Source organism: Pseudoalteromonas shioyasakiensis (genome assembly GCF_024518675.1).
Lineage (GTDB): Bacteria > Pseudomonadota > Gammaproteobacteria > Enterobacterales > Alteromonadaceae > Pseudoalteromonas > Pseudoalteromonas shioyasakiensis_B.
Map to the genome: position 1 here is coordinate 115,343 of NZ_JANIGL010000007.1, position 57,671 is coordinate 173,013.

Here is a 57,671-nt window from a genome sequence, read left to right on the forward strand (position 1 = left end):
GCAAGAGGCTAAAAGTAATACTTTGCCGGTCTTACCAATCGCTACTTTAATATAATATTCAAAATCCATTTCTTTATACGCATTTTCATTCCACTCTTTGCGTATAAACCGATAAGCATCGCATGCAGCCCAAGTCCCATTTGGTTTAGGTTGGCACCACTCAGATCCTAAGTACTGACCATATTCAATTGCATACTTAGTTAAAGACTCAATATCATCTTGATCTAAACACCACTTTTGCATATCTCTTGCGCATCCGTTGGACCACGGAATGAGCTTACCTTGAGCAAGCAAACCTAAAACATCTGATGATCCATAAAGAGGCGTTGTTTGGCCTTTAATCTTACGATCTTTATCAGATTTAGGTAGCTCACCAGAATATTGGCTGACGATTTTACTACTTACCATAATGGTAAGTCCACTTTATTAGTCAAAATTTTCTCACTTTAGTTCAAACTAACTCTACTTATAATTAAATCTTTAATTCAACTGCTGTGTAATCTCTAAAACTTGAGGGTTTTTTCCAAAATAGAATTCTCAGTAAACAACTCAAGATCTTTACTGAACTCCGATAAAAGACTTTGGATCGATTTTTTATTTTCTTTTAATAAATTAAACCAATTACTTAGCTCAACCTGTTTATCATAACTAGGAAGAGAAATTACTATGCTATTTAGCTGCTTAATTGATATGAACTTTTGCACAGTACCTGTAGCAATTTGATTTAGGTTCATACTCTGTAATAAATGAGCTAAATACGGTGTGAACACACTTTTGTCATCTTTTACTTCTAAACTTATGGCGTTACTGGTTAACCAATGTGGTCCGGGTGATAAGTGAATATTCCCACAATACATTCCAACCTTTCCAATAACGATTGAACCACTAAATCTATTTGCTTCTTCGTAATAGCCTATAATCCCATTACCTCCAAAAACTGGGTATGATCCATTACTTAATACTTCAGATTTATTAAGGTTAGCCCCACTCCTGAGATCACAGACACTCTTAATAGCCACATCTGTGAAATGTTCGACATCTATATTTTTTGATGCATTTTTAAAACAACTTTCAATTAATTCAACTAGAGCTAATTGGTCTTTCTTTAATGAATTAATTTTTTCTAGCTTATCAAAACTAAACTTCTCTTCTTTTTTTTGTAATGAAAACGAAAGGTTAAAGGTTTCGTCTGCTAATAGGGACTTTTTATCTATTAGGCAAGAATTTTCACCTACACTTCTACTTTCAAACTGAGAAATAAACTCTTCAAAGTCACTATCATTAATTGAGTTAAGTTTATTCAAAGGCTTCGCAGTATTTAACTCATAAAACCAAATATCTTTCCCTGGCATTGAGTTTTCAAAAAACAGTACACTAACCTTAACCCCTGTATATGGTGCTAAAACTCCTTCCGGAAGGCTTAAAATAGAGTGCAAATTAAACTGAGTTAATAATTGGCCCCTCAAAACATCAAGCTGATTAGCCTTATTAAACAAAAGGCCATCAGGAACAATCAGGGCCGCTTTGCCATTTTTCGCCAACTTATCCATTGCATGTTTGAGAAACATAGCCTCTAAATTGCCAGTGTATCCATTGTAGTAATACTCGTATTTACTAATGTCAGAGGCTTTACCAAATGGCACACCTGAAAGAATAAGGTCGTACTTTAAGTCATCTTTAATTAGTAAAGAATCGGATAACGATATCTGTTTAATATCAATGCCATTTAAAAGTAAATTAAGTATCCCAATTAAATAAGCAAAAGGACTAATATCGTTCCCTATTGCCTTAAAACTCCTATCCTCATAAGTTTTAGATAAGTGTTTTTCAACTTCCACAAACGCACGCCCAGTGCCCATCGCGGGGTCATAGATACTTGTTTGAGGGCTGGGATTGCTTACTTTAACCATCGCCTCAACTAAAGGCTTTGGAGAATGAAATGCACCAGAAGAGCTTGAATCTTTAACCATACTTAATAACAACTGATCAAAATCAACGCTCAAGAATTCGTAAAAATCAAGATCTTCCAATTCATATAACGCGGCCTCTAAAACTTTTAAAGAGCGAATACGAAGTGGAATATTATTAAATATAACGTCAATATTTCTCCAACTATTATCACCTAACAAACACTTATCAAAAAAACTTTCGTTACCACGAATTACTTCATGGAATATGCTTTTTATAATAGAAAAATCATTACTTATTTTCCCGTGTCCTAAGCCATTAACTTCGGAGAATAGCCCCCTAAATGAGCTTCTGCAAATGTCACTCTGACTATTAGAGGCAACGTCATAAAAATACTTTATTAAAAGCAATAAAGATAGTTGCTCTATTGAATTGTTGATACCTGTATCTTTTCTCAGCAACTCAACTATACGTGCCAATTTATTATTGGAATTTTTCATTAGTGGCCACCAAATACTTATACATATTTACAATATCTTCGCTTATTTCTTCTTTAGGCATACGAGATACAAAATTTTGAGTCTTCTCAATACAAAATCCTTTTCCTTCTATATTTACAAAAGGATCGATTACTCCCTTAACTAACTCAGAACTCAATTTAGCTAAAGAATCATTAAAATTTCCACCTTCGTCTAAATCACCATTTTTATTAACTTTCAACTGCTCATGAGGATGCAATCTACTATTAATATCTACAGACAAATCTCCTAATACTGTTTGAGACAATAGATAATTGCTTTATTTCTCGTCGTCTCCAAGAAAGTAATGATGTGCTGGATAGAGACTTGCTACCTTTTTTCTTTTTACCCTCTGGTTTTTTAGGAGTGAAATTTTCATGCTTGTTAACAATTAATGGAATCTTAGTGGTTCCTATAAGCCCCAGAGGGTAATCATCACGATCACAAATCATGAAAACATTTCGAGTATAGCTATCTAAATACTTGTAGTGGTTCTCAAAATTACTCAACCAAGTGATCTTATTGTCTGCAAACTTCTGCTTTTCATATTCTTCTTTATATCCAGAACTAACACTTAAACAAATGAAACTAGACAAATTATGTAATATCTCTGCAGTACTCCCTTGATCGACACCTAACTTTTTTAATACTAAAATTTTAAAAATTTCCCAGTCGTGTGCATGATCTATTAAAACCACATTTCTATACATTGAGACGAGTTTAAATTGAATTGATTGAACCTCAGAGAGGGATTCTAGCCTCTGTGTTAGCTTAAAAGCAGAGTCATTATTTTGGATAAAACCACACTCAATAACCTTTAATTTGTCTATCCCAGCTTTTGAAATAGAATCTAATAAATGGGTAGTAGTAATAACTTTACCTTCTAACCCCTGAAATACGTCCCAGAGATTACCAATATTTTTATAGTGAAGATGCGAGTCAGCTTCATCAAATAAAAACAAAGTGTTTCTCTATCAAACAGATCCACTAGTGCATAAAGAAAAAGCAGTTGATATTCGCCATCACTCATATCTTCCAAGCGTAAAGTTTTAGTGCCCTCACCCTCCCATTCATTACCCGTTGAAAACTCAATCTTAATACTACTTCTAACAATGAAGTAATCATTATCAGCGGCTTGTGTAAAGAACATTGTTTTCGAATCAAAAGAGGTTTGTTCATCAGTTTCAAAAGATACTTCGGAAATTTTACTTTGAGATAAGCTAACCGTTTTAAGAGCTATTGAATCTCTAAAATCATAGCTATCATCAATTAGACTATTAATAAAATTACTTAAAGTCTGGTGATATGCTTTATTTGTAATAACATCGCTATTACCGCTCGCTTCTTCCTTACTTGCCTGCTTCACCTGTTCTAGGTAGGCTTTATCAACTTTAACGTCAAAAGATAACTTTGTTGACTCATCTTCATCGAAGTCATTTTCAACAACGTAGTTATTTTGCCTTAAAAACTTACGTACTAAGCCACTATGATCGCCTGTTGTAGATAAGAAAATTAAAAGTTTCGCTAGTGATTTGTCATAGTAAAAACAATCTAAGCTAAGCGCTCTTTTGTTCGCTCGCTCAGTATTTAAATAATGAGCAAATCGCTCAGAATAGCTTTCGTTTTGCCCTGAAGAAAAACAAACCACTTTATAATCTTCGTAGAGAGTGCTGCCTGGCTTTAGTTTTTCATCAAAAATAGATTTCAAAATTGATGATTTACCAGAACCATTTCCACCAATAAATGTAGCAATTTTTTCAAAGTCTAATATTTGAGCTTCTGGATGTAATGCATTACCAGGTAAAGGTAAGGAAATTGCTGCCATGTTAATAATATTCCTTTATGTATCCGTATGCTCTATCAAGCAGTACTCAGTCATTATGAAGCTTATATTTATGCAAAACATTACGCGAGGGTTCTACCCCCGTATGCAACCTATTATTTTATATCTTGCTAGTCAAGGAAGCTAACAACAATCATAAAAGCGTTACATCATTTGCTATACCATCTCATATCACAGAGGAAGTCACCTCAGAATTATCAACGATAAGCTTATAAATACGAGTTGTAGTCTTTTTGGATTGCCTCTCTAAATCTTTTTTACTTTGTCAGTAAAAAATTGATGCTATAGACAATCAACATAATATAACTAAATGCAAAAAGTAACACATTAACTAAACTAGTTTCGCGTTCAGACATGTATTTACGGGTACTTAGCTTTCATCATAAAAAGTAACCACCTGCATTAAAAAATTGTATTTTCTATTCTTTTTTAATTTGATTAAACGTATGTAATGTTTAACTGGATAAGGATATACCCAAACCACCTTAAGATCTGAGTTTCAGTTGGAATTAAAAATGATTTAGGCAAGGCATTGATTGCAAGTAATAGTGGTTCTATTGTTAAAATCAATAACGCAGTATCAATCGCTTTTAAACCAATCCTTGGGACGTTTCACACACTTACTCCCAGCAGTATGGCTTAAAGACAACACCTGCCTATTTTGCAAAGTTACGCCTTGGTATTAACCCCCTGTGAAACGCTGGGCTCTGTATCTTGAGGTGGTTTGGGTATTAATGCGCTATACTGGCGCAAATTTTTTTAAATAAACTGTTATGGCTCTTAAATCTACCATTATTAAAGCGCAATTATCGCTAAGCGATATGGATCGCCACATCTATCAAGATTTCAATTTAACTTTGGCCCAGCATCCGTCTGAAAATGAGCAGCGCTTGATGATCCGGCTCCTTGCATATGCACTCAATGCATGTGAAGGGCTTGAGTTTACTAAGGGCTTATGTGCTGATGATGAGCCAGAGCTGTGGCATAAAAACTACAGTGATGAGATTGAGCTATGGGTGGAGCTGGGACTGCCCGATGAAAAGCGCTTGAAAAAGGCCTGCAATAAATCAAAACAAGTCGTGCTTTATACTTATGGTGAAAATAACCAAGCTATTTGGTGGCAAAAACATCAACCTAAGTTGTATGATTTTAAAAACTTAAGCATTTATAGTTTAGACTTTGCTGCTACACAAGCACTTGCTGCAATGGTTGATCGTAATATCTCACTAACCATTACGGTTCAAGATGGTGATGTATGGGTGAGCTCTGATTCAGTTAACATTGAAATAAAACCAGTACAATTAATGTGATTGTAGATTCGATAGACTAAGAGGTTGTATGGCTGTTAAACAAGTTGTGGTATTACATGGATTGTATATGTCTGGCTTTGTCATGCGCCCGCTGTGCTCACGCCTTGAAAAAGCAGGGTTACGTATCTTAAACCTAACTTATAATACTCTTACACCTGATCGTGACACTATTTTTAAGCAAATAGATACATTTATTGGTGATAAAGAGACTGCGCTGGTCTGCCACTCTATGGGCGGTTTAGTCGCACGTGCATATCTAGAAGCACACTCGCCACAAAGTAATAATGTTACAAAGGTCATCACCTTAGGCACTCCACATAAAGGCAGCCATATTGCGCATCAGATGCAACAAAAAGGCTTTGATGTATTTTTAAAAAATAGCGTCGAATTTTTACTGTCTAAAAATGGTGATTGGCCTTTTAACGCTAAACTTTACAGCATTGCTGGCGATTTACCCTTGGGCTTAATGCCATTAATCGCTAGAGGCAGCCAATCAGATGGCACCGTACTACTAGACGAGACAAAGCTTAATGGCATGGCAGAACATAAAGTGTTTCATTTAAGTCACACAGGTATGATCTACTCACGCCAAGTTATGAATTACATTGTTGAACTGCTTATTTAACCTGAACGCTGATTGTTTAATCTTCTGCACTTGCAGCGACCTTGTAAGCTACAAATGCAATAATTGCTAATATGAGTGGTGTTGGCGCGGCAATGTAACCAAAGGTGTTAAAGTTGGCAAAGCTAGCCCCGGCTAAGTGACCGACTAACCCAACAACAAATGCTAGCAATGCGATTCCAATAACAACCAATTCCATTTTACTTTCTTTTTCTGTTTTAGTTTGCATATGCAATCTCCCAATTGTTTAACTGGGTTCAGTATGCAGCGTCTAAAAACTGAACTATTGACCTAAATCAAATCAGCTACGTCACCGTTTATAATGTGATAAAAAGTTTGCTCTAGATCATAATTTTCATCTATTTTTAATCAGCAAGTAGGTGTTTTCATTATTAGGGGTGGTTTTTGTAAAATTAAGTCCCATGTCTATTATAGATTTGAATAGCATAGTAATTTGTAAAACTTATTAGGCTCAACTTATGATAGTTAAAACCTATCAACATTATTGATATTAACCATTTTACAGATAAGCAATAATGGCTGATACTTAGCTCTAGTCACCGAGTAACACACTTAACAGTTTTATTAAGGAGAAGAATATGTCACAGGTAAATGCAATAGGTCTTAACAGCGCAAAAAGTGAAGATATCGTAAAATCACTCAATACTCTGTTAAGCAGTTATCAAATTCAATACATGAATGCGCGCAGTTTTCATTGGAATATCAAGGGCCGTAACTTCTTTGAGTTACATGTAAAGTTTGAAGAGATTTACAACTTATTACTTTTAAAAGTAGATGAAATCGCAGAGCGTATTTTAACCCTTGATGGCGCGCCACTCCATGCATTCTCTGATTATTTAGAGATCAGCGAAATTAAAGAAGCAAAAGGTATCAGCGATGGTGTTACCGCTGTTGAGAATTTATTAGCAGGTTACAGCACACTAATTAAAATGCAGCGTGAAATTTTAGCTCAAGCTGGTGAAGCCGATGATGAAGGCACAGCTTCATTAATGGGTGATTATATCACCGAGCAAGAAAAACTCGTTTGGATGCTAAAAGCATACTTAGATTAAAATCATTAAGGCCCTCAATTGAGGGCCTTGCTTTTACAGCCAATTTTTTACATATTCATAATCAGGGTGCTTTTCTAGGTAGCTTTGCACAGTAGGATAAAACTGTATATTCATATCACTGCCGCGCCAAATACTTTCCAGCATATTTTTTGCTATGAGAGTTGGTTGAATGTAGTCAACCTGCTTATAGCCACGCGCTTTTACACCATGAAAATACTCTTTGGTTACAGCTAAGCTATCCGCAGTAGTTAGCTCGAACTCTGTAAGATTAATTACGGCGTATTCAATAGAGTTAGCAGGTAATTGCGCAAGATCAGTAAAAACAGCTTTAGTGAAAGCTTGAACACCTTCCGTATTAAAACTGCCAATCACTTTAATAAAAATAATTGGCGGCTCGATTGAATATTGCCAATCACCATGCGCGTTAAACATTGCTCTACCTTAAAAGTGCACCTACACTATTTTTAATTAATTGGATAAGCTTAAGCTAATAAAAAATGCCATTTCAAGGGCTTTTTCTTCTAGGCTTTTAAAGCGCCCTGATGCGCCACCGTGGCCTGCATCCATATCCGTTTTAAAGACTAAAATATTATTGTCTGTTTTATATTCTCGCATCTTTGCGACCCATTTCATTGGCTCCCAATATTGCACTTGCGAATCATGTAGACCCGTAGTCACTAAAATATTTGGGTAGTCCTGCGCAGCAATATTATCATACGGAGAATACGCAGCTATTAGATCATAATATTCAGGATCGTTCGGGTTGCCCCATTCATCATACTCATTAGTAGTTAACGGTATAGATTCATCCAACATAGTCGTTAATACATCTAAAAATGGAACGTGGCAACCTATACCTAAATAAAGTTCAGGTGCTTGATTAACCACGGCGCCCATTAATAACCCGCCAGCACTGCCACCTGAGGCAAATACTTTATCTTTTGCACCATATCCTTGCGCTAACAAGGCCTGAGTGACATCTATAAAATCATTAAAGCTATTTTGTTTGTGCTGCTTTTTACCATTTTCGTACCAATGACGCCCTAGCATTTCACTGCCACGGACATGGGCAATTGCATAGACAAAACCGCGGTCAAGTAAGCTAAGGGCAGTACTTGAGAAGCTTGGATCGATAGTAATGCCATAGGCACCATAACCATATTGAAATAATGGATTACTGCCGTCTTTATTGAACGTGCTTTTACGGTAAACCAAGGACACAGGGATTTTCTCACCATCGCGAGCTGTCACCATTAAGCGCTCAGAAGCGTAATTTTCAGTTTTAAAATCACCCACTACTTTTTGTTGCTTTAACTGCGTTTTCACACCGGTTTTTAAATCCACTTCATACAGTGAACCCGGTGTAGTAAGACTAGAATAATAAATGCGTGCCTTGCTGGTATTACTTTCAGGATTCATGGCTATCGCAGCGTAATAACAGGGATCATCAAACTCTAACGCCATACGTTGCTGTTGTTGATCAACGACAACGAAACGTGTTTGCCCCAGCGCTCGCTCAGTCAGTACAACGTACTGGTTAAATATCTCGACCCCTTCTAACAATACATCGTCACGATGTGCAGTATGCTCTAGCCATTGATTTTTATCGGCGATTGTTGCCGTTGTTGCTGTCATTAAGCGGAAGTTTTTTGCCCGCCAATTAGTCACTATGTAAAAGGTATCACCGAGTTTATCAACATCAAACTCATGACCTTCTTCGCGAGGCATAAGTTGATTAAACTCTCCACTTGGCCGGTTTGCATCTAATACCCAGGTATCGTTTGTTTCAGTACTCGCTAAATCAATTATAATTAGGCTTTCATCACGGCTTTTACCCAACCCCATGAAAAAGCTACGGTCGTGTTCTTCATAAACAAGAACATCGGCGTCCTGCGAGGTACCTAATTCATGGCGATATACTTGAAAGCCTAATAAGGTTTTTAGATCTTTTTTAACGTAAAAAACAGTTTTATTATCGTTCGCCCAAACAACTTGCCCTTCGGTGTTCTCCAGTACATCATCGAGCAAGCGCTCATCGTCAATAACTCTAAACTTGACGGTATAAATACGACGGCCTTCGGTGTCTTCTGAATAAGCAAGTAACTGTTCATTAGGACTCACGGCCACTTCGCCCAGTTCATAAAATTCAAAACCATCCGCTAAATGATTAACATCCAATAACAGTTGTTTGTCATTGCTGCTAATGTCACTACTGCGGTAGTGGCGGGCATATTCATCATCACCACGCACCTCTGAGTGGTACCAATATTTACCGTCTTTAACTGGGTAGCTATTGTCGTCTTTAACGATGCGGCCTTTGAGCTCTTCGAATAACTCAGCCTGAAACGATTTAATCGGGGCTAATTGATTATCACAATAACTATTTTCTGCGGCCAAATGTTCAAGTATTTCAGGTTCTTCTCTATCATCATCACGCATCCAGTAATAATCATCTACACGCGCTTTATTATGAGTTGTTAAGGTATGAGGTTGTTTACGCGCAACTGGGGCGTTAGCTAGTACAGATAATGATAAGTTTGATAGAGACACAGAGTAACCAATAAAAATTTTTGTTGCTCTGAGTTTACCATAACTTTTCAAATCATATAAAAAAGCCCACTCAAACGAGTGGGCAGAAAATGCTAAATAGCATTAGGGGGGGAAACCATTTAACTACTGAAGCACTTGTTGCCAAGCTAAATCCCAGCTCTGACCAACACCTGGTTCGTAGAGTGGGTTATATTGTTCTTTCACTTTGCAAAATCGGTCAAAAGGCCAAGGTTTGCATTTATAAATTAAACCCGTTTTTGGTTGCAACACTTTTACGCCAGCGTTGTAGTCATCACTTTTCTCTGGATAAACATAATCATAAGCAGGTTTTGCCTGTTCCCAGTTGTCGCACTGAGCTACACAATGAAACGTTAACTCTGCACGCGTGATACCACTACCATCAAGCGCATATATTTGATTAGAGCGGTAGCCAATAACGAGACCTTGCTCTGTCATTTTGCCCGCTTCAATTAATGGAATGTACATATTAATATATTCAGCAATACGGCGCGGCCAATTATGCGGCTCACCTTGTTCGCTATTAGTGATTTTATAATCAAACGATAAATCGACTAGCTCTCCTTGCATGTCATAAAAGGTTACTGTCACCGTATCGCCAATAAATAATTGGGTATGGTGATTTAAGCAACCTATTGCCGACCATTTTCCACAGGCCAATGACGAATGCATAAACAAAGTAACACCTTATGAATACTTAATAGGTACTATCCAACATTTACAGAACAAAATAAATACTTTTTTACTAGTTTAGGCAAGTGATACACAGAGAAGGAGAATGCCTGTGTAGCAACCCCGCTATCTTAGTATAAAACCTTAGACCGGAAGCTTTGCGTCCTAATCTTTCGATTAGTTTGCCAAAACAACTAAAGTATACGGCTAGGCTAGATAAAGATCAAACAAAAGAATGTAACCGAAACTAAAAACCAATCCTTAACACTTACTTTATACTGCAACTATTAACACTTTGATTATTGAAACAAAAAAGCCAGCACTTGGTGCTGGCTGTTTAAATAATAACGCTTAAGCTATTTGTTTGTTGCGATTGAAAATCCGTTTCGTCCTGTTAAATCCAGCTTTAAACACAGCCCCAATATCGCTCATAATAATGTACAAGCAAGGCACCAAAATCAACGTGATTAACGTAGCAAACATCACCGCAAACCCAAGTGCAACCGCCATAGGTATTACAAACCGCGCCTGTAAGCTGGTTTCAAACATAATGGGTAATACCCCAGCAAACGTCGTAATTGACGTGAGTAGGATTGGCCTAAAGCGCGCACAACCCGCTTCAATAACCGCATCTTTAATAGCAATACCTTGTCGACGAGCTTGGTTAACAAAATCAGTCATCACCAATGAGTCATTAATAACGACCCCGGCGGCTGCGATAATACCAAAGCCAGACATCAAGGTCAGATCTAAACCAAACCAGAAATGCCCCCATATTGCCCCCGTTAAACTAAACGGAATAACTGACATTACAATTAGCGGTTGTGCGTAACTCTTAAGTGGCACAGCCAGCAAGATATAAACCAAAATCATGCCACCGAAGAAGAACATTATTTGCTGATTAGCTTGTGCTTGCTGCTCTTCAATTGCACCACCTAGCTCAGATTTAACACTAGGATACTCATCTTTAAGTTGCGGTAAGAGTGTATCTCTTACTTGGTTTATGACTTCGTTAGGTTCAATTACTTCTTCATCAATATTGCCGTACACATAAACGGTACGGTAACCACCTTCACGGCGAATATAACTGATCCCCGGAGTTTCTGTTAACTCAACCACATCGCCAAGTAATACCTCTTTACCTTGCGGCGTTGTGATTACAGCGTGTTTGAGTGACGAAAATGCTTCGCGAGTAAGCTTAGGGTAACGAACCATCACTCGCACTTCTTCGCCGCGACGAATTACACGCTGCGCTTCACCACCATAAAAGCTAGCACCCACTTGATTAGCAATATTTGCTAAATCTAGACCAAGATCGTAAGCCACAGGCTTTAAGCTCATTTGCACTTCTTTACTAGCAGGGTCAATCGTTGAGCTAATATCAAACAAGCCTTCTTGTTGCTGTAAAAGCTGAATAAAACGACGCCCAGCATCATTTAACGTGTCGATATCTGAACCATATAGCAAGTAGCCAAATTCACCATCACCAAAGCCGCCGCCATTTACATCATCGATAATCGTTAACGACTTAACACCCGCAATCACCGGCATTTGTTCACGCCAACGGCGCGACAGCTCAAATGCATTGTATGGACGTAAGTCTTCTTCTACGAGTGGTGCAAGTAACTGAGCTTCAGTGCGCCCCTGATTAAAAACCAAAACATCCCTAATTAACTTTTGCCCATGTTTTCGCTCAGTTTCTTTATCAACGGCTACCACCATGGCTTCAATTTCACGAATTGCCTCAATAGTTTGCAAATCTGAAACGTTGTCGTTCATTTCTAAATTAATCTGCGGATAATCATGCGGAATTTTTGGCATAAACCCAGTACGCACTTGGTTAGACGCAATCAGCGCAAAGGTAATAATTAATAAGGCAACAAATAAAGAGAATACAGCCCAGCGCCATTCAACACAGCGCACAATAAAACCTCGATAAGGACCATTTACAAAGCCAAAAAATCGCTTATTAAAACGAGCTCGCCAGCTATCAGGTTTGATCGGAGGAAACTTAGTGTGAGCAATATGTGCAGGCAGGATCAGTTTTGACTCAATTAAACTAAACACTAAGCACAGCATGACCACCACAGCTATACCATAAAAGAACGCACTTTCAGGTCCTGTCGATAAAGTAAATGGCGCAAATACAGCAACGGTAGTTAATACCCCGAAGGTAGCTGGTGTCGCGACTTTTTTCGCACCGTTGACTACATTAACAACCCCACCACCTTTTTTCTCTATTTCGGTGTAGGCACTTTCACCGATGACAATGGCGTCGTCCACCACTATTCCCAGTACCATAATAAAAGCAAATAATGACAAGATGTTAATCGTGACACCAAATAATGGCATCATCATCATGGCCCCTAAGAAGCACACAGGTAAACCAATCATTACCCATAGCGCAAGCTTAAAACGCAAGAAAATTGATAGCATAATTGCCACCAAAATAGCCCCTTGGATAAGATTGTTAACCATCATATCCAAGCGCGCATTAAGGTAGTAAGTAAAGTCCATTAACGGCTCTAAACGCACTCCCGGTGGTAACTCTTTATTCTTTTGCTCTATATATGCTTTAACTGAATCAGCAACCGGAATGATACTTTGCTGTTCCGTTGCTTTAACTGATAAATAAACTGCATTTTCACCGTTAAACTTAAAGTAACGCTCACCTTCGGTGAATTGGTCTTTTATAACAGCAATATCTTGCAGTAAAACTTTAGCACCATTTTCACCTATTTTAACTGGGATATGGCGGAACTCTTCACCAGAGTAAAGTTGATTTTCGACTCGTACTGAGATGATCCCAGCATCGGTTTTTAATTGACCTGCGGAAAAATTTGCTGAGTATTTACGTACAGCAGCGGCAACATCACTAAGGGTTAAGTTATAACGACGTAGAGTGTCAGGCTCAATTTCAATGGCAATTTCATCAAGTGGTACATCATTTTGCACCAAAGACACATTCGATAGCTGTAATAACTCATCTTCAATACGATTTGCGATGGGTTTAAGCTCAAACAATGGCAAGTCTGCAACCAGAGTCATACCTATCACATCTTGACGAAACTCTACTTGACTTATGGTGACCGGTTCCATTCCTGCCGGAAACGTGGCAATACCATCAACTCTGAGTTTTACTTTATCAAGTACCTCTGTAAGCTCTGCATCGGTATCTATTTCAAGCTGTGCACTGCCGGCATTGCGAAATGAACGATATGTGGCCTTTTTGATTTCAGTAATATCTTTTAAAGACTCTTCAATCTTAATTAAGATACTTTCTTCCATCTCTTGAGGGGATGCCCCCGGGTAATTGGCATTTATTGTTATATAGTTAACTTCAATGTTAGGAAACATCTGACGTTGAATAGTCGCAAAGCTGATAATGCCCATCGCGATAATAAAAAACATCATCAAGTTTGCTGCAACTGAGTTATTAGCAAAGTACGCTATTAATCCCGATTGTTTTTCTTGTTTGTTAGCACTTGCACTAGGTTGCTCTGAGCTGGGTAGTTCAGTGTTATTCATTACGCAGTCACCTTTTATAGTTTTTCAGTGACTGCACTATCAAGTGCATCATTTTGTTGAGTATCTGGAACACCGGCTATTTTAACAGCCATTCCCTTTTGAGGGTATTCAGGCAGTGTCATAACGAGCTTATCGTCCGCTTCTAAGCCATCGCTGATATAAAAGTACTCACCCTCTTCACGAATAACTTTTACTTTACGTGGCTCTAGTTGCTGCTCTTCATTAACAATCCAAACGGTTTGATTATTAACTAGCTCTTGCGGTAGGCGATAAATATTCTCCAGCATGGCACCGGCAAAATTAACTTGTACATAAGTACCGTATTTAATTGCATGTTGTTTATTAACTAAACCATATGGATCATCAATACGAACCACTAAGCTACTCATTCGTGTCGCGTTATCAACCACGCCTAAATCACGATCAATCTTAGCTTCGCGACTAAAGCCATGCAGGCCGGTTTTCATAACTGTGGCTTTAACACCTTTTACTCGCTCAGGTAAAAATACACTATCAAAACCAGCGATAGGGATAATAATTTCAGCTGTCTCAATATTATTTAACTCGGCAACCTGGCTACCCATATTAATATATTGGCCAACACCAATGTCACGACTCACGACAAGTGCATCATAAGGAGCGGTGACTTCACAGTTATCTAAATCCCGTTGCGCACGTTTTAATCGTGCTTGCGCTGATTTAACCGATGCCTCAGCACTCAATACTTGTGGTTTGCGTAAAAACAAAGCGGTACGTTCTTTACCTGGAAAACGTTTAGCTTCATCTTCAGCTACTTGTGCTTGGGCCTGCTCTTCAATTAACTGCGCTTGAGCTTGCGCAAGCTCGGCTTGGGCCTGTAATAAGGCAGCTTCATAATTATCTTTTTCAATAGTAAAGAGCGTTTCACCACGAGCAACAATACCACCGGCAACAAAATTCGGGTGCCAACTCACTACTTCACCAGATACCTGCGCCGATAAACGAGTACTCTCAAGCGGTTTAACTTCACCATAACTATTAATGATGACTTGGTGGTTATTTGCCGCTACAGGTTCAACCTTAACAACCGGCCTAGAATCAACCGTGTCCTTTTGTGCAGGCTCTTGTGCAATCGCATTTATTCCTGCAAAACCTGCTACTCCTAGGCTTAACACAACAAATGGCAGTGCCCATTTCAATATCGTTGTTCGCATAAACTATTACCCCTTAATTTTCTACTAAGGCCATAATAACAGAGCTGAATGAAACATTAACGTGACATTTGTAAGCAACTGTTACAGAAAAATAGAGGCTATTTACTTTGATCGATAACTTATTCTAAATTCATCAGCTAGGTGGCTGTAATTACAAATAAATAGTGCCCTGCATATATCGTACAGCATGGCCTGTTAAGGTTACTGTGTGCTGTGCCACCTCACAGTACAGCTGGCCGCCGCGACTAGAGGCTTGATACGCATTTAGAGAGGTTTTACCTAATACTTGAGACCAATAGGGTGCAAGGCCGGTATGAATTGAACCCGTTACATAATCTTCATCTCCGCCACTGGCTGGCCAAAAATAACGGGAGATAAAATCGTACTCTATGCTGGGCGCTGTGGCTACGACATCAAGTGGAAATAGAGATTTAAGCAGTTGCGAATCTGTTTTGAGATTCAAAATATCTTGCTCATTTTCATATATAGCAAAATAAGCCTGTCTATTTTTCAATACCTTAACCGGTTGTATAGACAAGCCAGAAAGCAGTTCAGAAGGTGCATCTGTTACAGGTGATGGTGCTTGCTTAGGGAAGGTCATGGCAAAACTACCATCACTGTTTTTAGTTACAACTAATTCACCGACCGCAGCCGCTGTAAAGCGAATCTGAGATAAATTGTACTGTTCACACAACACGAACGCAGCAGCAAGAGTTGCGTGTCCGCAAAAATCTATTTCCATTAATGGCGAAAACCAACGAATAGCAAAACGACCATCCGCTTGGCGACAGGTAAATGCAGTTTCAGAGACATTATTTTCAGCGCCAATTTTTAGCATTAATTCATCTGTAAGCCAAATATCTAAATCAATCACCGCCGCATAATTGCCTTTAAATAACTCGTTAGTAAAGGCGTCTATTTGATGAATAGTCAATTCCATTTATGATTCCTGTTTGAGATAAGTGCAGATCAGCACCATTGAATGGTCGCTTTTTCTGCTATTGAACTTGCGACCTTTAACTGCTCCTGCTCTATAAGCATTTGAGTTTGCTCTACGAGCATTGAAAATGCCTTTTCCTCACAGAGCCCTATATTTTCCAGTCCTACCCATGTGTTTCGATTGGACCGTTTTGCTGCATATAAACAGTAATCAGCAATATCAATAACACGCTCCCAACTCAGACAGTTTGGATCATCCGTTAAAAATGGAAAACATGCATAGCCAATAGAACAAGTTTTAGTAATTGCACGCCCCTGCATTAGGTTAAAACTATGCTCTTGTACAGCGCTTCTTAATCTTTCCGCTAACTCTGGGGCTTTCTCGCGATCAGTAAAGCGAGCTACAACTAAAAACTCTTCTCCACCCCAACGTACAAGATAGTCAGTTTCTCTAAATACACTTTGTAAAATCACTTTGACTTGGCTGAGCACCGCATCACCTGCGCTATGCCCATAAATATCATTTATTTTTTTAAAATGATCTAAATCTATTAAAAAGAAAATATGATCGGCATCTTTTAAATGCTGTGCGGCAGAATTTAGCTGAGCATCTTTGTATTTACGTAAAGTCAGATCAATATCATTTTGCAAGTTACTCAATAAAAAGCGTCTATTGCGTAAACCAGTTAACTGATCGGTAGTACTTAACTCTTCTAACTGTCTATTTGCTTGCTCTAAATGCCGATTAGCCGATTGCAGTTCAGTGGTTCTTTGCGCCACTTTACTTTCTAACTGGGCATTCAAACGTTTTTCAAACGCGACTTGCTTTCGTTGTGAGCGAATAAAAATGAGCACTAAAGCGATGCATACTAAACCGTATAAAATATAGGCCCACCAAGTTCTCCATGGTGCAGGTAATATCGTGAGCTGTAAGCTTGCTGTACTGTCATTGCCACCTGCGTTACTTGCTCTGACTCGAAAAGTATAGTCACCCGCAGGGAGGTTAGTATAAGTTGCCCTACGGTTTTTATAGTTGGTTGCAACCCAATCGTTATCCCACCCAACTAACTGATAGGCAAACTGATTCTTTTTCGGATTAGTAAAGTTTAGCGCGGTGAATTCAAAAGCAATAACATTATCTCGATGACTTAACGTGAGGGATTCCGTGAACTGAATCGCTTGCTTTAAACTGAACCCTTTGTGGTTTTTTGCTGCTTTTTTGCTATTTGCAACAACAGGCACTGAGTTATTTAGTAACAGCATATCAGTGAGCACGGTTTTAATCGGTTGTAACTCAGTATTATTTATTTGCTCAGGGAAGAAACGGTTAAAACCATTAATACCACCAAAAAATAAAGCGCCGCTTTTGCCTTTAAAAGACGCCCCTATATTAAATTCATTACTTTGTAAGCCATCGCCCAAATCATAATTTATAAAGCTTTTACTTTTAGGATCTAATCGAGAAAGCCCCAGATTGGTACTTACCCATATATGCCCAAAGTCGTCTTCTTCTATACCGTAAATCACATTATTTGGTAGGCCATGTTTAGTGGTGTAATAAGTAAACTGTGCCGTTTTTGTATTATAGTGATTGAGCCCACCACCACCGGTGCCAATCCAAATGTTTTGCTGGCTATCCTCATGTATCGTGTAAATAGTGTTGTTACTTATGCTATTTGGGTCATTTTTATCATGACGGTAATGGGTAAATTTATCATTTTTTGTATCGTAGTAATTAAGCCCATTTAAAGTCCCCACCCACAGGTTACCTTGCGTTGTCACTATCAAAGTAAAAGCCGCATTGTCACTCAAGCTATTCGGATTATCCGCTTGCTTACGGTAATGAGTAAACTGCTGATTGTTAATATCAAAATAACTTACGCCATTGGGGGTACCAATCCAAAGGTTATTTTTTTCATCCTGACCCAGAGCAAAAATAGTATTGTTGATCAGACTGTTTGGATTATCAGGCTGATGCTGGTAATGAATAAACTGACCCGTTTTTTTATCCAAATAATTTAAGCCACTACTTCCGGTACCAATCCATAAGTTACCTTTGCTATCTTCTTCAAGCACGTAAACTGAGTTATGGCTAAGACTATTGGGGTCACCTTGTTGATACATATAATGAGTTAACTGCTCACTTTTGGTGTTAAAGTGATTAAGACCGCCACCGCGTGTACCAACCCAAAAATCACCTTGGCTATCCTCTAAAATACTAAAAACGTTATCATGGCTTAAACTCGATACGTCATCAGCTTTATGACGGTAGTAACCAAACTTTTCAGTATTGCTGTTAATGTAATTTAGGCCACCCCCTACAGAGCCAATCCAAATGCTGCCTTGCGCATCTTCTTCAATGCTAAATACGGTGTCATGGCTTAAACTATTCGGATCGTTTGATTGATGCCGATAATGAGTGAACTTATTGTTGTTATAATCAAAGTGATTTAAACCACCATCCCCAGTCCCTAGCCACAGGTTGCCCTTACTGTCTTCAAGAATGCTGTAAACTGTGTTTTGACTTAGACTGTTAATATCGTCTGGTTGGTGCAAATAATGCGTAAACTTTTTACTTTGCGTATCTAAATAATTTAAACCACCTGCTCGCGTGCCGACCCATAAGTTATGACTACTATCTACTGCCAGGCTATAAACTTCATTGCTACTCAGTGCTGAAGGGTCATCGACTTGGTGTTGAAAACGCGTGAACTGCGCTGTTATTGTATTAAGGTAATTTAAGCCATTATCTGTTCCTACCCAGAGATTGCCCTTAGCATCTTCTACAAGGCTATAAACATTATCACTGCTAATGCTTTTGGCATGGCTCTCACTATATTGATAGCGACTAAATTGTTGTGTCTGAGTATTATAATGGTTAAGCCCACCACCTAAGGTACCTATCCATAGATTTTCTTTACTATCTTTCATTAGGGTATAAATTGTGTCGTCACTTAACCCCTGACTGCTTACTGTATACCGTGTGAACTGCTCGGTTTTTGTGTTAAAACGATTCAACCCTCCCCGGGTGCCAATCCACAAAACACCTTCACTACCGACGACAATTTTAGAAATATAATTATGAGAAAGTGAATTGCTATTATCTTCGTCATGTTTAAATATTTTAAAATCATAACCATCAAACCGTGCTAGTCCATCCTCAGTACCAAACCATAAAAACCCGGTGTCATCTTGCACAATGGATAGGATCGAGTTTTGTGGTAAACCATCATCAATAGTAAAATGTTGAAAGCGAAGTGAAGGGCTGATCGCGAGAGCCTTTTCAGAGTAAGCTGAAAAAAGAATAGAAACAACAAAAGATAGGATCAGCTGTATTTTTATTATTTTTAACAAGAAAACTTCACTTAAATCATTAATATTGTGTTTAAGTATAGTGTAACTTACGTAGAATTAAAATTAGCCAATTAGTATAGAAAAACAGCGCTATAAGAGGAGATCTAAAGCGCTAATTAGTAATGCAGAATAAAGCGTGCAATTTTACCACTACCATAAAGTTGCCCCATATAATTTAAACGATTGCGGGTCGCATTTTATAATACTGAATGCAACCTAGTTGGGCCGCATTGGTTAGTAGTATCATCACAAACGTGAGGATATGCGAAGTACTTGGTACAGCCATCGCCAATTCTGCAAATAAACCACACACACCCGCAATAAACTGCAAGCTGAAATAACGCGCGCTTAAATTGCTTATATCACCACTGCGCAGGGTTTTATATGTTTGCGGCATAACTCGCACCGAGCTCATGACTAAACCAACAAATGTCAGCCAGGTCAGTACCTTAGCAGTCTCTAATTGTGGGTTTAGTAATAATAAAAACGGTAATAGAGAAAAACCAAGCATGGCAGTTAATTGAATACGCTCTCTTGGCTTGGCGTTATAACGGGCAAAGTAATATAAAATTAAGCCACTTAAACAGCCTGTTACCACAAACGGTAAAACCATATAAAAACGGGCAAAATATAAGTTATAAGTAATGAAATAAATACTTTGCGCAACACCAAAGCTCATCATCAATAACGATAACCCCGATACACTCCGGTTTTTACGAATCTTATTTAATAGAGGTAAGAAGCTAAACACTAAAATAAATGATGATAAAACAGGCAAATAATGCGCCAAAACAAACCTCGCTAGTTACATAGTCGTTAATAAGTTACTATTTTATAAACCAAGCAAAAACAAAGTGTAAACAACTGTTTTAACTTGATTTATTTTAGGCGCGGCATTGTATAGCGCTGAGATTAACACGCAACTATTGCTGAAAAATAAAACAACTTAATTTTGGCAAGTTAACCTTACAGTTGCCTCAGGTTTACAAACGAGTTTACTGCAACATTAAAGCGAATAATAAAAGCCTAACCAGCTTCTGAGTTCATCATCAAAACTATCACCTTCTACTTTAACCAAGCCAAAATCAAAGTGAAGGTCATTGATACCCGCACTGCCTAAGCCAAAGCCAAACTCGCCTTGCCATTTGAAGCCATAGCTTTGCGCAAATACATCATCGTCAACTTGATGCTGTTGATAATAAAGCCATGGCATACCGTCCCAAACACTAACACCGCCACCATACGCTTGATAGCGCTCAGCAGTGGCTGCATAAAAAGGCAGTTCGGGGGCAAACGCAAACTCTGCATGGGTATTTTCGCTAATAAGAGAAGAGCTAAAGCCACCTAAAGCTAAACGGGCATCATCTCTGTGTTGATGCCGATAACTCAAATACAGCGGCAGGTCCATAACTTTGCCAAATACATTAGCAATAAGATCATAGCCTTGCCACTCGTTATCCGCTGTTTTTCCTTCGTACCAACGGGCTTTTATATTTTGTCCGATTGCAAACGATTGACGGTCATAATTCCAACGCTGCGTTATGGCCGCTCGTAACCACTGCTGCGAAGTATCTTGAGCTGCTTTAGTACCAAACTCCGAGTAATTATAAGCAACTTCAGGGGTTATTTTAAACTCACCAAAACTCAGCGGGTATTTAGCATCTAAATACCCGCCTTTTGTGCTGTACTGAGGCACATTTTCGGCTGAATATTGTTTCTCACTATTTAGATCAAATGCAAACAGCTGACCACTGTATTTTATTTTATGAGCACTATATTTTGCCTGAGCAAATGCACCTGACATTGCATTGTCATGTAGGTCGGCGCTATAGCCAACTTGCCAATCCAAGTGTTTTAACAGATCACTGCCTTTAACGCTTAAATTGAGTAACGCTGCAGATGCTGAGTTATATTGAGCGCCAATGGCAAAGGTAGAGTTTTGCTGCCATATGTCGTAGTCATGCTGCGAACCAACTATTGCAGTGTGTACTTTTGCTGGCGGCAATGCTGAACTTGAAACTTTAAAGGTGGGTGCGACGGAGCTTGGCGCTAAATCTGTCACTAAGGCGCTGGTGTAACCGCTTGTTAGCTGTTTCAGATCTGGACCATCACTGGTGATAGAAAAATACAGTACTGAGCCATCTGTCATTGCAATCGGGTTAGCAACCGCTTGCTGGCCTTGCGTCAGCTTATGAAGCTGTTTGTTTGTAATATTATAGCGGTAAATATCAAGCGCATTGTTGCGCCCTGCAATAAAATACAACGACTGACCATCATTACTCCAGCTAGGTTGCGACAAATATTGATAACTGCTAGGCATGGGTACTTGCTGAGCGTTGTGGCCATTTAAATCTTGTATATACAACTGCCAGTTGTGATTTAGTTCAGTTCTTAAAAAGGCCAGTTGCTGTTTATTAGGGCTAAGGGTTGGGTAATCGTATACCTTGTTTAAGCTTTTTTCGAATAACGGGGTGGCGGTGGCGGTTTGAATATCAAATTTAACTAATTCGGAATAGCCAGCTTGTGCTCGCTCTGCATATAAGGCTTGCCCATTATCAGTAATACTAAAACGACGCAGCCCCGCCAATTTAGTCAGCTGTTCAATTTCACCTGTGCTGATGTTCCAACTATAAATGTCTGCTACTCGTGAGTTTTCAACATTATCATTCTTGGTGTAAGCACCAAAATACAGCACTTCATCGTTAAGCCATTGCGGGTTTTTAATGCCAGCTCGATTAATTTGTTCAAGCACTTGTTTTTGCTTACGTTTAAATACTTCAGGTGGAATATTCGCAATGTCTTTAGGATCATCAGCAAGGAGTGCCTGCTGTGCCTTATTAAAATCTTCTTCAGCTTGCAGGTTTTGCTCTGTGCTATAAACCACTAATTGCGTATTACCGTCTTTATCACGCTCAACAACAGCTAATTGCTGCTGGTTGGGCGAAAGTCTCGGGTTGCTAGCCGAAAAACTTAAATCTAGCCAAGCAGTGCTATTTAGCTCGCTTTCTGTTTGCTCTTTTGCCATTGCTTTATAGGTGTATTCGGCAATAAAACGTCGGTAGAGTTTACTTGCAGGATCACCAAAAACACCACTAAATGCCGTGTCGAAGTCGCGCTTTTTTACCCCCTGCATACGCGTCCATACGGCATCTAATGTTTGCTCAGAATAGCTGTTTTCTAGCCAATATAAAAACCGAGCCCCCATCAAGTAAGCCATAGAGCCCGCCATGAAGCCTCCTTGAGTGCTGCTTAGTTGATTATAGCTTGGCAATGCTCCTTGCTGTGCAAACTCTGTTAAAATGGCTTCACTGTAATTATCAAATAGCCGCCCTCGGCCGGTCATTTTAGATTCAAGCAAAGTCGCATAACCTTCAGCGACCCAGCGTGGCATTGACTCATAACTTAAATCGTAAACATCCCATAGCCCTCTAATAGCTTGACGCCAGTCACTGCGAGTCGGTTGGGCTAAATGCACAAGATGAATATACTCATGTAAAATTAATAGCTGTTGCCAGCCACTACTATTCGAAATAACGGTGTCTGACTGTGGAGGAGTCGTAAATAATGCCATCATTGGGTTTTCAGATGGCGGTAAAGCAAAGCCGTTTGCGCTGTTAAGGGGATCAAATATTACTACATCAACGGTTTTATCAAGTGAGCGGTTTTGTTGTTGTAACACCTTGGTGCGAACTATTTCTAGCTCTACAGCTGCCGAGCGTGCCCAGTCTTGGTTTTCTGCAGTAAAGTAAAGGTTAAAGTGCTCAGTATGAAGGGTTTGCCATTGTGCCTGAGCATGACTTGCCATAAATAAAGCCGTGGCAATAATTAATTGTTTCATCATGATCCCTGATTATTTATCTTTTACTTATTATGCAATAAGCCAAATAAAAAGAGAGCATTAAAATGTAAGAAAGCGTGTTACTCAATCTCTAACGGCTGAACTAAACTCACTAATAAACTAATAATAAATACAGATACAATAAACACCAACACAGTGCGCAGCGCACCTAAGCCTGCGCTATACATGGCCAGAGTGATCAAACTCCCCACCACCAGCACACCACAACGGGCGCATATTAATGATGGTTTTTTATGGCAACGAATATGACACATTAAAACAAAAATGCAGCAAAAAGCGATTAAACAGAGTGTTAAAACCATAACAACCCCCTCAACAAATGTGTTACCGAGAGTGTTAGTATAATGGGTATTTAAAATAGATCAATGCAATTGATAACTATTTGCATTTAATTGCTACATCCAGTTACGTGATTCTGATTCCGCTTGATATAATGTGAAATCAATAATCTCATTCGCCACATTGGCTTTTAGGTATGGCAAGTTAACATTGCCCGATGCCAATTGTATATACAAGCTTTTCAGCCCAGCTCTTCGCATTAAATGGGTGCTAACACCACGAGTGCTTTGCGCTTTGTATAGCTCAAATACACGGTATTGCACACCCAACATACCACTTCTAAAAATGCCGTAATAACGCCCTTGGTGATGATAAAAATAATAACCGTAGCGTTTATAAGATAAATACACCAAGCAACTCAAAACCGCCACAATGACAACACTATAGAACAAATGACTAGCAAGTATATAGTAGTTAAATACAGCAAATAAAAGGCTCGGTATAAATGCGTAAAAGAAGAGGTTTTTAATTAATAATGCTTGCTCTACACCTTTAAATTGCAAAGCTTTAAAATCAATCTCTGTTTGCCCAAGCCAAGGGTAAATACGTTGCAGCATTTGGTTTACTTGCTCACGCTTTAATACCGGCATGACTAAACTTTGCTTACTTTTTGCCCCTGTAGTCACGCCGCTAGTCGCTTGAAAGCACTGAATGGTGTAACGCTGTAAAATGCGCGCAATGGGGTTTTGTTTAATCACTATCGATTGTACTTTTTCAAGACTTACCGACAATTGGTGGCGCTCTAATAAGCCAGAAATACGTTTGAATTTTCCTCCCTGAAAATACAACTCATAGTTATAAAACCGAATGAGTGACATCATGACCGATAGCAAAACCGCAATCATAACGACCATAAACAACAATGAGAACACAGCCAATGCAGCGGCATCAACCAGTAAGCCTACTTCCTGTTCATAGAAAGCTTCCAAGCGGTTAATCACGGCCTGTTCAAAAAAATCAAACAACATATTCATAAATGGTGCTAATGCAGCCAGTGCGAGTATCGCCATATTTGACATAAGGCCAAATTTAGCGACTTCCGTATTACTCAACTTTAGTCTGTATTGACTTTCTTGCTCTTGCTTATCTTGGCTGGCTTGCTGCTCAATTGGTTGTTGCGCTTCTTTGTAAGTAAGTACCTGCTCCCGCACACCCTCTGCATAGGCAATACTGACACCAGGAAGCACGACCTCTTGGGAGACACTGCCAGCAGCATCAAAAATACAATTCACACGCCCTAATGGTTTAAAGTAAAATGGCTCGGCAACATTCACGTTTTGCACTCGTAAAAAGCTAAGCGTTAAGCGCTCTTTTTTAAACACCCCTTTATTGAGTAAAATATCGTGATCGTCGGTGATGCAAAAGCGAAAATTTAGGTAATAGGCAAACGAATACAATAAAAGCCCTACAACAGCAACGAGAGCACCGATTTTACCCCAGAACAGCTTATTCTCTACCTGAGTGACAAATACCACAGCGATAGGTAATAAATTAAAAATACCGTCTTTAATAAAGCGATAAGCAAAATGTAATACAAAGTACAGCAACGCCCACGGCGATACACGCTGCCAGTGTTGCTTATTCATTTGATAGCTCTTCTTCGTTAACTGATAGGCTGTTTTGTGATTGCTCAGAGGCTTGGTTATGCTGGGTGTAATCTTGAATAAATTGACGCATATCTTTACAGTCAGCGTGGCTCAAGCCACTCATACTTAAATCAGCGCTCATACCTCCAGCACTGTATAAACGTAAACTCGCTAAACCCAGCTTTCGCTCAAGCGGCCCCCGATGTATTTCGGTATGCTGAATACGAGCAAGGGGTAAAATAGTAACCTGGCGCCAAATAACCCCTTTTTGATAGGCAATATCGTGGCTACGTACTGCAACACCTTTTAAGCGCACGCTAAACACATTAAAAATTAACGACAGCAGCAAAATAATAGGCAAACCAATTATTAAGGGAGTTTGCGCCACACTTGCAAAGCTTTGGTTGAAAAAGCACACCGCGGCTAACGCAGCCATTAAAGGCAGATAAAATAATAACCAGCTCAGTTGTGTATGCAGTAATGCATTATCTGCCAGAGGCTTAAATTCGATAGACTGGTGTTGCGGTAAGCAATCAAGTTGATGATTTTCAAACACGTTGAATTTTCCTTCAAAAGCCAACTTTCAGTAAAGTTGGCTTACATATACCCAAACCACCTCAAGATGTAAGTTTCAGTTGGCATAAAAGTGGTTTAAGCAATCAATAACGTAATATAAATCGCTTTTAAACCCAGCTAATTGTCGTGGCGAGTGTATGACTTTGCCCTGGCTCAACAACGGCACTGTCATCCATCACGTTAGCTGCCTCTAAACACAACATCGTATGATATTCATCGTCGGCAAAATTCGATAACCGTTTAGATTTATCGATCCATGGGTTCCAAAGTACACAAGAGTTTGAGTTTTCACGGCTGACTTCAATAATACCATCAGGTGTAATTATGCGTTGTGTTTCGCCAGCTTGGGTATAAACCATATCCGTTTCACGAGCAAAACCAACTTGAGCATCTTGCTCAAACGGCCCTTCGCCAAACTCAATATATTTAGCGCCTTGTAGTCCATCTACAGTTGTGTCTTCAATCGCCGGTGTTGGGAAGTAAGTATGTAGTGCCTGAGAAAAGGTGATGGTTTGCTCGCTTAAGTTAGTGGTTGTTAAACGAACTTCAAGCTTGTTAGTTAAAATGAACTCAACTTTTAATGTTGATTTATGCGGCCAATATGTTTCATCTACCTGAGTCATTGGCAAGGTTAAGCTAACGCGTACTTCATTGTCCTGCTCCGATACCTCACCTGCACGCCATAAGCTAGTGCGTGCAACACCATGAATAGGCCAATCAGGATTTGGATTAACGCCAAACCAAGGCCAGCAAATTGGAATGCCGCCTCGAACACTTTTGCCTTCTTGGTAGTCTTCTTCGCTTGAAACCCAAATAAGCGGTTTTTTACCATTTGGTGTGAACTCAGTTAACTGCGCCCCTTGCAGAAAAATTTTCGCGCTGCAAAAGTCGCTTGCGACATTAATATATTCTAAACCAGAGTGCGATTGCTCAATGCTTACAGATGGAGATAACTTCATAATACGTCCCATAATAATGAAAAGCCCGTAATACCTTACCCAATACTCCACCAATTAGTAAATATTAATTAAAGGTTTTTGCCACAAAGTTATTATTTCTCACTCTGTCGCTTCAAACTAGTAAATTAAGCCTTAACAACATTTAATTAATGACTTGCTAAGTGAAGTTATTTTAATTTCAGCTCAAAATAATTAAAACCGTCAAAAACAACTGATGTAAAGCAATTAATACGCAGTAAATAAGCTCAGTTATTTGAACTCTATTTATTAGAAGTGTAATATTTATTAACTGCCATCACAGCATGGTCGCAACGGCCCCTTCAAGAGATAAAACAATGCAAAAATATGATGAACTGTTGGTTTCTTTGCGCAAAGTTATTCGTGCGATTGATCTGCATTCAAAACAGCTCAATAAAACCTCAGGCTTGACGGGACCTCAGCTGTTGATCATGACTGACGTTGAGCAAACAGACGGGATTACAGCCAGTCGTATTGCACAAAACGTCAATTTAAGCCCTGCCACAGTGACTAATATTCTAGATCGTTTAGAAAATCGCAATTTAGTGACCCGAGTTCGTAGCCAACTTGATAAACGTAGAGTGGGGATTTACCTAACCCAAAGCGGTAAAGAGATTCTTGCCGATGCACCACAACCACTACAAGAGCACTTTATAGAGCAGTTTTCAGCATTGGAAGAATGGGAGCAAAGCCAGTTGTTATCATCGATGCAGCGTATTGCAACTATGATGGATGCGCAAAGTATTGATGCAGCCCCTTTACTTGAGGTTGGCTTACTCACCCGCGCGGCAGATAGCAAAATCGCAGAGTAAAATTACTGTCATATAATAATTAAAATAAACAATATCTTATCTTTGAATAAAACACTTGCTCACTTGGGTAATAGGTATAAATAGTCTATTCTATGCATACTTAATCTCCAAAATAGCGACTTATCATGCTTAAACTATCACAGTTAGCCCTCGCGACTTTGCTAGGGGCCACCACTAGCCACGCCAATGCATCAGATATTGATGCCATGCAAACTCAGCTTGATCAACTTCAACAGCAAATGCAGCAATTACAAAAGCAGCTAGCTGATGAAAAAGCGAAACAAGCTCAGATGAATGAAAAACTTGAAAAGCAAGACGAAACCATTGCTAAGCAAGCACAAGACAATGCTGACTCGGCGCAGTCTGGGGTAAAATTTGGCGGTGCCATTCGTACTAATTACAGCCATACCTCTTATGATGATGGTAATAGAAACCGTGGCGGAGATTTTGATTTTGACCTATTTCGGGTCAATGTTTCAGGTGATATCGGCGGTGTATTAATTGGCGGTGAGATTCGCTTTTTTGATTATATGACCGCGATTAAGTCGGCTTGGGCAGGATATCAATTTACTGATGACTGGCAAGTACAAGTCGGTGTTACCAAAGTTCCATTCGGTAATGACCCATACAACTCACACAATTACTTTTTTAGTGCCAACTACTATGTAGGCCTTGAAGATGACCATGACTTAGGCGTGATGTTCAAACGCAAAGTCGCCGACAACTGGCAACTGGATTTAGGCTTTTTCAAAAATGATGAGCTCGGTGGCGTAGATGGCTATGTAGAAGATCGCAGCCATCGTTATTCTTACGACATAGTCGGAAGCCGCACGGCCGATGAAGGCATTTATGCCGAGCCAACGGCAGAGCTTGGTGAATACAATACTTTTACTGGCCGTTACGCCTACTTTTTTGAACATGGCGAAGGTATGAAAACCGAAGTGGGCTTTTCAGCCTTAGCCGGTGGCCTGCATGATGGCCAAGACAGAGCGGGTAGTTATAATGCGTGGGCATTACACGTAAACAGCAATATCAATAGCTGGAATATCCAGCTGCAGCACGGTGAGTACGATTATAATATCGATGATACAAACCGCATTGCGGTAGGCGCATACGCGTTTTATGACTCAGTAGCCGCTGATGCCACCATGAGTAGCTTAAATATCGCTTATAGTTTACCTGTGGAATGGGGGCCGGTCAGTAACTTGCAGTTCTATAATGACTATAGCGCTATTTATGATAAGTCAGATAACAGCGCAGATACCTGGATGAACGTAACGGGTGTGTCTATTGCGGCTGGCGGATTATTCACCTATGTTGATTACGCATTGGCGAAAAACCAGCCATTTGTCGGCGGCTCAGTCGCTGGCGATAGTGATGAAACTGAAGGCCGTTTTAATATCAATATCGGCTATTACTTCTAGCCCTGACATACGTGGTGCGCTATTGCTAACAAAGCAATAGCGCATAGTTGCAAACACTCACTGCAATTATTTTTTCGCTTCAGTAATAAAACCCATACTACTAATACCAGCTTGCTGCACCTGCTCCATTAAAAACACCACATTTTGATATTCTGTGGTTTTATCGCCCCGAATATGCAAAATCGGCTGCGGTGTTTTTGCCGCTTGCTCCGCTAAACGCGTTATCAATTGCTCTTTTGTTATAGCTTGTTCAGCCCAAAAATAACCACCGTCACTGTCTACAGACAATACAATAGTGTCAGGCTTCGCTTCTGCGAGTTCACTTTCTGCGGCGGGTAAATCAACCTGTATTGACTGATTAATCACCGGCACCGTAATAATAAAGATGATCAATAAAACCAGCATTACATCCACTAAAGGAGTCATGTTGATTTCGTTCATGATCTCTTCGTCATCGTTATCAAAATTGAATGACATATCAATTTGCCTTGCTTTGTACTTGGCCTGTTAAATAATAAGCATGTAACTGAGAAGCAAAGCGGTTTAACTGAATTAGCACCGATTTATTGCCCCGACTAATTGCGTTATAAGCGAGTACCGCAGGGATTGCAACGGCTAAACCAAATGCAGTCATCACCAATGCCTCGCCCACAGGACCTGCTACTTTATCAATGCTCGCCGAGCCAGAAAGACCAATACCGATCAACGCATGGTAAATCCCCCACACAGTACCAAACAAGCCGATAAAAGGTGATGTAGAGCCAACGGATGCAAGGATAGCCAAGCCACCTGAGAGCGATTCCCGAGTATCATCAATATTATTTTTTAATGCTGTTGTTAACCATTCAGAAAGCGGAACTTGACCTTGCAGTTGCTCCTCATGATTTTGATGCTGCTCTTTCGCCTGTAAGCCTTGCATTGCTAACTGTTGAAAATGTGTTTGCTCAGCCAGTAATTCGATGCCTTTGTTAATATCTTGCTGTTGCCAAAACTCAACCACTAAACGCTTTGCTGCCCGCAGTTTTAGTAAACTAAATAAGCGGACAAAAATCACCGCCCATGAAGCCAGCGACATCGCTAATAAAGAGAAACCAACGAATTTGATAACGGCATCACTTTGTTGCCATAGCGCTGCAATGCCATAAGGGTTTTCCATTTTACTCTCCAACAACCTGTTGTATATAAACAAACTTAGCCGCAGTGCGGCTAAGTTAAAATTATAAAAGCGTGTTAACTCGCTTTATTTAAAAGTGCGCCGTAAAGGTAAGACGAGAAGTACGCCCAGGCCCCGGCATTAAACTAAGCGCTAAAGCATCGAGATAAAACTCATTAGTTAAGTTAGCAATATTAAAGTTAACTTCCATATTATCGGTTATTGCATAGCGCGCATATATATCAACTAATGTGTAAGCCTCTGTTGGTACATGAGGCGCAGAGCCATGGTAGTTCTGCCAACTCAAAGTGCGGTCAAAGTCTGTATCTGGCTCACCGGTATAAGTAATTCTTGTACCGATATCTAAATTATCATTAAAGACTTTAGCACCTAAAACCGCCGCATACGACTGTTGCGGTGGAATGTGATTTGCCACATACATGCCAGAAAATCCAGACTTTGAACAATTAGGGATTTCACCTTGGTAGTTCGTATATTGGTTATCGCGGAATGATTGCGCAATTTCACTATCACAAAGTTCAGCTTCAGTGTAATAGGTTGCACTCAGATCAGTATAAAAACGCCCCATCACAAAGCGGCTTTGCAGCTCAAAACCTTTGCTGTTAAAGCTATCTGAGTTACCCATAGCAAGACCAATATCCGTTGCACTTACGAGCGAACGGTCTACGGTACGACGGGTAATATAATCTTCGATTTTATTATCAAAGTAAGCAAGTTTTACACGGCTTTGTACTGAATCAAACAGTTCATCATTGATATATGAAAAGCCAATTTCTTTATTCTTCGCGCGTTCAGGATCTAGCTCAAATACTTTACTCGATACAGACCAGCCCAGTGTCGATTCCATTAAGCTAGGCATACGTAAGGCTTCACTATAACGGGCATAAGCCAGCCAGTTATCGTTTAATTGCATATTCACGGCAATATTTGGCGCAAAGCCATTGTCGTCACGGGCGATTTTGTCGCTCACGGTAAACGTGCCTAATGGCAGGCCATTTTCACTCCAGCCAATCGCACTACTACCAATATTAAGGCTGCTGATCTCAACAGGCTCCATGCCCCAGTTTTCTACCATCCCTTCGCCAGTAACGCGGGGATCATTGGCGGCTGTGTATTCACCATTTTCGTCGGCAAACCAGCGAGCATTTCCTAAGCGGCTGCCATCTTCAGCGAATAAAATAATGCTCTTATACTTTTGCATATCTTCGGTCCAAAAAGCGTTATTATCTTGCGATTTGAACCACGAATAGCGACCACCAAGCTCAAAGCTCAACCAATCTTTTGGTGACCATTTTGCTTGCAAAAACACACTGCTTTCATAACGGTCGCCATCACGGTAGGTCCGGTTTTTTTCGATATCTTCTTGTGAATAGTTAACACCATCGCCTGGGCCGATAGATTCTTTTTGGAAACTATAACCATAATCTAAGCTTGTGGTGCCATATTGTTCACTTGTAAATACGCTCTGATTACTCAGATCAAAGCCGATGCGTTTTGACTCTGTTTTGGCTAAATAAAGCACATCAACACATGACTCACAGTCATGCTGTTCTGGTGATTCATTATCTTCACGCGGGTTAGTAAATACCGACCCGTTATACGCTTTTGAATCTGTTTCTGTGTACCAAAGGTTGGCTTTTAACTTATTCAGTAATGGATTACTCGGTGATGTATATTGATAACGCGCGCTATAACTATCAATATCCTGCTCTGAGTTTTTCCATTGTTTTAGGGTATCACCTTCATTACGGTAGATTTGCGATGCCATTATTTCGCCGTACTCGGCTTGGTATTTTCGATAGCTCAACTCTAATTTTGCATCAGCATTGATTTTAAGCGTTGGCTTAATAAGTAAAGAGGTGCTTTTATTCGCAGTATTGAGTACTTCTTCTCCTGGTTTATAAAAGCGAGCGATCCCTTCGTTCACCTCGGTGTACTTTTCTTCAACCCAGGTTCCGTCAACTTCATTCCAGCGGCTTTTTTCTTCATCATAAAAGTAGTCTTCGCGGCCACTCTCTCCGGCAAAGTAATTACCAATATCACGACGTGAAGCAGCAACAACTAAGTCAAAGTTCTCTTGCTCGGTAGCATAGGCAATATTGGCAAATTCACCATCACTGTCTACTAAACCTGGCGCATCACTTCGTGGCGTGGCATCAAAGTCACTTTGCGCATCAAGGCTATTACTTTGCATTCCCGCTTTAAAGCGCACGCCGTGATGCTCACCATCACGTAAGATATCCGCTGTTTTTAAGGTGTCCATTATCACTACACCGCCCACTGCACCCATACCTTGTGCATTATTTGCAGGACCTTTGTCGATAGACACTGTGCTTATTAGGTCAGGGTCGATGTATGCGCGATCAGAAATCCCTGCATAGCCTCGGTATACCGTGTTGCTTTGAATACTACCATCAATAACAACCGCTACACGGTTTTGCCCTTGTACACCACGAATATTTACATCAATTGCGCCACCATTACGTGATTCACCTACTTCAACCCCAGGGATCCCTTTAAGCATATCGCCTGCGGAGGTGCCACGAAATTGCTCAACATACTGGCTATCTAATTGCACGTTTGAGCTGGTTTTTAGATAAGGTAAGTCTTCTGCGGCAACACTGTCTTCATCAAACATACCAGGAGCAATATATGCACCAACCACTGACAGCGCGGCTAAGTCTGTCGCTGATTTAGAGTTATCCAACTTTTTTAGAATAATTGAATTACCTTCAATCGTTGCTGTAATCCCCGTATTCTGCAGCACCTGATTTAACGCATCGCGAATGGTTGTTGGCCCTTGTAATTCAGGGGCATTAAAAGAGTTAACCAGTTCGGGCTCAAAAATGAGCGTCATATTAGACTCTGAAGCAAGTTGATTTAATGTAACTTCAAGTGGTTGAGATTCAATATCCAACATCATCACATTATTGTTTGCTACAGCAGGTAAAGAGATGCTTAAACCCATTGCCAGAGCGATTGAAGATAACTGCATTTTTTTCATTTTATGTTCTCATATTAATCCATTACCCTATAAAACGAATGAGAATAATTATCCCTCACCTTGCATTGAATTGTTTTCCTGATTTAGGGATTTTTTTACATGGGAACTAAAGCTTTTCTTAACGGGGTTCAATCAACCATTGGTTACGTTTTTCAACAACCTCAACAGGCAGTATTTTAGGGAGTAGCTGAGCAGTAATTGCAATGTCGTCCAATTGAAAGGTGCCACTTAGCGTCAACCTTGCTAACTCTGCTTGGCCTAATTGTAATTGCTTTACTTGATAGCGATTTAATTGCTCGATCGCGTGATTTAGCGGCGTGTTGGCAAACCGAATTTGTCCATGTTGCCACAACGCAAACGGCTTATTTGTCAGCGTTACCTCACGATCGTCATAACTGTAGTAGCCTTGTTCAGCAAGCAACAGAATATTACCAAATGTAGGATCGAATACGCTGACCTTGCCATGCTCTACTGAAATAATGGCATCATCTTCTACTCGATTCACATTAAAGCGGGTGCCTAACACTGTCACGGTAATTTCATCTACCGCGACTGAGAATGGCCGGTTCAGCTGTTTTGTAACATCGAATACGGCTTGCCCTTGGTGTAACTCAACACGGCGCTGATGGTCATCATAATGCACCGACAGGCTGGTATTGCTGTCTAACATAACTTCGCTGCCATCAGCTAAAGTAAAGGAGCTCGTTTCTCCTATGGCCGTGCTATAAATATCTTCACTACTCGGTTGCATGTAAAAAGAAATACCCACAAATGCAACCGCTATCGATGCTGCTAAAGCAACACGTTTTGGCCAGCGAAGTTGTTGTTCTTTAGTTGAGAGTAAGGCGAGTAAGTTATCGACAGTTTGTGGTGGTAGGTTATTAAGCTTTGCATCTAGCGCTAAGCATTGATTAAAAACACGGCTGTTTTCGGGATCGCTTTGACGCCACTGCTGCCACTGTTTTAGCTGTTCTTGGCTGGGGTTATCTTGCAAGCGTAGTAGCCACTGCATTGCTTGTTCAAATGACGGGGTATTATTTTTAGTATTCTTCATCTGCTATTAATATCTCACGACAACGGCTCATTGCTTTAATTAAGTGCTTTTCCACCATACTCTGGGAAATCTGCATGTGCTCAGCGATTTGCGCCTGACTAAGGCATTTATATTTGTACAATACAAATGCTTCTCGGCACTTTTCAGGCAAACTCGCTACACATTGCTCTAATGCATCAAGTTGCTGCTGAGCCATTAATGTTGACTCAGGGTTTAAATGTTCTTGCGCATATAGCGCACTTTCGTCTTCCGGCAGCGCAGTAAATTGACACACTTTTTCACGACGATAAAGGTCAATCAATAAATTGTTTGCGGTTTTTAAAATTAAAGCACGGTTTTCAGTTTCTTTATTTTTATCAAGCTGCTTTGTATCTTGTTTTAATAGTCGGGCTATCGCTTCTTGGATCAAGCTTTGCGCTTTATCACGGCAGCCCGTTCGCCGCGCCATAATATTTATGACGTTGCTAAAATCTGAAAAAGGCATAGTTCACTACTGCGTTGTTAAAACAGTCCCTATTTTAATACAAAATGGAACCAAGTTTAAACGGTAATAATTATCATTTATTGTTAATAAAAAACTCAATCGGCAATAATAATTTATGAGGAGCGGTTAAATCCTTCGGCACTTTGGGTAAGGGCGCTGCATCTGCTACTGTTTTTAATGCAGCTTTATCAAGCACGCTGATACCCGAGCCTTTAACGATCTCCAGCGTCACTACCTTACCATCTCGTGCTAGCACCACCTCTACATACACCACACCTTGCTGCTTTTTCATAATCGCACTTGTTGGGTACTTACGGTACGCCATCAAATGTGATAATAAACTTGCGGTCCAACTTTGCTTACCTTGCGCCACCTGTTGCTTAGACACACTATGTTGCTGTTTTGTAGTGGTCGCTACCGCTTGGCGTTTCGGCTGCTCAATTGCTGGCGGTGTAGGCTGCTGCTTTTTAGTCTTTGGCTGCACTTCTTGCTGTTTTTTACTTAACGGTTTAGGTTCAGGCACTGCCACTTTAACTTCATCTGGCTGTTTTTTAGTGAGCACTTTTTGCTGCTCTACGGGTTTTATAGGTGGCGCACTCTGTTTAACAGCCACTTGACTTTGCGCGGCTTGATCAGCCACTTTCTTGGCTTCTGAGACTTCCGGTTTTGGTGCTTGAGCTGCTATTAATTCAACCGCAATCACGGTAGGTTGCTGTAATTGTATTGGCTGTGCTTTACCAGCAAAGTTAAAAAATATGACCCAAGCCAATAAAAAGTGACACAAAAGAGCAAGTAAAACGCCTTGAATCACTTTGTAGTAGGACTTGTTTGGTGGTTCATTAAGCTGGCTTGGCTTTGCACACAGGTAGTTGATCACTAACAAAAACAGCAGTAAACAAAAGGTTACTAACCAAATTGATTTGCTCGTTAGCGCTATAATGATCAAGCTGAAAAACATACCAAGCGAAGCAAAATATTTTGCTTTTAAGGGTACCACCCGCCGAGCCTGCCAATTAGCTAGTGTTATACCAAATTTAGGATGGTTTAATAGCCAATCAGCAAGTTTATCATTTGAACGGGTAAAGCATGCAAGCGCTAGAATTAAAAAGACAGTGGTCGGCATGACTGGCAGCAGCATGCCTATAATAGCGAGGGCTACGCAGACGCAGCCCAAGATAAAATAAATGAATTTTTTAATTGGCAACGTTTGCCTATAGGTAGCGCTTAACACTTACAGCTACAATTATTGATAAATAACATCGAGTAACTGATGTGCAACTGCAAATGCGTCTTTTGCACCTTGGTAAAGCTGTTGTTCTTCATCACTTGTGAGCTCAAGCGCTTCAACTGATTGCATAAACTCACGCCATTGACTACCACGACCATTACCAGGCCCAGCTAAAAAGCGTGCGCCAAAATCAGCATCTAGGCCTAGTTGAGTTACTTCTTTTGCCAGCATTGCCGCACCTAGCTTAGAGCCTTCAATAACATATAACCAGCCTACAGCTTGTGCTAATGTGAGGTCTTCGAATTTAATTTGCTCAGCTAAACCTTCAGCCTTCATGCCTAAATCTTGTAAATCGAGTGCAATAGCATCACAGCGATTTCTACTCGCTAGATCAGCAAAAAAAGCTGTTAACTGCTGACTGTTATAAATTGGCACAACATGATTTAACAATAAATACTGAAAGCGTAAAAAATCACCGTAATTCTCTTTCGAAGCAAAAGGTGATTGCGCCATAATTTTATTATCTAAGTTATCGTGTACTTCAGCTGTTGTACGCTTAAGCTGCGACATACGTGGGAAGTTTACTTGGGCTATGCTCGACATAATTTGATTCTAATTTACCATCATTACTTATAAAGACGAATGAACCGACAATAGCCACACCTATAAATATGATTTTTTTTCAGCAAAGTTCATAGTACAGTTATTTATGTAATAGTTACCAAGTGGCTCACTTTTAATATTGTCAGGCATGTTATTTATTATGAAAGTAAAAAATGTTTTCACTGCATATAAAAATGCATGCTATCAAGCTTTGGGGCTATTTTTTGTAGCTTTAGGCATTATTGGCATTGTATTGCCAGTGATGCCCACGACTATTTTTTTTATTTTGGCGTTAGCCTGTTTTACCCGCTCATCACCCACTCTGGCTGCTTGGTTACTCAATCACCCTCGTTATGGCGTTACCTTACAGCAATGGCAAGCATACAAAGTGGTGCCCAAAAGAGCGAAATGGTTTGCTGCAACGGGCATGCTTATCGGGTTAATTATATTGATGCTTGGCCACCCTCCTTGGTGGGTTGTTGGCTTAGTCGCTAGCATTGAGATAGTGGTGATGATTTACTTACTTTCTCGCCCTTCAACAGTTCCTAAAGTGTAAATTTCGTAAATGTTGTTGTGATAACTAATGCAAATCATTACCATGTGTGCATTATACCTATAACATTTTTAATTATTTATGCCGTTAATTAATAAGCGCACGCTGTATAGCACTAGTCGTGCACTGCACATTTACCTATCAACAGCCTTGTTATTTTTACTCATTTTATTTTGTATCAGTGGCATAGTGTTAAATCACGTCGAGTGGCTTAAAGGTGACAAAAATGATGGCCAACACACAATCGCCTTGCCAGAGACCTTGGTAACAAAAGCGAATGAAAATCTAAATACCTTACCAACGCTCTATCCTGAAATCGAAACTTACCTAGCGACTGAGCATGGCTTAACGAAAGTAAAAAGCATTGATTGGGAAAAAGAAGATGCGCTAGTTATGCTTGATTACCCGCTGCCCGCTGGTTTTGCCTTTGCAGAATTCGACTTTATAAGTGGCGAGCTGAATTTAGAGTATCAAACCGGTGGTATTTTGAGCCTAATTGGTGACTTACATAAAGGCCGCCATACAGGTGAAGCATGGAGCTGGGTGATTGATATATCAGCCGTGTTGATGATTTTATTTGCTATCACCGGCATGATTATTTTATTTCAAAATAGAAAAAAACGCTTAGTAGGAATATGGCTTACAGTTCTTGGGGTCGCAACACCTGTAGTCATTTATCTATGCTGGGTTCCGCAACTTAAAGGAGTGTCTTAATGCTAAAACTTAATACCTTATTTAGCGCTGTGATCTTATTCACAGCCGCTTTATTTCAACACAATGCTGATGCAGCCGAACTTGAAATAGAACTCACCTTACCTGAACTTGACGTACAGCCTTATCACCGCCCATACGTGGCTGTGTGGCTTGAAACCCCCAAGCGTAAACATGTAACCACTGTTGCGTTATGGGTGCAAGAAGCAGAATGGTTTAAAGACTTACGCCAATGGTGGCGTAAAGCTGGTAAGAGTAACGCTAATTTTGATGGTGTAACTGGCGCCACAAAACGCCCAGGAAACTACACGATTAATTGGGATGGTAAAGACTTAGAAGGTAATGCCGTCACGCAGGGTAAATATTTACTGAACTTAGAAGTGGTACGTGAAGAAGGTGGCCGCGATTATACCCGTGTAGAACTTGATTTAAGCAAAGACGGTAAAATTACCATCGAAGGCACAAAAGAGTTTTCAGAAAGCTTCGTCACTATCAAAGCCAAATAACAGCATTAAATAACTAGCAAGTAAAAATGCTTATACATTATTTAAATAAGGAAAGATTATGAAAATCAATTTACTTAAAAGCGCATTTATTGGCGCACTTACTTTTACTGCACTTGCATCTAGCTATGCAAACGCCCACGCGCAGTGGCTAGTACCCTCTCATACTTCGTTATCTGGTGATAAAGCACACTATGTGATGATCGACGCAAGTATTTCAAACGAAATTTTTGCTGCTGATAAAGCATATCGCCCGAAAGAAAAAGGCGCAGAATATGACGATAATTTACTTATCGCTATCGGCCCTGATGGTAAACCTATTAGCGATAAAATTCGCGCTTATTACTTGCAACGTAAAAATTCAGCAGCAGTAAAACTTGCTGACGAAGGAACTTATCATATCGCAATGAAGCATGAGCCGCGTATCATGACTTTCTACAAAAATGCAGAAGGCGAGCGCAAGCGTGTATTTGGTCCAAAAACAAGCAAAGATATTCCTGCAGATGCAAAAGATGTAAGAACAACGAAAGCATTCTCAACGGTTGATACATTTGTTAGCCGCAACGGTACTTCAAAGCCTGCGCTTTTAGGTAAAGGTTTAGAGATCAGTGGCCCAACTCACCCTAATGATTTATTTGTTGGTGAAGAAGCGCGTTTTCAGTTATTAAAAGATGGTAAACCAGCAGCAAACGTAGAGCTTGCCATTTTGAAAGGTGACACTCGTTACCGTAATGAACGTAATGAAGTAAAAGTAACCACTGATAAACAAGGCTTTTTCACTAATACTTGGCAGCACCCAGGTTTATACCTGATTGAAGCAAGTGTGAATGAAGATTCATCAGAAAAAGGCATCGACAGTGTGCGTTACTCTCTTTTCACTACATTAGATGTAGCACCTGAGTAATTTACTGCATAAAGTGGTTAGCAATTGTTAACCACTTTCGCCACTATTTGGTATTCCTCACTATTGTATTGTTTTTAAATTTTATTAAAAAAACAATATTTTCAGTATAAAACAACAACTTAATTTTTGGCTTTATTTTTGCTTTTAATAATTTAAGACGTTAATCTAAATTAAAAACGAGCATACTAATAATGACCAATAAATCACTTTCTTTGCTTACTAAAGCACTGCCAATCGCAACTAGCTTACTACTATTAAGCGGCTGCATTGTTCATATCTCTTCAGCAAATGCCAATATACAACAGCAACAACAGCGCACACTATCGGCCACCCAATTACAACAACTCGATGTTGAAACCGAAGCAGGCTCACTTAAAATAATCGGCTCAAACACAGCCACTGAAATTACTGTCGATGCGACGATTTACACCGCTAAAGTTACTGATGCATACACTTTAACCCTTGAACAACAGGGTGATAAAGCCGTATTGCTCGCCAAAAATGAGCAATCCTCTGGCATGGTCGTGTATCAAGGTAGTTCACCGAGTATAGATTTAGTTGTCACCGTGCCAAGTGCATTGACTCTTGATATTGATGATGGCTCAGGTGATATCAATATTAAAGGTGTGCAAGGTGATATAGAGATTGATGATGGTTCTGGCAGTATTTATATCGATCAAGGTAAACATATTGAAATTGATGATGGCTCAGGCGATATCAACCTGCAAAACATTGCTGGCAATATCGAAATAAGTGATGGCTCTGGCAGTATTGCTATCAATAATGCTGCAGGTTATTTAACCATTGAAGATGGCTCTGGGGATATTAACTTAACTGATATTACCGGTAATGTAGAAATAGACGATAACTCAGGCAGCATTTCGGCAAAACAGCTAGGTAGTGACTTAACCATTGAAGATGACTCTGGCGATATTTACGCCGAGCACATAAATGGCCTCGTTACTATCGAAGATGGCTCAGGCAGTATTCGGGTTAATCATGCTAAAGGCCTCACTATTATTGACGATGGCTCAGGGGATTTAAGTATCGACAATATTAACGGGCCAGTGAAGTTAGACTAACGAGCATGGCAACCTAATGTAAAACGGCCAATTAATTGGCCGTTTTTGGCTTAGGCTGTGTGTAATCTATCGTGTGGTCGCAACTGCCATCGTTCTCGCAATCATTAACCCCATCACCATCTTGATCCCAGCTTGGGTGCATGATTTTAGCAGGCACATTGCCATCAACATGTTTGATTATTGTCAGCTTGTAGTCACTAGTTTCACCGCGCCTAGCCGCATTACGCATTAAATACACTCGCACGATATAATCACCATCTTTGGCAAGTTGGTGTTTAACATAGTGCCCTTCAATTGAACCAATATAAACAGCTTCATTACTGCCTGCAGGTAAAATATTAAAGTTATTACTTAGGTTTGAAGGCGTTAAAGTCACATTTAAAATATCACCCGCCTGACCGTTTACTAAGTAATCATTAAACTCATTACCTGTGATGCGTTGCTCGAACTCAACACGCTGAGTACTCGACTCAGGATCAAAAACAACTTGATGTGCCTGCGGTTGCGCTTTGGCTATACCAGTCAGTGCCAAACATACGGCTGATACCAAGAAAAATCTAATACGCATAAAATGTCCTTTTATATTTATATCGTCCAAGTATAGACGGTGCCGATAAAAGCATTGAGTTAAAGTTTAATTTAACAACATCTACAGCAATCTCAATAACAACACTATCGCAATATCATTTTTCAGGCATACTTATATAAATTCAGTATCATCGTGGAACCTCCCATGCTAGAAGTTGCTTTAATTTACTTAGCTGCAGCGATTGTTGCCGTGCCAATAGCTAAACGCTTAGGACTTGGCTCTGTACTTGGCTACCTCCTCGCGGGTATTTTAATTGGCCCCTTCTTGTTGGGCCTAGTGGGTGATCAAACCTCGGTGATGCACTTTGCTGAATTTGGCGTGGTAATGATGCTATTTTTAGTTGGCTTAGAATTACAACCAGCCCGATTATGGAAGCTACGCCATTCGATTTTGGGCCTTGGTGGCCTGCAAGTCACCCTAACCGCAGCGGTCATTTTTGCAATCTGTTATTGGCTACTGGCAATGCAATGGCAAAGCGCACTGGCCATTGGCTTAATGCTAGCGCTCTCGTCTACAGCAATTGTCTTACAAAGCCTTGAAGAAAAAGGCTGGATGAAAACCGAAGCTGGCCAGAATGCCTTCTCTGTATTGCTGTTTCAAGATATCGCTGTTATTCCTATTTTAGCGTTGCTGCCATTACTTGCCTTTGAGCCACAATTAAACACAACTCATATTAATCATTCAGTTACCGCTGATTGGCCTGTTTGGGCTCAAGTGAGCGCATCGGTCACGGTTATAGCGGCCATTATTCTAGCCGGTAAATATATTTCAGCGCCATTATTTAGGTATATTGCCGAAACCCGCATGCGTGAAATATTTACTGTGTTTGCATTATTTTTAGTGGTTGCGATAGCGATAATTATGCAAAACGTGGGATTATCACCCGCATTAGGCACCTTTTTAGCAGGTGTGGTGTTAGCAGAAAGCGAATTTCGCCACGAGCTAGAAGCCGATATTGAACCCTTTAAAGGCTTACTATTGGGGCTATTTTTTGTCGCGGTTGGCGCGTCAATAAACTTTGCCCTGTTATTTGATCAGCTTGCTAATGTAGTCATGCTAGTCGTTGCGCTAATTGCAGTAAAAGCCGCGGTTTTATATGCCTTAGCGCAGGTTTTTAAGATTCATCACACCCAACAATTGCTCTTCACTTTAGCCTTAGCACAGGGTGGTGAGTTTGCATTTGTATTATTAACAATGACCAACTCACTGCAAATTCTCACTCCAGAGCAAAGCAGTTTAACCACCCTAGTTGTAGCAATTTCGATGTTAGTTGCCCCACTACTACTGATGCTTTACGAGCAATTACAAAAACGCAGCAACATCACCAGTGTGCCAGCGTTTGATAAGCCTGAGCAGATCAGCCCAGCTAAACATGTGATCATCGCAGGTTACGGTCGATTTGGGCAAATTATGGGCCGTTTATTGAACACCCAAGGCTATGATATTAGCGTGCTTGATCACAGCCCGAGTCAAATAGATTTACTACGTCGCTTTGGTAACACAGTTCACTATGGCGATGCAGCCAGAAAAGAGTTACTCGAAGCCGCTGGGGCTGACACTGCACAGCTACTGGTGATTGCCATAGATAACGCCGATAAAACCTTAGAGATAGTATCATTAGCAAGAAAACATTTTCCTCAACTAAAGATTGTTGCCCGTGCAATCGACCGCCGTCACGCATACCAACTACTGCAACTAGAGGTTGATGCATTTAACCGTGAAACTGTTGATTCCGCTATAAACTTAGGCGTAGAAACCCTTGAGTTATTAGGTAATTCAAAAGAAGATGCACAACGTGCAGGACATTTATTTAGAGAGCATGATCGCGAGTCGGTAGTTAAACTAGCAAAATTGTGGGGCGACGATCACAGTTATGGTGTTGCAGTGCGACAACGAACTGAAGATTTAAAACAAGTGCTTAATCAAGATAAACAAGCCCGTTCAAGCCTTAATACATGTGACCAAGGTGATTGCGAAGACTACGACAAAGATGCTTAGCAGCATAATAGCGGCTGATGACATAACCTCAACAGTCGCAGCTGCAAGTAACGGCTAAAAATATATGTTAGCCTTGTGCCGCGTTAAACTGACATAAATTGACTAATATTAGGTGCTAATTTTGCCAACAAACATCTCCCTGCGTCAGCCCTATTCTGTACTGGTTGTTATTTATAATAAAAATAAAGATTTTTTGCTTATTCAACGTGCTGATGATGCCAACTTTTGGCAATCCGTGACCGGAGGGATTGATGAAGGCGAAACAGCTATAACGACTGCGTATAGAGAGCTTTTAGAAGAAACAGGTATTGATGCCCGCGCATTAGGCTTAGTAATACGCGAGCATCATAAAACTAATCAATACACCATTCGTGAGCAATGGCGTCATCGCTACCAAGCCGATGCATTAATAAATACCGAGTATGTATTTAGCATTTGTGTGCCAGATAATACCGCCATCAAATTAAACCCAAATGAACATACCGATTTTATATGGTTACCTCAGCAGCAAGCAGCTGACAAAGCATGGTCTGCCAGTAACCAAGCTGAAATTCTCGATTTATAAGGGTCAGTGGTGATCCTTTTTAATTCCTTTTTTATCTTTTTGTAGCTTATCAGGCACGATTTCATCGACTTTATCATCCACAGCATCTGCGGCTTTGTCTTTAAGCGTGTCGTTACGGCCAGTTGCTTTATCCACCGCTTTACCTGCTACGCCGTTATCTGGTAGGGCATTTTCTACCGCTTTGCCAGCACTATCTTTTACAGCTTCGCCAGGATTACAACGTCCACTAACACCAACAGCAGCTTTGGTTGCGGCACTTTTCACGGCTTTTTCTGCAGTGCAATCAGGGTCAGTAATACCCGCATTAACAGCAAACGGTAGCAGTAATGCGAAGCTTAGGCTTAATTTCTTCATGTTAATTATCCTTGTTATGGCTAATCCCAAACTAAGGTATAGCACATGGATAAACATGCTGCGTTATAACGATTGCGGGTAATTTATAAATACTTTAACCACGGCTTTTTACTTTTTCGTTTATAGGCACTAAACCATTGAGTGGGCCAATAAAGTGCTAGAGCTAATAAGGCGGCGATAAGCCAAATCCAGCCAATGTGATCAACACCAAAATAACTCCCTTGATTAGCGCCATATATCCCATGGCCAATAGCATATAGCGCGAGTAACGCATACAAGTGCACTATATAGAAAAACATGGGTACAGAACCATATATGCGCAGAGCATTTAAAAAGCGATTTAACGGTCGCTCAAATAGCCATAAACCAAAAAACATCATCGCTAACGTGATTAATAAAAAGCTTAATGATGGCGGGTATTTAGTCACATTAAACAGCGACATTAAGGTCTCTGAACTGCTAGCAAAATGCTGCCAAGGTAAGGTTTCGCCATAGATATTAAAACCGCGTAAAATAGCAAACAATGCTACGCAGCTAAGCCCCAAGCCAATTAACCACTGTTTGCGGTTATGCGCATCGCGACTCGCTGCATATAGCGGCCCAGCACAATAACCAAGCAAAATAACGCCAACCCACGGCAGTACAGGGTAACTAATTTTTACATCAATTAAGCCACCTTGAGAGATATAACCGCGATCATGTAATATAGTCCATAAGGTATAACCCCACTCATCAGGACTAAAGTTAATTGGCGTCAGTAAGTTATGGCCAAACACAATCAGCAGCCCTAGCGCTAATAAGAGTCGTTGAGGTAAGCTAATAAGTAACGCTAGCGTGAGCATACATAAGCCAATTGCCCACATTACTTGCAGCCAAATAGTGTGAAAATAGCCCATCCACGAAAAACATATCACAGTGACTTCAAGTGCAATCAAAAACAGTCCGCGCTTAATGAGAAAGCCACGGGCTGAGCGAGCAACCCCATTCGCTGGATGGCTATACAACCAAGCCGATAGCCCGGTTAAAAATATAAAGGTAGGCGCACAAAAGTGCGCGGCAAAGCGGCTCCAAAAAAGCCCAGGGCTTGTTGCGTCTACATCCATAGGATCAGACACTTGCATATGCAAAAAGAACCGCTCTCGAACATGATCAACAAGCATTAATAAAATAACCACACCACGCATGATGTCGATACTGTGGATACGGTTTTTAATTTGCTCAGAAGTCATAGCTTATCGCTAATTTGAATTGGGTTGGAGCGCCAGGATAAGCCCACAATGCGTTATAACTACTGGCTATATAGCTTTCGTCAAATATATTATCAACATTGAGTGACACCGCTGTGCGGTCAGTTGCTTGCCATTTAGCAAATAGACCCACTAACTGATAACTTGGTAAGCGGAACGTTAAATCAGCAGGGTCGCCAAGTCGGTCTGAAATGTATTGATAATGTCCACCTACAGTGAGGTCTTGCTCAAAAACCCGTGTGTCATGCTTAAGTGATAACGATAAGTTGTTTTTCGGCACATTAACTAATGGGCTGCCCTTAGGAATTGGTACTAGCCAATCAACATTCACAACATCATTGGCTGTTTCGGCATTAACATAGGCATAAGAAATAGTGTACTCAGTAGCAGCACCTAAATTACCGGTTACATCAAGTTCTACACCACGGCTATTAGCTTCACCAACTGGCGCTGAATAACCCACATTTACAGGATCGGCCACCAGCATGTTACTTTTCGCCGCATCAAACCAGACGAGCGTGCCTGTTACATCAGCAAAACTGAATTTCATACCCACTTCAAACGAGTCACTTTCTTCAAAGCCAAATGGTTCACTTTGGGCATCAGTGCCACTGAGTGGTAAAAAGCCTTCAGAGTAGCTGGCATAAAAGTTAATGGCTTCGTTCAGCTCATACACCATACCAAAGCGTGGGCTCACGCGGTTTTCTTTACTGCTTGATGCCACGCCTGATTTAGTTTCAAAAATATCTTGGCTTATTTCATCAAAACGCAAGCCCAGCATCACTTTAAATTGTTCTGTTATATCAAGTTGATCTTGCAAGTAAATACCGTAAGCATTTTGCTGTTCGTTATTTTCGTATTGCATTGCTACTTCAGGACCTTGCTCAGTTCCGTAATCTGGCTCAAAAATATCAATTGTATAAGTATCATAGCCACCACGATAACGATACAGCCCAGTGCGTAGTTCATAATCATACGCATCAGCACCAATCAAAACATGATTAGTGATACCCGCTGCATCAAAGTGACCACTGAGCTCAAAACGTAAACTTACATCTTCAGATTCATAATCTCGATAGCGATGCTGGCGTGTTAAGGTATGACCATCATCAAACAAAGATTGACGAGATGGTGACAGCTCAGCATCAGAAGAAAAACCATTTAACGTTGCTGTACGGTAGTTTGCACCCAGTAATAATGTCCAGTCACTACTAAAATCATAGTCATAGCTTAGCTGATGACCACGTGAATGAACCTTAGTAGGGCCATCGTTTGGGTTACCTAAGAAGCGGTTTTCAGGCACGGTTTCAAAATTATTATTTAATACCACAATACCGCGATCGTACATTTGCTGCTGATCAACATATTCAAACTCATAGGTCAGTGATGAATCATCGTTAATTTGGTAATAAAGCGAAGGTGTAATAACAAACTTATCATGGTGTACGTGATCTCTAAAGCTATCACTGTCTTGCCAAGCGCCATTAATTCTAAATGCTAAATCTTCCGTAATACCATTACTGTAATCAGCTTGAAGGCGTTTATGATTGTCACTACCAAGCTCTGCTTTTAACTGCCCTTGCTGATAAAACTGCGGCTTTTTTGTAATAATATTAATCGTACCGCCGGGCTCAGAGCGCCCATACAGAGCCGAGCCAGGCCCCTTGATCACCTCAATATACTCAATGTTTGATATATCTCTTGGGCCAGCAAAACCACGACCACCACTAAAACCGTTAATCAAATAACCCGATGGCATGTTTTCATTACCTGACAAACCACGAATCGAATAACTATCCCACAAACCGCCACCATTGTTTTTGCGTGAAATACTGGCAGAAAAATCCAATGCTTCTCGAAATTTAGAAATACCATTATCAACAATAACGTCTTGACCTAATGTGGTGATCGATTGCGGTAATTCTTTTAACGGGATATCGCCGCGAAAAGCTTGTTTGTGTTCAATGGTAATGGTTTCTATATCTGACTCTGTCGCGACAGCTCCAAAAGATATTGCCGCAACGGCTAAAGATAATGCAGAGTATTTCATGGGTAATTGGTAACTTATCAAGATTGTGATTGCTTATTGTTACAATATAACACAACGCATTTTAACGTTATAGTATTACAAAATAGATTTTTGATATTTTTACAATAGTTTTTATCTTTATAGGCTCTTAAGATCATCCTAAGGTATGATCATCTCGATATAAATTAAGTGCGAGTTAAATTTGATTGAGCTCACCGCACTGATTGCCTACAATAGCGCATAATCAAATCAATGCAGATCACAATTATGACTGATACAAATAAACCCGAGTTACCAGACCAATTATCTATCAATCCACGCAGTAAGTTTTATGTTGAAGAAGTATTTGAACATGAAATTGGTGTAACCCTAAACGGCAAAGAGCGCTTTGACGTTGAAGAATACTGCATCAGCGAAGGTTGGATCAAAGTAGCCGCACCAAAAGCGCTTGATCGCCGCGGCCAGCCATTACTTATGAAAGTAAAAGGCACTGTCGACGTGTTTTATAAGTAATAAAGCACTTAGTAAGATACGACAACGCCGACTTAAATCGGCGTTACTATAAACTAAATTCATTTCAATTTGCTTGCTCCGGGTTACTACCTGGGCATGGGCAGTCATCGCCTTTTGTAAAACACTGACGATAATTAAACCAATGCGCAACAGCAATGAACGCCGCACCTACAAGTGTAAATCCTTTCTCGCCCAACTCACCGAATAGCGCCTCACCCACTGCCACGGCAAGTACCATTAAAATAACGCCTACGAATCCTGAAACCATATAACGAAAGCGCTTATGCTTTTTACAACCCAAGCTCAATGCAAGCACACTGGTAGGAATAACAGCTGCTAATATCCACAAATGAAACTGTTCGTTATCTAGTTGTAGTGCTGCAAAACTAGGTAATAGTGTGAGTAAAATAGGGGTTGCAAAACAATGAACTGTACACATCATTGAAAGTCCTATCGCAAACTTATCCATTACACTTTGTGTTGATTTCATTCTAGCTTCCTCTTATTAACCTTGGGCAGTTTTGCTTTACACTGGCAGCACACACCCGAAATTTCTAACTGCGACTCGCCCGGTGAAAAGCCTAATATTTCTACCTGTTCGAACAAGGCTTTGATTTTGTCATTTGCATCATTCATCTCTATGACTTTGTTACATGATCCGCAAATCAAAAACATTGAAAGCTGATGTTGGCAGCCTTCACTTTTATGACTGCATGCCATAAATTTATTTTCTGATTTTAAGCGATGCACTAAATCTACCGATTCAAGAAAGTCTAAAATTCGATAAACTGACATCGCTAAAATTGGCACATCCATCACTTTGTTAAACTGATCTGTTAGCTCGTATGCAGATAAAGGCTTTTTTGCTTTTAGTAATATTTCTAAAACTTGCTGACGTTTTTCAGTGAGTTTGCCACCTAAATTCGAGCACCTAACATCAGCATATCGAATAGCTTTTTTAAGCTGGTGTTGATTCACTCTAACCACACTAACTCAGATTTATTTGGCTTGAGATTTGCCATTCCTTGCCCCTTTTCATGACTCCATTTAAATCAAGTTGTCTAGACTCGCACGGCAAATACAAACTAAATAACCAATAAAGTCTATTTGATAACATTTCTTAAATTACACTTGATACAATATAACATTTCAAGCACAATTGATACAGTATAACATCCAACAAGGTAGTCAAATGAAACGAAGATCTCAATTAGCTGTGTTAATTGCAGCTTTATTACCAGCAAGTGTGCTTGCGCAAACCATTGAAGGCGTTGTTTTAAACAGTCAAGGTAAAGCAGTTTCCAATGCTACAGTGGAAGTAGAAGGCTCAGATATAAAAGTGACCACAGATAAAAGCGGTAAATTTGTTATAACCGACTTGCAAGATGGCTTAAAAGAACTTCATGTTGTTGCGTCTGGTTATGCTCACCTTCATCGCGATATTACTGTTAATAATACAAACCAATCGGTGACTTTTAATTTAAAGCGTTCTCCGATAGAAGTAATCGATATTGAAGCAACGCCCATTCACATGTCGGCAATGGAATCAGCATCCCCGGTCAGTGTGTTATCCGGCGAACAGTTAAGACGACAACAAGCTGCAACACTTGGCGACAGCCTTGAAAAGCTACCAGGCGTTAATACTAACTTTCATGGCAAAGTTGCCAGTACCCCTATTATTCGTGGTTTAAGCGGCCCTCGTGTGCTTATCACGCAAAATGGTCTTGATGTTAGTGATGTTTCACGAGTAGGTCCTGATCACTCGGTTGCATCAGAGTTTTCAACTGCACAGCAGATCGAAGTGTTGCGTGGTCCTGCAACCTTATTCTACGGCAGCGGTGCAATTGGCGGTGTTGTTAATGTTGTTGATAATCGAGTTCCTACAGATAGCACAACCCGCGGCGAGTGGAACCTAGAACACAATTCTGTTGATAATCAACAAGTGGCTTCGTTTAATGCCACCACTGGCACAGATTCATTCGCCTTTTATGCCGATGCATTCTGGCGTGAATCAGACGACTATGAAACCCCAGTAGCCGCCGACATAGATCACGACGACCACGAAGATCACAGTGGCGATTATACGGTTGAAAACAGCAGCGAAGAATCTGACGGCTTTACCGTTGGCGCAAGCTATTTAATGGACCAAGGCTTTGTTGGCATAGCGATTGAGCAATTTAATCGTCAATACGGTATACCAGGTCACAGCCATGGCGGCGAAGAAGAGCATAGTGACGAAGAAGAGAGCGTATATGCCGATTTAGAACAAACCAAAATTCAACTACTCAGTGAATATAACTTAGACAATGCATGGTTGAATAAAATAAACACACGTATAGGCCACACTGAGTACGAACATGCTGAAATCGAAAGTGGCCTAGTTGGTACCACCTTCAAAAATGAAACCAATGAATTACGCGTTGACTTATTACATAACCAATTTAATGAATGGAACGGTGGTTTAAGTTTTCATTACAAAAATAGCGATGTTGAAGCACAAGGGGAGGAAGCATTCACACCGCCTTCACAAACACAAAGCTTTGCTGTTGCACTGATGGAAGAAAAGCACTTTGGTGACTTTTTAGTACAACTAGGTGGCCGTGTTGAACGTGTAACGATAAATGCCGATAACGTGTTACTACCAAGCATTGATGCTCACGCCCACGATGAAGACATTGAACATGACGACCACGAAGATCATGCTGACACTACTCGCGTATTTGACGTAGAGCATGAGTTCACCCCTGTTAGCTTATCAACAGGTGTTGTATGGGACTTTGCACCTAGCTATAACTTAGGGCTGTCAGTATCACGTTCAGAGCGCGCACCATCAGCCTCTGAGCTACTATCATTCGGCCCACACATAGGCACTGGTAGCTACGAAGTTGGTGCGTTATTTGATATTCATGATGGTCATTTTGAACTCTCTGACCAAACTATTGATTTAGAAACAGCCAATAACATTGATTTAACCTTCCGTAAAACGCAAGGTGATATCGGCTTTATTTTTAATGCTTTCTACAATCAAGTAGATAACTATTATTACCAAATCGACACTGGTTTATATGCCGAGAGCGGCCACGACCACGGTGATGAAGATGGCCATGACCATGGCGATGAACACGACCATTCATCTGAATTACCGGTTTACTTATTCAAAACAGATGACGTTATTTTACATGGCTTTGAAGCACAATTTGCTTGGCAGCTAAGCGATGAGTTTAAAGTTGATTTATTCTCAGATTACGTTCGCGCTCGCTTAAAAGACGGTGGTGATTTACCACGTACACCTCCACTTCGCTTTGGCACAGAGCTTAGCTATCAAACCAGCAACTTAAGTGCTCATCTGCATGTAACTCGCTATCAAGAGCAAGACCGTACAGCCCCAGAAGAAACCGCTACAGACGGTTACACCATGGTTGATGCCAGTGTGTCATATGACTTATCAGTACTAAATCAAGATCTTTCCCTGTACCTGCGAGGCACCAACCTAACAGACACAGAAGCACGCGTGCATAGTTCATTTTTAAAGAATATAGCGCCACGTCCAGGACGTAGTTTTGCGCTAGGTATTCGCGGTTATTTTTAAGCGCAACAAAATTATAAATAAAGGAAATTAACATGACTAAATTATTCAAATTAAAACTTATTGCACTGGCAATTAGCAGTACATTAATTACCGCCTGTGGCGATGCAGAAACCACTATTATTGAAAAAGATCCGATTGAAGTGCCTGATGACGGCCACGATCATGGTGATGGTGATGGTGACGACCATGATCACGGCGATGAATACACAATTGATTCATTAGGTAGACTTGCAGTACTTGCTGGCGACAGCAACACCGCGAGCTTCTTTGATTTAGACGATGATGCGCTTTTGAATACATTTACCCTAACCAATGATTCAAACACACTGTCGTCATCACCTGATTTTCGTTATGCAGTGATTGCTAGCCGCGCACAAGATTACCTAGGTTTTATCGACAGTGGTTTATGGCGGGAAGACCACGGTGAGCATTTACATGACTACAAGCAAAGCCCTGCCGCAAGCAGCTTTGAGTTAACCAGCGGTAGCCGCCCAACGCACCTAGTAAAACACGATGGTAAATTAGCTATCTTTTACGATGGTGATGTTGATTCAGGCACGGTTGCATCTGTTGAAGTACTTACTGATAACGACATCACAAATGCAACGGCAGCGTTACCTGGCATCACTTACGATATCAATATGCACGGTGTTGCAGAGCCTCGCGGCGAGCATTTACTATCAACCATTCGTCGTGATGATGCCGATAGCACATCTGTTGCGAAAGTTCTGCCTGATCAAGTAGGTGTTTATCATTTTCATGACGGCGAGTACGAGCTTGAACAAACATTAGAACTTACCTGCCCAGATTTACACGGTGCAGCACAAAACCACGACTATGTTGCTTTTGGTTGTAGCGATGGCGTGCTTTTAGCCCACCAACATGATGACGAATACGAAGCTGAAAAAATAGCAAACATTGATGCCGTTGGTGACTTACGTATTGGTACTATATACGGCCATGAAGACAGCGAAACCTTTATTGGCGTAGCTTCTGGTCATGGCGGCGGCCCTGCAGTAATTGTAAGCATTAACCCTGCAGAAGCTGAAATGGAAGAACTAGAATGGCAACTTGCCGATGGCGCTAGTGCTGTATCTTACTCTTTCTCTGCACATGGCGAGCACTTTGTCGTACTTGATAGCCTTGGCTTTTTAAACGTGCTTGAAGCACATGACCACGACGGCCACACCCACTGGGAACTTGCAGGCCAAGTTGATATCACTGAAGCAGACGTTACAACCATGCCTGAAAGTATGAGCTTCTCAATGACAGTGGCACAAAATGGTCAGTTTGCCTATATAGCCGACCCAATTGCCCAGCACATTGTAAAAGTACACCTTGAAGACTTAGAAATAGAAGGTGAACTAGAGCTCACATTCCCACCAGCGGCAATCACTTGGTTAGGTATTGCAGAAGAGGAAGAGGAACACGACCACGAACACTAAGTTCTATTAGTCACGCCATACTACACATGAAGAAAAAAGGTTGGTACAAATGTACCAATCTTTTTTATTTTCTATAGAAAATAAAGGTTGCCTCTCTTTATAAAAATACCAAAATTTAAAGTTCTTTTATTTTAACTTGGTCTTTTCTGTTTAATGCCCAATCAATGAGAACCTTAAAGTTCTCCCCATTCTTTACATCACCATTTTCATCAAACGAAACTCGATAACGCCATGTGCTGATTGCGTTTATTCCCACTTCCTCAAAATACCCCTCAGGAGATGACTCTAATACTTTGATATTTATAGGCTCACCAATATGGTTTATATCATACTGTGCAACTACCCAACCATCTAGCCCGTGTCGGGCAGCGCTTGAAGGATACCTAGGCTCTATTATTACTTTTCTTATAGGCTTAATATTGCTGCTTGCAGCTTGTTTTGGGTTTAGGTATTGCGCTGTTAAGTTCTCAACCTCACTCGTTGAGATATCATCACCTTTGTAATCATTTAAAAGGTCGGTTAAATAATTTTTACTTCGCTCAGAATAAACATTTACCATTGCAAGTAGTTCATTATTTGATTGATTTGTATAGGCAAGATAAGAACTCACCTTCTCTTTAAACACATCATAGTTTTTAAGCTGTAAAAGTACGTTAAGCTCTAATAACAGCGCCCTCTTATACTCATTGGCATTTAATTCGTTACTGTTAATAGCCTTTTCTATATACGCAAGTGCATGCTCATAATCAAACTTATGCACTAAGTTTTGCGCAATAGTCTGGTCTATAATGGCCTGATCATAACCATCAAGCCCATCTAGTTCTTTTAGAATATGTAGGTTTTCAAAGCCGCTTTCCACGTACTTAAAAAGTGTCTGAGTCGCTTTAGCGCCTAATTTTTGCTCTTTAAGCTGTTTATGGCAATCATATGTAAGTGGCTGACAGGTTTGTGCAGAGTCGTAAGAGGTAGATTCACAGCCAAATAAAAAGCCTGTAAGAATAATAATATTAAGAGAAACCTTATTCATTTTATAAATCCTTTAGTATGCTCATTAGGTCCAACAATAGGAGTGTAAACTTTTCCCACAGAAAGTAAAATCTTTGTTAACTTTAACGGTGAAAATACAATATCACTGAAGCAGACGTTACAACCATGCCTGAAGGTATGAGCTTCTCAATGACAGTGGCACAAAATGGTCAGTTTGCTTATGTAGCCGACCCAATTGCCCAGCACATTGTAAAAGTACACCTTGAAGACTTAGAAATTGAAGGTGAACTAGAGCTAACATTCCCACCAGCGGCAATCACTTGGTTAGGTATTGCAGAAGAGGAAGAGGAACACGACCACGAACATTAAACTCGTATCGTGTTTAACCGTTAACGTTTTGGGCTAACGCCACAAAATAAAAAACCCCGTAATTAGCTTAACTAATTACGGGGTTTTTTATTTTGTTTTAATTGACTGAACTACTTACGACGCCAGCCGCTCCATACGTCATCTTGTTGATTGGCTTTTTTCTTCTTCTTTTTACCAGTGCCTTCAGGCTTGGCCATTGGCTTATCGTTTTTAAGCGCCTGAGCGGCATCAAGATTGGCTTGGTTTACAGCAAAACCTGTTACCTCTTCGCGCTCTAAACGAAGTTTGTTTTTCTTTTCGATAATTCTAAAGTGATGAAAGTCTTCATAATCAATTAACGATAACGCTAAACCCACTTCACCGGCACGGCCACTTCGGCCAATACGGTGCATGTAATCAGCAGGGCTGCGCGGTAAGTTAAAGTTAATTACCACTGGCAGTTTTTCAATATCTAAACCACGGGCGGCAATGTCTGTAGCAATCAGTACTTCAATCTCACCCGCTTTAAACTTTTCGATTACCCGAGAACGTTCGCTTTGGCCTTTATCGCCATGAAATACTTGCGCATTCACACCGCGTTTTTCAAGCTTGCTAGCTAAATGCTCACAGTCTTTTTTTGCGTTGATAAAAATAAGCACCTGACGCCATATATGCTGCTTAATTAAATGCGCTAAAATCGTGGTTTTCTCGCCTTTATTTACCGTAAATACGCGCTGTACAAGTGTGCTCTCTTCTTTGTTTTGTACTTGTATTTCAACTGGATTATTTAGCAGCTCTTGCGTTAATAGCTTAACTTGCTCTGGGAAAGTCGCCGAGAACAACATGGTTTGCTTTTTAGCAGGCATTAACGCTAACAGCTCAGCAAGCTCTTCAGTAAAGCCAAGGCTTAACATACGGTCAGCTTCATCAAGTACTAAGGTTGAAACTTTATCGAGCTTAATCGCATTGCTTGAGATTAAATCAAGCAAACGCCCTGGGGTTGCCACGATAATATCGGCACCGCCGCTTAATGCCTGCATTTGCGTATTTACCGACACTCCACCAAATACCGCCACTGTTTTAAGCGCGCCATTAAAGTTCGCAGAATACGATTTAACGCTATCAGCCACCTGCACTGCCAGCTCGCGTGTAGGCACTAAAATAAGCCCTGAAACAAAATTACCTTTGCTAGCCGTTTTTTTAGCGCCTTGTGCTAAAAACAGTGTTTGTAGCATAGGTAATGCAAAGGTTGCCGTTTTACCTGAGCCGGTATTCGCCCCTGCAATTAAGTCATTGCCCGCCAAGATACTTGGAATTGCTTGTGCCTGAATCGGCGTAGGTTGCGTGTATTCAAGATCAGACAATCGAGCTAATAACTCTGGAATTAGGCCAAGTTCGTTGAAATTGCTAGGGTTTGCGGCTGAGGTCATAAAAAGTGCGGGCTCATTACTAAAAATAGCCTGCAATTTTAGCGTATTTATTGCCCGTTAAGTAGGGATTAGTGATTTAAATGTGGTTTAGGTAACAGCTGCGCGCTTCGAGCTACAAACTACGAGTTAATTTGTGATATTGCTTTTTACCGAATCTAAGTAATTATAGGTGCAGAGACTTGCCCCCTCATAGAAACACAAGTGAATTAGACTATCACCGTAAGTGTTTCAAGCCTATCGAGGCTTTCATAAAAAAGCCAACAACTAAGTTGGCAATATTATTAGCTCTTACTTAGTTCTGCTTGCAGCCTAGCTTTTGTTTCTTTTAAGTAATTTATATAAGGGTATGAGTCATCTGCGATTGCTAAAGCAGATTCCATCTGTGCAAGCGCTTGGCGAGTATCACCTTGCATTTCATAACCATAAGATAGAGCAGAAAGCGCATCGACTGATTGCGGGTAGTTTTTTATATTGTACTTAAACACCTCAATAGCACGGGTAAACTGCTTGCTACCCGTTAAGTTATAACCGAGTGATCTAACCGCGCGATCGGGTGGAGATATCTGCTCGCCCCATTGCTGAGATAATGTTTTGTAATATATATCAATAGAGGCTACATCGTCAGTTAAAGCACTTATGGGCATTTGTTTAGGTAAAAATAAGTTGTAATAGGCATTAAATACGCCAGCAGCAGTGGTTAGGCCATGCGAAATACCATCAAACGCATCATTATAAAAGCGTAACCCCCGCGCTTTATGTGATTGCAGTGATTGCTGTAATTCATCATACCTTTCACGCATTATGCCGGCTTCTTCGCCGATATTTATATAAACGTAATTGTTAAGGTCTTTGCTTTTAGCTAAAAACGACTTTGTGCTTTTTACCGATGCGCCATAGTTCCACCAAACCGCAGGGCTATACGCAATATGCGCTTGGAATAACTCAGGTTTGGCTTGCAACGCATATAACGAAAATACACCACCAGCAGAGGCACCAGCAATCACATTATAGTCATGCGTACGATAATTCTTATTTACTAAAGGAATGAGCTCTTGTTCAAAAAACGCTAAAAACTTTGCCGCGCCGCCCCCTTCACCTACAGGCCCCTGCGGCTCTTTATTCACTGTAGGATACATATCTCTAAGTCGATTAGTGTTTTCAATAGCGACAATAATAACTTCAGGCGCGCGATTATCATTTTGTAAACGCTCAATAACAGCACTGGCAAGCGGTATATTACCCGCTCCATCTAGCCGATATATCACAGGGTAAACTTTATTGGGGTTAGTTTGGTAACTTTTAGGTAATTGAACGACAACTGTGCGTTCTTCGTTTAAAACAGCCGATTTAATAGTGTGCGTGTGCACAGAGTAATCAGCGGTTTGTTGTTTAGTGTTCGGTTGTGCCAAGGCACTTTGAGAACTAAAAATACTAAAGCTAATAAAACACAGAGCGGTAAGTAAGCGCATAACTAATCCCTTAGAGAATAATGAGTTACTTAAGCTAACAGAGTTTCAGGCACAAAAAAAGCGCGTTACGCGCTTTTTTTAACATTAATAAAAAACTTTATTAACCTATTGATTTTACTCAACAGTTACACTTTTAGCTAAATTTCTAGGCTGATCTACATCGGTGCCTTTAATGACCGCTACATAGTACGACAGCAACTGTAGTGGAATTGTATATACAACCGGTGCAATTACGTCATCTACATGGTTTACGTTAATTACACGCATGGTCTCGTCTGATTCAAAGTGTGAATCTTTATCAGCGAATACATAGATGATGCCGCCGCGCGCACGTACTTCTTCTACGTTTGATTTAAGCTTTTCAAGCAATTCGTTGTTTGGCGCAACAACAATAATTGGCATGTCGGCATCAATTAACGCAAGCGGACCATGTTTGAGCTCGCCGGCTGCGTATGCTTCAGCGTGGATGTATGAAATTTCTTTAAGCTTAAGCGCACCTTCCATTGCGATTGGATATTGTGAACCACGACCTAAAAACAGTGAATGGTGCTTGTCGGCAAACTCTTCTGCTAAGTCTGCAATACCATCAGCAAGTAATAACGCTTCTTCTAACTTGTTTGGTAAGGCTTTAATTGCGTTCACAATTACACTTTGATCTAAGCCTTTTTCTTGCGCTACAGACGCAGTAAGCATTAACAAACCAACTA

Annotated in this window: 51 protein-coding genes, 1 pseudogene and 1 riboswitch (2 of these 53 running past the window's edge); of the genes and pseudogenes, 16 read left to right on the forward strand and 36 right to left on the reverse strand. The window is 40.4% G+C overall.

Translation table 11 applies throughout. The features are described from left to right. The 5 genes from NQT69_RS16975 to NQT69_RS16995 form a co-directional block, all read right to left on the reverse strand. Positions 1-408: the 5' portion of a hypothetical protein gene (locus NQT69_RS16975; protein WP_256828859.1), read on the reverse strand. 18 nt of this gene lie to the left of the window's left edge; 408 of the gene's 426 nt are visible here — the first part of the coding sequence; it begins with the start codon at positions 406-408; its stop codon lies beyond the left edge, outside the window. A gap of 95 nt (positions 409-503) precedes the next feature. After that, the gene (locus tag NQT69_RS16980) at positions 504-2,408 is read right to left on the reverse strand and encodes an N-6 DNA methylase (protein ID WP_256828860.1); all 1,905 of its coding nucleotides are present in this window, start codon (positions 2,406-2,408) and stop codon (positions 504-506) included. Next, positions 2,392-2,670: a hypothetical protein gene (locus NQT69_RS16985; RefSeq protein ID WP_256828861.1), complete on the reverse strand. Its 279-nt coding sequence runs from the start codon at positions 2,668-2,670 to the stop codon at positions 2,392-2,394. The genes NQT69_RS16980 and NQT69_RS16985 overlap by 17 nt, the downstream gene beginning before the upstream one ends. Next, complete coding sequence (locus NQT69_RS16990) at positions 2,654-3,388, reverse strand: hypothetical protein (RefSeq protein ID WP_256828862.1); 735 nt, start codon at positions 3,386-3,388, stop codon at positions 2,654-2,656. The genes NQT69_RS16985 and NQT69_RS16990 overlap by 17 nt, the downstream gene beginning before the upstream one ends. Then, positions 3,310-4,251 carry a hypothetical protein gene (locus tag NQT69_RS16995; RefSeq protein WP_256828863.1) on the reverse strand — a complete coding sequence of 314 codons (942 nt, stop codon included), beginning with the start codon at positions 4,249-4,251 and terminating at the stop codon, positions 3,310-3,312. The genes NQT69_RS16990 and NQT69_RS16995 overlap by 79 nt, the downstream gene beginning before the upstream one ends. 791 nt (positions 4,252-5,042) lie before the next feature. Between NQT69_RS16995 and NQT69_RS17000 the strand changes: the two genes are divergently transcribed. Next, positions 5,043-5,579: a YaeQ family protein gene (locus NQT69_RS17000; protein WP_256828864.1), complete on the forward strand. Its 537-nt coding sequence runs from the start codon at positions 5,043-5,045 to the stop codon at positions 5,577-5,579. 28 nt (positions 5,580-5,607) lie between these two features. Further along, positions 5,608-6,204, forward strand: coding sequence for a PGAP1-like alpha/beta domain-containing protein (locus NQT69_RS17005; protein ID WP_256828865.1), 597 nt, complete (start codon positions 5,608-5,610; stop codon positions 6,202-6,204). A 16-nt stretch (positions 6,205-6,220) separates the two neighbouring features. Here the strand turns inward: NQT69_RS17005 and NQT69_RS17010 are convergent, their stop codons facing one another. Then, positions 6,221-6,430 (reverse strand): hypothetical protein, encoded by a 210-nt coding sequence (locus NQT69_RS17010; RefSeq protein WP_256828866.1) that lies wholly within the window; start codon positions 6,428-6,430, stop codon positions 6,221-6,223. A 370-nt stretch (positions 6,431-6,800) separates the two neighbouring features. On the opposite strand from NQT69_RS17010, the gene NQT69_RS17015 reads away from it, so the two are divergent. Then, positions 6,801-7,274 carry a Dps family protein gene (locus NQT69_RS17015; RefSeq protein WP_256828867.1) on the forward strand — a complete coding sequence of 158 codons (474 nt, stop codon included), beginning with the start codon at positions 6,801-6,803 and terminating at the stop codon, positions 7,272-7,274. A 33-nt stretch (positions 7,275-7,307) separates the two neighbouring features. On the opposite strand, the gene NQT69_RS17020 is transcribed toward NQT69_RS17015, so the two are convergent. The 13 genes from NQT69_RS17020 to NQT69_RS17080 all read right to left on the reverse strand — a co-directional run bounded on the left by NQT69_RS17020 (position 7,308) and on the right by NQT69_RS17080 (position 26,847). Beyond that, entirely contained in the window at positions 7,308-7,706 is a 399-nt protein-coding gene (locus NQT69_RS17020; protein ID WP_256828868.1) for a hypothetical protein, read from the reverse strand. A gap of 36 nt (positions 7,707-7,742) precedes the next feature. Beyond that, positions 7,743-9,824 carry a S9 family peptidase gene (locus NQT69_RS17025; RefSeq protein ID WP_256828869.1) on the reverse strand — a complete coding sequence of 694 codons (2,082 nt, stop codon included), beginning with the start codon at positions 9,822-9,824 and terminating at the stop codon, positions 7,743-7,745. 123 nt (positions 9,825-9,947) lie between these two features. Next, positions 9,948-10,514, reverse strand: coding sequence for a chitin-binding protein (locus tag NQT69_RS17030; RefSeq protein ID WP_256828870.1), 567 nt, complete (start codon positions 10,512-10,514; stop codon positions 9,948-9,950). A 113-nt stretch (positions 10,515-10,627) separates the two neighbouring features. Beyond that, positions 10,628-10,711: riboswitch (cyclic di-GMP riboswitch) on the reverse strand. Positions 10,712-10,865: 154 nt separating this feature from the next. Next, positions 10,866-14,042, reverse strand: coding sequence for an efflux RND transporter permease subunit (locus NQT69_RS17035; protein ID WP_256828871.1), 3,177 nt, complete (start codon positions 14,040-14,042; stop codon positions 10,866-10,868). Between the two features lie 14 nt (positions 14,043-14,056). Continuing rightward, positions 14,057-15,235 (reverse strand): efflux RND transporter periplasmic adaptor subunit, encoded by a 1,179-nt coding sequence (locus NQT69_RS17040; protein WP_256828872.1) that lies wholly within the window; start codon positions 15,233-15,235, stop codon positions 14,057-14,059. A gap of 151 nt (positions 15,236-15,386) precedes the next feature. Continuing rightward, positions 15,387-16,175: a PhzF family phenazine biosynthesis protein gene (locus NQT69_RS17045; protein WP_256828873.1), complete on the reverse strand. Its 789-nt coding sequence runs from the start codon at positions 16,173-16,175 to the stop codon at positions 15,387-15,389. Positions 16,176-16,204: 29 nt separating this feature from the next. Further along, positions 16,205-19,528, reverse strand: coding sequence for a two-component regulator propeller domain-containing protein (locus NQT69_RS17050; protein ID WP_256828874.1), 3,324 nt, complete (start codon positions 19,526-19,528; stop codon positions 16,205-16,207). 175 nt (positions 19,529-19,703) lie between these two features. Next, a complete protein-coding gene (locus NQT69_RS17055) occupies positions 19,704-20,318 on the reverse strand; it encodes a SemiSWEET family transporter (RefSeq protein ID WP_256828875.1) in 615 nt (204 codons plus the stop codon). A gap of 216 nt (positions 20,319-20,534) precedes the next feature. Further along, positions 20,535-23,366: a TolB family protein gene (locus NQT69_RS17060; protein ID WP_256828926.1), complete on the reverse strand. Its 2,832-nt coding sequence runs from the start codon at positions 23,364-23,366 to the stop codon at positions 20,535-20,537. Positions 23,367-23,446: 80 nt separating this feature from the next. Then, entirely contained in the window at positions 23,447-23,689 is a 243-nt protein-coding gene (locus tag NQT69_RS17065) for a hypothetical protein (protein WP_256828876.1), read from the reverse strand. A 93-nt stretch (positions 23,690-23,782) separates the two neighbouring features. After that, a complete protein-coding gene (locus tag NQT69_RS17070) occupies positions 23,783-25,312 on the reverse strand; it encodes a PH domain-containing protein (protein WP_256828877.1) in 1,530 nt (509 codons plus the stop codon). Further along, the gene (locus NQT69_RS17075; protein ID WP_256828878.1) at positions 25,305-25,868 is read right to left on the reverse strand and encodes a PH domain-containing protein; all 564 of its coding nucleotides are present in this window, start codon (positions 25,866-25,868) and stop codon (positions 25,305-25,307) included. Before NQT69_RS17075 ends, NQT69_RS17070 begins: the two co-directional genes overlap by 8 nt. 127 nt (positions 25,869-25,995) lie before the next feature. Next, complete coding sequence (locus NQT69_RS17080) at positions 25,996-26,847, reverse strand: D-hexose-6-phosphate mutarotase (RefSeq protein WP_256828879.1); 852 nt, start codon at positions 26,845-26,847, stop codon at positions 25,996-25,998. Positions 26,848-27,182: 335 nt separating this feature from the next. Between NQT69_RS17080 and NQT69_RS17085 the strand changes: the two genes are divergently transcribed. Together NQT69_RS17085 and NQT69_RS17090 are read left to right on the forward strand one after the other, a co-directional pair. Beyond that, positions 27,183-27,677: a MarR family winged helix-turn-helix transcriptional regulator gene (locus NQT69_RS17085; RefSeq protein ID WP_256828880.1), complete on the forward strand. Its 495-nt coding sequence runs from the start codon at positions 27,183-27,185 to the stop codon at positions 27,675-27,677. Positions 27,678-27,802: 125 nt separating this feature from the next. Next, positions 27,803-29,101: an OprO/OprP family phosphate-selective porin gene (locus NQT69_RS17090; protein ID WP_256828881.1), complete on the forward strand. Its 1,299-nt coding sequence runs from the start codon at positions 27,803-27,805 to the stop codon at positions 29,099-29,101. 66 nt (positions 29,102-29,167) lie between these two features. Here NQT69_RS17090 and NQT69_RS17095 read toward each other — a convergent pair whose 3' ends face one another. From NQT69_RS17095 to NQT69_RS17130, 7 genes are all read right to left on the reverse strand, one after another. After that, complete coding sequence (locus NQT69_RS17095) at positions 29,168-29,578, reverse strand: ExbD/TolR family protein (RefSeq protein WP_256828882.1); 411 nt, start codon at positions 29,576-29,578, stop codon at positions 29,168-29,170. A 1-nt stretch (position 29,579) separates the two neighbouring features. After that, entirely contained in the window at positions 29,580-30,257 is a 678-nt protein-coding gene (locus tag NQT69_RS17100) for a MotA/TolQ/ExbB proton channel family protein (RefSeq protein WP_256828883.1), read from the reverse strand. Positions 30,258-30,345: 88 nt separating this feature from the next. Continuing rightward, positions 30,346-33,279 carry a TonB-dependent receptor gene (locus tag NQT69_RS17105; protein WP_256828884.1) on the reverse strand — a complete coding sequence of 978 codons (2,934 nt, stop codon included), beginning with the start codon at positions 33,277-33,279 and terminating at the stop codon, positions 30,346-30,348. 118 nt (positions 33,280-33,397) lie between these two features. Then, positions 33,398-34,333: a FecR family protein gene (locus NQT69_RS17110; RefSeq protein ID WP_256828885.1), complete on the reverse strand. Its 936-nt coding sequence runs from the start codon at positions 34,331-34,333 to the stop codon at positions 33,398-33,400. Then, entirely contained in the window at positions 34,320-34,817 is a 498-nt protein-coding gene (locus NQT69_RS17115) for an RNA polymerase sigma factor (protein ID WP_256828886.1), read from the reverse strand. The genes NQT69_RS17110 and NQT69_RS17115 overlap by 14 nt, the downstream gene beginning before the upstream one ends. 73 nt (positions 34,818-34,890) lie before the next feature. Next, positions 34,891-35,955 carry a TonB family protein gene (locus NQT69_RS17120; protein ID WP_372823452.1) on the reverse strand — a complete coding sequence of 355 codons (1,065 nt, stop codon included), beginning with the start codon at positions 35,953-35,955 and terminating at the stop codon, positions 34,891-34,893. A gap of 105 nt (positions 35,956-36,060) precedes the next feature. Continuing rightward, positions 36,061-36,648 carry a biliverdin-producing heme oxygenase gene (locus NQT69_RS17130; protein WP_256828887.1) on the reverse strand — a complete coding sequence of 196 codons (588 nt, stop codon included), beginning with the start codon at positions 36,646-36,648 and terminating at the stop codon, positions 36,061-36,063. Positions 36,649-36,808: 160 nt separating this feature from the next. On the opposite strand from NQT69_RS17130, the gene NQT69_RS17135 reads away from it, so the two are divergent. The 5 genes from NQT69_RS17135 (at position 36,809) to NQT69_RS17155 (ending at position 40,401) form a co-directional block, all read left to right on the forward strand. After that, positions 36,809-37,204, forward strand: a complete 396-nt coding sequence (locus NQT69_RS17135; RefSeq protein ID WP_256828888.1) for a YbaN family protein — start codon at positions 36,809-36,811, stop codon at positions 37,202-37,204. A 78-nt stretch (positions 37,205-37,282) separates the two neighbouring features. Continuing rightward, positions 37,283-37,915 carry a PepSY-associated TM helix domain-containing protein gene (locus NQT69_RS17140; protein WP_256828889.1) on the forward strand — a complete coding sequence of 211 codons (633 nt, stop codon included), beginning with the start codon at positions 37,283-37,285 and terminating at the stop codon, positions 37,913-37,915. Beyond that, positions 37,915-38,418 carry a DUF2271 domain-containing protein gene (locus tag NQT69_RS17145; protein ID WP_256828890.1) on the forward strand — a complete coding sequence of 168 codons (504 nt, stop codon included), beginning with the start codon at positions 37,915-37,917 and terminating at the stop codon, positions 38,416-38,418. Before NQT69_RS17140 ends, NQT69_RS17145 begins: the two co-directional genes overlap by 1 nt. A 58-nt stretch (positions 38,419-38,476) precedes the next feature. Continuing rightward, positions 38,477-39,319 carry a DUF4198 domain-containing protein gene (locus NQT69_RS17150; protein WP_256828891.1) on the forward strand — a complete coding sequence of 281 codons (843 nt, stop codon included), beginning with the start codon at positions 38,477-38,479 and terminating at the stop codon, positions 39,317-39,319. 191 nt (positions 39,320-39,510) lie between these two features. Then, a complete protein-coding gene (locus tag NQT69_RS17155; RefSeq protein WP_256828892.1) occupies positions 39,511-40,401 on the forward strand; it encodes a DUF4097 domain-containing protein in 891 nt (296 codons plus the stop codon). A gap of 31 nt (positions 40,402-40,432) precedes the next feature. On the opposite strand, the gene NQT69_RS17160 is transcribed toward NQT69_RS17155, so the two are convergent. Continuing rightward, entirely contained in the window at positions 40,433-40,969 is a 537-nt protein-coding gene (locus tag NQT69_RS17160; RefSeq protein ID WP_256828893.1) for a hypothetical protein, read from the reverse strand. Between the two features lie 165 nt (positions 40,970-41,134). On the opposite strand from NQT69_RS17160, the gene NQT69_RS17165 reads away from it, so the two are divergent. Together NQT69_RS17165 and nudB are read left to right on the forward strand one after the other, a co-directional pair. Further along, positions 41,135-42,988 carry a monovalent cation:proton antiporter-2 (CPA2) family protein gene (locus NQT69_RS17165; protein ID WP_256828894.1) on the forward strand — a complete coding sequence of 618 codons (1,854 nt, stop codon included), beginning with the start codon at positions 41,135-41,137 and terminating at the stop codon, positions 42,986-42,988. A gap of 121 nt (positions 42,989-43,109) precedes the next feature. Continuing rightward, positions 43,110-43,553 carry a dihydroneopterin triphosphate diphosphatase gene (nudB, locus tag NQT69_RS17170; RefSeq protein ID WP_256828895.1) on the forward strand — a complete coding sequence of 148 codons (444 nt, stop codon included), beginning with the start codon at positions 43,110-43,112 and terminating at the stop codon, positions 43,551-43,553. Positions 43,554-43,556: 3 nt separating this feature from the next. Here the strand turns inward: nudB and NQT69_RS17175 are convergent, their stop codons facing one another. The 3 genes from NQT69_RS17175 to NQT69_RS17185 form a co-directional block, all read right to left on the reverse strand. Next, positions 43,557-43,907 (reverse strand): hypothetical protein, encoded by a 351-nt coding sequence (locus NQT69_RS17175; protein ID WP_256828896.1) that lies wholly within the window; start codon positions 43,905-43,907, stop codon positions 43,557-43,559. A gap of 83 nt (positions 43,908-43,990) precedes the next feature. Then, the gene (locus NQT69_RS17180) at positions 43,991-45,136 is read right to left on the reverse strand and encodes a DUF1624 domain-containing protein (protein WP_256828897.1); all 1,146 of its coding nucleotides are present in this window, start codon (positions 45,134-45,136) and stop codon (positions 43,991-43,993) included. Further along, entirely contained in the window at positions 45,126-47,204 is a 2,079-nt protein-coding gene (locus NQT69_RS17185; protein ID WP_256828898.1) for a TonB-dependent siderophore receptor, read from the reverse strand. Before NQT69_RS17185 ends, NQT69_RS17180 begins: the two co-directional genes overlap by 11 nt. A 246-nt stretch (positions 47,205-47,450) precedes the next feature. Between NQT69_RS17185 and NQT69_RS17190 the strand changes: the two genes are divergently transcribed. Further along, on the forward strand, positions 47,451-47,696 hold the full coding sequence (locus NQT69_RS17190; protein ID WP_176372494.1) for a DUF3297 family protein: 246 nt from the start codon (positions 47,451-47,453) through the stop codon (positions 47,694-47,696). 64 nt (positions 47,697-47,760) lie between these two features. Here NQT69_RS17190 and NQT69_RS17195 read toward each other — a convergent pair whose 3' ends face one another. Beyond that, positions 47,761-48,186 (reverse strand): MerC domain-containing protein, encoded by a 426-nt coding sequence (locus NQT69_RS17195; protein WP_256828899.1) that lies wholly within the window; start codon positions 48,184-48,186, stop codon positions 47,761-47,763. Further along, positions 48,183-48,674 carry a Fur family transcriptional regulator gene (locus tag NQT69_RS17200; protein WP_256828900.1) on the reverse strand — a complete coding sequence of 164 codons (492 nt, stop codon included), beginning with the start codon at positions 48,672-48,674 and terminating at the stop codon, positions 48,183-48,185. The genes NQT69_RS17195 and NQT69_RS17200 overlap by 4 nt, the downstream gene beginning before the upstream one ends. 214 nt (positions 48,675-48,888) lie before the next feature. On the opposite strand from NQT69_RS17200, the gene NQT69_RS17205 reads away from it, so the two are divergent. Beyond that, the gene (locus tag NQT69_RS17205; protein ID WP_256828901.1) at positions 48,889-51,285 is read left to right on the forward strand and encodes a TonB-dependent receptor; all 2,397 of its coding nucleotides are present in this window, start codon (positions 48,889-48,891) and stop codon (positions 51,283-51,285) included. A gap of 32 nt (positions 51,286-51,317) precedes the next feature. Next, entirely contained in the window at positions 51,318-52,730 is a 1,413-nt protein-coding gene (locus NQT69_RS17210; protein ID WP_256828902.1) for a 5-methyltetrahydrofolate--homocysteine methyltransferase, read from the forward strand. A 115-nt stretch (positions 52,731-52,845) separates the two neighbouring features. Here NQT69_RS17210 and NQT69_RS17215 read toward each other — a convergent pair whose 3' ends face one another. After that, entirely contained in the window at positions 52,846-53,757 is a 912-nt protein-coding gene (locus tag NQT69_RS17215) for an energy transducer TonB (protein WP_256828903.1), read from the reverse strand. A gap of 98 nt (positions 53,758-53,855) precedes the next feature. Here NQT69_RS17215 and NQT69_RS17220 point away from each other — a divergent pair. Next, positions 53,856-54,086: pseudogene (locus tag NQT69_RS17220) on the forward strand (5-methyltetrahydrofolate--homocysteine methyltransferase); the annotation flags it as partial. A 110-nt stretch (positions 54,087-54,196) separates the two neighbouring features. On the opposite strand, the gene NQT69_RS17225 reads toward NQT69_RS17220, so the two are convergent. The 3 genes from NQT69_RS17225 to glmS form a co-directional block, all read right to left on the reverse strand. Beyond that, positions 54,197-55,495, reverse strand: a complete 1,299-nt coding sequence (locus tag NQT69_RS17225) for a DEAD/DEAH box helicase (RefSeq protein WP_256828904.1) — start codon at positions 55,493-55,495, stop codon at positions 54,197-54,199. Positions 55,496-55,776: 281 nt separating this feature from the next. Continuing rightward, entirely contained in the window at positions 55,777-56,964 is a 1,188-nt protein-coding gene (locus NQT69_RS17230; RefSeq protein WP_256828905.1) for an alpha/beta hydrolase-fold protein, read from the reverse strand. A gap of 114 nt (positions 56,965-57,078) precedes the next feature. After that, positions 57,079-57,671: the 3' end of a glutamine--fructose-6-phosphate transaminase (isomerizing) gene (gene glmS / locus NQT69_RS17235; protein ID WP_256828906.1), read on the reverse strand. Its footprint extends 1,228 nt past the window's final position; only the last 593 of its 1,821 coding nucleotides appear in the window; its start codon lies off the right edge, out of view; it ends in the stop codon at positions 57,079-57,081.

Coding starts and splice junctions, on each gene's coding strand:
- NQT69_RS16980 (WP_256828860.1), bottom strand. CDS start 2,408: ATGAAAAATTCCAATAATAAATTGGCACGTATAGTTGAGTTGCTGAGA.
- NQT69_RS16995 (WP_256828863.1), bottom strand. CDS start 4,251: ATGGCAGCAATTTCCTTACCTTTACCTGGTAATGCATTACATCCAGAA.
- NQT69_RS17000 (WP_256828864.1), top strand. CDS start 5,043: ATGGCTCTTAAATCTACCATTATTAAAGCGCAATTATCGCTAAGCGAT.
- NQT69_RS17005 (WP_256828865.1), top strand. CDS start 5,608: ATGGCTGTTAAACAAGTTGTGGTATTACATGGATTGTATATGTCTGGC.
- NQT69_RS17010 (WP_256828866.1), bottom strand. CDS start 6,430: ATGCAAACTAAAACAGAAAAAGAAAGTAAAATGGAATTGGTTGTTATT.
- NQT69_RS17015 (WP_256828867.1), top strand. CDS start 6,801: ATGTCACAGGTAAATGCAATAGGTCTTAACAGCGCAAAAAGTGAAGAT.
- NQT69_RS17020 (WP_256828868.1), bottom strand. CDS start 7,706: ATGTTTAACGCGCATGGTGATTGGCAATATTCAATCGAGCCGCCAATT.
- NQT69_RS17030 (WP_256828870.1), bottom strand. CDS start 10,514: ATGCATTCGTCATTGGCCTGTGGAAAATGGTCGGCAATAGGTTGCTTA.
- NQT69_RS17035 (WP_256828871.1), bottom strand. CDS start 14,042: ATGAATAACACTGAACTACCCAGCTCAGAGCAACCTAGTGCAAGTGCT.
- NQT69_RS17040 (WP_256828872.1), bottom strand. CDS start 15,235: ATGCGAACAACGATATTGAAATGGGCACTGCCATTTGTTGTGTTAAGC.
- NQT69_RS17045 (WP_256828873.1), bottom strand. CDS start 16,175: ATGGAATTGACTATTCATCAAATAGACGCCTTTACTAACGAGTTATTT.
- NQT69_RS17060 (WP_256828926.1), bottom strand. CDS start 23,366: ATGAAACAATTAATTATTGCCACGGCTTTATTTATGGCAAGTCATGCT.
- NQT69_RS17065 (WP_256828876.1), bottom strand. CDS start 23,689: ATGGTTTTAACACTCTGTTTAATCGCTTTTTGCTGCATTTTTGTTTTA.
- NQT69_RS17070 (WP_256828877.1), bottom strand. CDS start 25,312: ATGAATAAGCAACACTGGCAGCGTGTATCGCCGTGGGCGTTGCTGTAC.
- NQT69_RS17080 (WP_256828879.1), bottom strand. CDS start 26,847: ATGAAGTTATCTCCATCTGTAAGCATTGAGCAATCGCACTCTGGTTTA.
- NQT69_RS17085 (WP_256828880.1), top strand. CDS start 27,183: ATGCAAAAATATGATGAACTGTTGGTTTCTTTGCGCAAAGTTATTCGT.
- NQT69_RS17090 (WP_256828881.1), top strand. CDS start 27,803: ATGCTTAAACTATCACAGTTAGCCCTCGCGACTTTGCTAGGGGCCACC.
- NQT69_RS17095 (WP_256828882.1), bottom strand. CDS start 29,578: ATGTCATTCAATTTTGATAACGATGACGAAGAGATCATGAACGAAATC.
- NQT69_RS17100 (WP_256828883.1), bottom strand. CDS start 30,257: ATGGAAAACCCTTATGGCATTGCAGCGCTATGGCAACAAAGTGATGCC.
- NQT69_RS17105 (WP_256828884.1), bottom strand. CDS start 33,279: ATGAAAAAAATGCAGTTATCTTCAATCGCTCTGGCAATGGGTTTAAGC.
- NQT69_RS17110 (WP_256828885.1), bottom strand. CDS start 34,333: ATGAAGAATACTAAAAATAATACCCCGTCATTTGAACAAGCAATGCAG.
- NQT69_RS17115 (WP_256828886.1), bottom strand. CDS start 34,817: ATGCCTTTTTCAGATTTTAGCAACGTCATAAATATTATGGCGCGGCGA.
- NQT69_RS17120 (WP_372823452.1), bottom strand. CDS start 35,955: ATGCTGCTGCCAGTCATGCCGACCACTGTCTTTTTAATTCTAGCGCTT.
- NQT69_RS17130 (WP_256828887.1), bottom strand. CDS start 36,648: ATGTCGAGCATAGCCCAAGTAAACTTCCCACGTATGTCGCAGCTTAAG.
- NQT69_RS17135 (WP_256828888.1), top strand. CDS start 36,809: ATGAAAGTAAAAAATGTTTTCACTGCATATAAAAATGCATGCTATCAA.
- NQT69_RS17140 (WP_256828889.1), top strand. CDS start 37,283: ATGCCGTTAATTAATAAGCGCACGCTGTATAGCACTAGTCGTGCACTG.
- NQT69_RS17145 (WP_256828890.1), top strand. CDS start 37,915: ATGCTAAAACTTAATACCTTATTTAGCGCTGTGATCTTATTCACAGCC.
- NQT69_RS17150 (WP_256828891.1), top strand. CDS start 38,477: ATGAAAATCAATTTACTTAAAAGCGCATTTATTGGCGCACTTACTTTT.
- NQT69_RS17155 (WP_256828892.1), top strand. CDS start 39,511: ATGACCAATAAATCACTTTCTTTGCTTACTAAAGCACTGCCAATCGCA.
- NQT69_RS17160 (WP_256828893.1), bottom strand. CDS start 40,969: ATGCGTATTAGATTTTTCTTGGTATCAGCCGTATGTTTGGCACTGACT.
- NQT69_RS17165 (WP_256828894.1), top strand. CDS start 41,135: ATGCTAGAAGTTGCTTTAATTTACTTAGCTGCAGCGATTGTTGCCGTG.
- NQT69_RS17175 (WP_256828896.1), bottom strand. CDS start 43,907: ATGAAGAAATTAAGCCTAAGCTTCGCATTACTGCTACCGTTTGCTGTT.
- NQT69_RS17180 (WP_256828897.1), bottom strand. CDS start 45,136: ATGACTTCTGAGCAAATTAAAAACCGTATCCACAGTATCGACATCATG.
- NQT69_RS17185 (WP_256828898.1), bottom strand. CDS start 47,204: ATGAAATACTCTGCATTATCTTTAGCCGTTGCGGCAATATCTTTTGGA.
- NQT69_RS17190 (WP_176372494.1), top strand. CDS start 47,451: ATGACTGATACAAATAAACCCGAGTTACCAGACCAATTATCTATCAAT.
- NQT69_RS17195 (WP_256828899.1), bottom strand. CDS start 48,186: ATGAAATCAACACAAAGTGTAATGGATAAGTTTGCGATAGGACTTTCA.
- NQT69_RS17205 (WP_256828901.1), top strand. CDS start 48,889: ATGAAACGAAGATCTCAATTAGCTGTGTTAATTGCAGCTTTATTACCA.
- NQT69_RS17210 (WP_256828902.1), top strand. CDS start 51,318: ATGACTAAATTATTCAAATTAAAACTTATTGCACTGGCAATTAGCAGT.
- NQT69_RS17215 (WP_256828903.1), bottom strand. CDS start 53,757: ATGAATAAGGTTTCTCTTAATATTATTATTCTTACAGGCTTTTTATTT.
- NQT69_RS17225 (WP_256828904.1), bottom strand. CDS start 55,495: ATGACCTCAGCCGCAAACCCTAGCAATTTCAACGAACTTGGCCTAATT.
- NQT69_RS17230 (WP_256828905.1), bottom strand. CDS start 56,964: ATGCGCTTACTTACCGCTCTGTGTTTTATTAGCTTTAGTATTTTTAGT.